Consider the following 45,048-nt stretch of genomic DNA (forward strand, 5'->3'; position numbering starts at 1 on the left):
AGCGGATGATTGAGGATGTTGAAAGAAGAGATCAAGCGGCTCGAAAAAGAACTGACCGCTTCATGAAAGAACATGAAGACTGGCAAGAACAGGAAGATATTCTGAGCAGCGCCAAAGGGGGGAGGGTGACGGCAACGACCTTGTTGGCAGAGTTGCCAGAGTTGGGGAAACTGGATCGGAAGAAGATCGCAGCCTTGGTGGGCTTGGCGCCGATGAATTCGGACAGTGGAAAGAAACGTGGCTATCGCAAAACGAAGGTGGACGGATGGAGGTGCGGAACGTGCTGCGATGTCGACTTTGGTGGCGACAAGATTCAATCCGTTGATCAAGGCACAGTATCAAGAATTGCAGAGGCGAGGGAAGGTGAAGAAGGTGGCGCTCACCGCATGCATGCGGAAATTCCTAACGATCTTGAATGCGATGATGCGAGATCAGCAGCCTTTCCGATACACCGTTGCGCCTTGATCCACGATCAACTCCCCTAAAAATCAAACAACTGCCTTGACATTCAAGACAGTTGCTGCACGCTTTGTTAGGCTTCTTTACCGTCTTTCCCAAGTTCTTTTTGATTGCACTCGTTTTATAACTTCAAGCAATTTATTTAATCCTTCCGAGTATGAAGGGAAATAAATCCCAATGATAGCGTTGCAGTCGGTAATCAACGGGACAATCATCTACTCGAACAGGAATAATAAACACCATATTTCCTTCTGGTCTTTCATCCAACACATCTAGCGCGACTTTCAATTCTTTTGAGTAAAACCTTCTTTTTCATAGATTTGGATGAAATTATAGCTCAGAAAAAAGTGCTTTCTCTGATTGCCTTCTGCATGTCCAGTCGCCATTCTTGACCAGGCATAAGGTCTTGTTTATCAAACCAAAGTTCAACACCTTCTCTTTTAAATCGTCATATAACTTTTGAGCAATCTCGCTATCTTCGCGAGCGTAACTGATAAATACTTTGTTCTTGTCCATAATTATCTATCCTTTGGAACAAAAAAATGTTCGGCGGGTAACTCTTTCTCAACCTGCGCTTTACACTTATTTTCCAATTTAGATTCAAGTTTTGCTTCTGGCGATTTCTTTGATAACTCGCCTTGCCTTGCTACCGCTTCGACTAATTTTGTTTTATGAGGAGCGCCGTACCTTTTGCTCTGCTTTATCTGAACAACAATTATTTTCAAGTCGCTTTCCAAACCCCTGTATCCTGTTAAAACTTCTTCATATTGTTGGACTTTTTCTGTTAATTTGATTACAGGCTTTATGATGGCGAGAACGGCAGATATAACTAAGACATATTTCCAAATTTCTTGTCCAAGTGTAGTGTTCCAAAGCCACAAAACAGCGACGGCTGAAGATGAAGTAGTGATAGCAAGGATAATTTCGATAAATGAATTCAACCCCTTAAACCAGTTGAGTTTTTCGGAATAATATAAAACCGAAAACCGAGACTCTCTGTAGAGGTCATAAACGTCCCAAACAGGATGATTTATATCTCGTGAAGATTCGCTCATAACTTTATTTCTCAATCATAACTCAAATATGCAAGGAAGAAGCCTAACGGTTTGCGTTACCTGCGCTGGGGCGGGGCGGCGAAGCCGTCCAACTGGGAAAATGATAAGGCGTGTGAAACTGCTTGAGATGTGCGCAGAATCCCCAGCGTCAGGTAGTATCATAAAAAGGGACACGGCAGATCGATGTCAGGTAGGTCGTAGCAGACCGTCGTGCAGCAAGATCGCCGTGTCCGTTCGTCAGGTGAGCCCGAACAGTTGCAAGGTCTTGAAGACCGAATACTAGCGTGGGCTCAACTCCTATTATACAAAGCGGAGGCAGGAATGACAACTAGTAGCAGAAAGTTCGTAGGGATCGATGTAGCAAAGGACAAGTTGGACATCGCAGTGCTGGGGAGACAAAAAGCCAGCCAAGTGGGGAATGATGAAAAAGGCATCACACCCATTCTAAGAAAATGCAAGTGCTGAAGCCAATCCTGATCGTAGGGAAGCGACTTTGAAGGAAGAGATCAAGCGTCTCGAAAAAGACTTGGACGGCTTCATGAAAGAACACGAAGACTGGCAAGAACAGGAAGATATTCTGCGCAGCGCCAAAGGAGTGGGGCGGGTGACGGCAACGACCTTGTTGGCAGAGTTGCCAGAGTTGGGGAAACTGGATCGGAAGAAGATCGCAGCCTTGGTGGGCTTGGCGCCAATGAACGCGGACAGTGGGAAAAAGCGTGGCTATCGCAAGACGAAAGGTGGACGGATGGAGGTGCGGAACGTGCTGTATATGTCGACTTTGGTGGCGACGAGATTCAATCCGTTGATCAAGGCACAGTATCAAGAATTGCAAAGACGAGGAAGGTGAAGAAGGTGGCGTTAACGGCGTGCATGCGGAAGTTCCTAACCATCTTGAACGCGATGATACGAGATCAGCAGCCTTTCCGATACACCGTTGCGCCTTGATCCACGATCAACTCCCCTAAAAATCAAACAACTGCCTTGACATTCAAGACAGTTGCTGCACGCTTTGTTGGGCGGTGTTTGCTTTAAGGCTTGCTAACTGCACCATACACAAATAATAACGTAAGAAAGAGACAAAGTGTGCCTAAAATAAGTACCAAGTTGAAATCCATCTTGCTGTATCTGAGTATTTCAACAACTGTAACCCAGCATTAACCATAAATATTCCGAAGATGCTATAAAGAACTACGCTTGATAAAATAAAACCGATATTAGAAATCCCGTACTTTAGAGTGTAAAGATTAATCGCTGAGACTATAACGGTAATAGCAATCAGTGAATATTTTATAAGTGTTTTGGTGTTTTTCGCAAAACCGCTTGAAATCTTTGGCATTTGAAAATCCATTTCCATCCATACAATCATTACAAATAAAACCATGCCAACTATCATTAGAGATGACTTTGAAAGAGATAAATCTTCCGAAAATTTGTTTCCAACAAGATTCCATAGAAATAGAACCATTGTGGAAACAATTACTTTCAATAAAGATAGGCTTGATGTTTTCTTCATAATATCCTATGTTGGAATACACAAAATGTGGCAATTCCCAAGTTGCTGTCTATCTCCCAATAAATAACTGAGTTCTTTCTGCACAATGTTGCTCAACCAACCGCCCAACGGTTTGCGTTACCCGCGCTGGGGCGGGCGGCGGAACGCCGTCCGACTGGAAAAATGCTAAGGCGTAGAAAAGGCTTGGAATCGCGCCAGAATCCCCAGCGTCGGGTGCACGCTTTGTTGGGTTGCGGTTGCGGTAGGAGGACTATTTATTGAGAAACTTCCAAATCCATCCGATATTTCTCAAGCATACCTTTATCAAAACGAAATGGATTCATATTAATAATTATACCGCCACCGCCTTTATATATTCGGAGCATAATATCTGTATTTCCTTTCTCCATTATAGGTAAAAGGCGTTCTGGCTGGCGAAAATAACCACCTACGAGCAATGAACTTTCAGCAGGTATTGTGATGAATTCTTGTTTCTCACTACCAGCAGGAATCAAATCCATTACACCTGTTGCAGTAGTAGTTCCAAGTGTTACTCGTGCTCCTTCTAATAGTTCAAATTCTACCGTCGCGTCTAATACGACATCTTCTTTTGACGAATTAACTAAATTGATTACTAACGGCGGAATTATCGATGGTTCTAACGCAAATCTAAAAAATAAGAACCAAATATACACAAAAGTCACAAGCGAAACCAAATAGCCCAGCCCACTTTTTTTGATTATCGCTAAATTTTGACACTAAATGCTGGGGGCTAACTATTGCTGGGCGTTTGGCACGAAATACATAAACAACAAGACCAGATAATGCTATGTACAAAGTACCTGCTATAACCTTATAGATGTTGCTAGAAGCCTCAAAACTTATTGAGCCAGAAATCTTTCCATAAACAAATAATATGACCGAAGTCACAATGCCACCCAATCCATTGATTAGTATGTCTCTAAAAACTTGCTTCTTTTTTTCCATATGTGACTTTCTTTCATAGCAGCCCAACGGTTTGCGTTACCCGCGCTGGGGCGGGCGGCGGAACGCCGTCCGACTGGTAAAATGCTGAGGCGTAGAAAAATGCTTGAATCGCGCCAGACCCCAGCGTCGGGTGCACGCTTTGTTAGCCACCTGCTCGTTTAACGAGACTCGTTTTGAAACGCTTGATACGATTTTGAATATCAGTGACAACGCCATTAATTTCTGCAAAATCGGTTTCGTTCACGTATTTGGACAACTCACTTAACAATGGTTTCATATCGGGTTGATAATAATGAAGCAATGTAGCAATATCGTTTTCGTAAATTCCAACTCTTGCGAAGTTGCCTTGCCGATACATAGAAGGCAAAGCGTATAGTTTCAATAATAATAAACCTTCAACTGTTGCCAAGGGGATGTTGCGGTCAAGAAATCTTTGTACTTTTGAATACTCACTGTGAACTTTCTTGAACAACGGATTCTGAGTGAGCAAGACATCAATTTCTAGTTCGTTGTATTTTGCTCGAACAAAATACATATCTTGACTGGAAACTTTGAGTTCGGGTACTTTTCCAGCGATGCAACAGCCATAAGTAAATCTAAATCTTGGGTTTTTCTTCCTTCGACATAATGAAGAATGGCAATTCCCCCGACCAGAACATAATCGATCTTTCTTTCTTCTAAAACAGCAAAAAAATCTTGAACAGACTGGATTAAAGAATCAGAATTCATTGTGCCACCTAGCCAGTTTTTGACGTTGAAAACAACGGCATTGCGAATAACATCACCGATTTGAACGCTACTCTGAATAGTCATTGTAAATATCCTGTGGCAAGTGTAGCATAAAACTGACGCTGTTTTGCAAGGAGGTGGCTAACGGTTTGCGTTACCTGCGCTGGGGCAGGGACGGCGAAGCCGTCCAGCCAGAAAAATGATAAGGCGTGGAAAACTGCTTGGGATGTGCGCAGAATCCCCAGCGTCAGGTGCACGCTTTGTTAGGCGTTTTAAGCCTTAAAACTTCATGGTTTTTTATCAGGACGCTTTGATTGTAAGCGTTCTTTTAATTCACGGGTCAAGGATACGACTCTTTTTGTCATTTCAGGTTTAATTGTTTCTTTATAATTCATATGACCGTGGACAATTTCATTGCGAGTTTTTCGGATTTGATTTATCTCGTCAAGCTCGATTCTTGATATATAACCTTCCTTTGAAAGACTTTCGGCTATTTGAAATGGTGGGATTTCTCTTCCACCTTTATAAGGTAATGCCACACTAAGGGTTTCTGCGGCTTCAGATATAGTTTTTTCAAAATCTACCCATGCTTTCATGAACTCGCCAAGCACAACAGTTTCATTGGTTTCTGGTTCAACTAATCTAAGCCCAAACAGGTTTTCAAAAAGTACATTTGCCAATTCTGCGTAAACTTCGACTTTGTTACGCTCAACAGTCAATCCATTTCCTTGATGATATAACTGATTTCGCAAGCGGTGATACCACTCAATTTCGCCTAAATCAATTCCACCAAGTTTTGTGTTTGCATGTTTTTCAAGTGCGTCGAGCAATTTTGTAAAATTCTCTGCAAACTCTTGATAATCACTTCTTGATATATTGAGCCCCGTGACTCGTTTCGGCAAACCAAGATAAGTTTTAATCATCAATTCAACGGCATTATCAATGCTTATCATCGCTAGACGTCGATTTGAGTCTGTGTCTTTCTTTAGCAAATCTAAACCGTGCTTCAGAATTTCTGCCGAACCAGATGCCCAGGGTGGTTGTGTCATTGTTTATCCATGAAAGAATACAAATTGTTGCAAAGGGAACGCCTAACGGTTTGCGTTACCTGCGCTGGGGCGGGGACGGCGAAGCCGTCCAACCAGAAAAAGGCTAAGGCGTGGGAAACTGTTTGAGATTTGCGCAGAATCCCCAGCGTCAGGTGCACGCTTTGTTGGCTTGCCTTTATGCCACGACTACTCTCTTTTTACCTTAACTTCACCAATCATTTCAAGATATACAGGCAAGTTATCAAAAGGAATATTTCTTCCTGTTTCTCGATGTACTTTTTCTGCATACCGAATTAAATTTTCACTTGCTTCATCTACTACCACTACAATAATAGTGGCTGAATATGCGGGCAAGTTTTTACCTTTCCATAAACCTACTTCAGCCTTCCAGCGCCCATTACTAAAATCAGGAACAGGTGATTGATACCAATAACGAATTGGATTCGGTGTCTTTGTTAAAAGTCGAAGTGTTTTTCCAGATTCAGGTTTAACTTCATACTCGCCAGAAACTTCGATAAACATATCTTCTTGCTCACTGTAAAAAGATTGCTCTTGCGCTGGCTTATCAATAGAAATGCCATACGAATTCTTGCCATTTCTTATTTTGCTGGTTTTATTGGAATTTTTGGAAGCCGTGTTATTTATGGGCTTTTCACCAAGTTTTAGCGGATAAAACGAAATTTCACGACCTTCCCGAAAAGCGGCTACGAAAAATGCAATCACAATAATAACAATAACGACAACTACGATAATTAAAATTATTGCGAATATTGACCCGCTTGACAACCATTGGAAAAAATCAGCCATAAATATTCCTTTTGCTTTTACTCACAATTTTTTCAACGTAATTACGGACTGGCAAGCCAACGGTTTGCGTTACCCGCGCTGGGGCGGGCGGCGGAACGCCGTCCGACTGGAAAAATGCTGAGGCGTAGAAAAATGCTTGGAATCGCGCCAGAATCCCCAGCGTCGGGTGCACGCTTTGTTAGGCCCGTTCTTGATTTGCAAGACTCATTTATAACAAAACAGGCGATAAGTGATTGCAGATGCACGCACCACTCCTGAAAAAGCCCGTGAACCACCGACACCATTAGAGCCTGTTGAGTCGCTAAAATAAGCGTCGGGTGGTGCGTCAATACATCCACCATCAGGCACAGTCAATTCGACTTCTTGATTACTGCGATAAACGAATCCATCAATAACGCCGCCACAATTCTCGTGAATAACATCAAAATGCTGTTTACAGAAATACCAAATTTATTAGCAATTCCTTCTGCTGATTGCGGAAAATTTTTGTTTTATTGATTCACATCTTGATGTTGGCTGAGTATCTGGTTGTTGAAATGGTGTGCTTGCAGAATCATTATTTCCTGTGTTACTCCCATCGCATATTACGTTGTAACTTTTATCTATTTTAGGAACACTTAACACATAGGTGTATGGCACTTCGTAGACTTTTCCATCTGACGAATATTGAACAATTGAGTTAAAGTTTGCTCTTCCCAGACAATCCGTAAACAACGTGCGTTCCTGCCGCTGACATTACGATTGTATCTAATCGTGAGTTTGCAGATTCAAATGTTTGTTGATAAGCCTGTTCAACTTGAATTTCTAATTTCAACTTTGCCGTTTCTGGAACTGCAACCCCTCCCACCGCCTGTTACTGAGGCTTTAGTACCAACAGAAGCACTTTTGCTGACAGATGCAAATGTTCCAAAGATTGCGCCAATTTGTCAGAGCCACCGCAATTTGGCAGGGGAAATTGTTCAACTTTGGATGTAGTCTTTATTGGTTCAGCAACTTGAACACGAATATCTTGAATATCGCCGTTATCACCGTTTGAAGAAGAAAAATTTGGCTGGCAGGAAATTAAAACAACCGCTGAAATGATTATTGCTAATATTGTATGACGTTGTTTTCTCATTTCGTTTCCTATGTTTGTAGAGTCGCTATGATTTACAGGGACGGGCTAACGGTTTGCGTTACCTGCGTGTGGGCGGGCGGAAAATGCTTGAAAGCAGGAAAAACTCGAAGCCAGAAAATGCCTGAAAATGCCGCAGAATCCCACACGTCAGGTGCACGCTTTGTTAGGCAGTTTTGACATTAAGGAAAATTCCATTTAAAGAAGTGGTATATTACCTGTTCTATTTCGACTGCTCTCCAAATAAACTATTCTCATAAGGTTTATATATGCTTATCCTTCTTATTGTACTCGCATTATTTTATGCCTTCTTGAACGGGTATCGTGATTCGTCAAGTATTTTATCTGGTGTGATTGCTTCCCGTGCCATGAATCCACGAATTGCCCTCTATCTTATTGGAGTGGCGGATTTAATTGCGCCATTCTTGTTCCGGGTTCGCGGTAGCACGATCCATTGCCCACTGCGATTGATACATCTGCGGTTGAGTTAAGTACCATCACATTAGGCATGGCTTCAGCGGTAATTTGGAGTTTATTTTCTTGGTGGCAAGGTATTCCTTCGTCTTCAACCCATGCAATGATTGGCGGTTTACTCTGCGGGCGCTGATTACGCATGGTACAAAAGCCATCTTAACTAGTGGCTTGCCAAATATCATCTTGCCCCTTCTTTTGGCTCCCGTCATTGCATTCATCATAGGCTTATTGCTCATGAAATTCTTTTATATTATTTTTTTATTTTGCCACACCTAAAATAAACGTCTTCTTCCAACGTTCCAAGTTGCTATTTATGATTTTGCTCGCATTGGCGAATAGTTCAAATGACGCACAAAATCAATGGGGGCAATAGCATTAGGTTTGGTTTTGGCGGGACGGATGACTTCTTTCGCTGTCCCAAGTTGGGTGACACTCGTGTGCAGTAGCCTTAGCGTTAGGTGGTTCAATAGGTGATTGGCGACAAATACGGAATCTGGGAGGACGAATATATCGGATAAAACCAATGAACGCACTTGATCTCGCAAATTACTTCAATTGTGCTAATTTCTATAGCGTCTATTTTAGGAATACCTGTGAGTACACCGCATGTTATTAGTTCGGCAATTGTAGGCTCAGGGGGCTGAGAGAATTAATAAAATCCGCTGGAGTGTAGTGGGTGAGATGGTGACTACTTGGTTAGTTACTATTCCAGTTACGGGCATATTTTCATGTTTGATTTACTTTGTTGTCATAGAGTTCTTGAAAATCTTCGCTATCTTTTAGTAGGCAAAATACTTTTTTGCTTGTCTAGGCAGTAGCCCATCTCGGTAAACTGCCTAACGGTTTGCGTTACCTGCGTTAGCGGGGACGGCGAAGCCGTCCAGCCAGAAAATGCTAAGGCGTAGGAAACTGCTTGAGATTTGCGCAGAATCCCCAGCGTCAGGTGCACGCTTTGTTAGCCCGTTTTTATGTTTGGAAGTAGTGCCTACTTGGCAATTTGCGATTACCATTCTTGGTTTACCCAATAGAGACTATTGGTGATTTCATCAATTTTGTCCTCTAATCTACACAGTTGATGTTGAGTGTCGTCGTAGTAATCACTGCAATTATGCATTCCGTAATGCCAAATGCTTTTAGTTTGCCCTTTCAAAGTGATTGTTAACCTAACTGATGGAAAGTCAATAGCTGGCTCTAAATATTGGTCATCTAGCAAAAAGAAATTTGTATCCTCAATCGCTGTGACAATCTCTTGAATTTGTTCTGTGGTCAGTGTTGTACTTTGTTTATCGTCAACTCCTATCCCTTCAAAGTCAACAGTTCCATCTGCATGAACCTCTAACTTGTATTGAGGTCCAACCCCGAAACCTGATATGCGGGTCATTGATATAAGGAGGTCAGGATATACGGGCGTGTTCCGATCATCGAAGCTTGTTGAACATGCTACCAAGACTATGCAAGTGCTTAGCAAGAAAAATGTACTAAGTTTCATTCCATTTATCCTTCCCAAGGAAACGGGCTAACGGTTTGCGTTACCTGCGCTGGGGTGGGGACGGCGAAGCCGTCCAACCAGAAAAATGACAAGGCGTAGGAAACTGCTTGAGATTGCCACAGAATCCCCAGCGTCAGGTGCACGCTTTGTTAGACCCCGTTCTATTTTTCAGATAACCAATTGGATAGATTCTTCTTGACACGGTTTAAGCGTTCGCTTGAAATTTCACCAATTGCGCCAAGAAGAATTTCGCCCGACACAACCGCTAAACGCCCAACCCGAATTACGCTTGTAACTTTTAACCCGCTTTGTTTGAAATCTTTAGAACTGTCTTCAATAACTTCATCAAACCCCGCAATATATTGGCGCGTTTGCGAAGAAATCATGAATTAACCAATCATCATACTCGCCAGGTAATTTTCCCAATAAAAGAGCAGGGCGTAATTTGCCTTCTTCAAGGTCAGTTTGAGGAAATCGAAAGACAACAACCTGCCCTGATTTTTTCATGCAAAACTCACCCGAATATCTGAAATGCTATATAAAGCAGATTCATCTTCCATATCCCGCATTGCTGATGATAATGATAAAGAAGCCCAATCCTGTTTTTCTTGTTGTTCAGCCTTCACAAGTAAATACTGAACAAAATCGAACAATTCTTCCTGAAATGAATACGGAAGTTTCTGCGCGTATCGTTGGATTTTCTCGTCAAGTGTCATGGCTTTTTACTCCATTATTCGTTAAAAGCGGATTGCCTGAATTTATTTTACACCAATAACAGACAGGTTTTGAAACTTAGTTTTGCAAAGAAGGGGTCTAACGGTTTGCGTTACCTGCGTGTGGGCGGGGCGGATTCTGGCTTGGGAGCAGGAAAAACTCGAAGCCAGAAAAATGCTCGAAAATGCCGCAGAATCCCACACGTCAGGTGCACGCTTTGTTGGCACGCTGTTAATGTATTAGAGATTTTGATTGTAGATTTCTAAAGTTTTTAGAAGTTGTTCAGTAGCGCCAGCACTTTTAAGCACTCTGCTTGTCATTAACGTTTATCCCAGATTGTTGAAAATATACTAACCGCTTTTTCAAAAGCGGCAATAGATGCCTCTCTATTTAATAGCGTCTTAATAATTGGGTCGCAATATAACTCAGTATTTTTTTCACTATTTAACATGTTTGGATTAAAGCCGCGAGGATATGATGGATTCGCCGTTTTTCCAAATAGCATAATTAAGAACCATTTTGCTTTTCTGTAGTTGGTGTCAATTTCTTTTGTTCGGAATAAAGAATCTAGCCTGTAATATGCCAGCCCTGCCGCGTAATAGGGTAAATATTTGTGAGATGGATGAAAGATTGTTGGCTTTTCACCTTCTACATTTTGTTTCAGAACTAACCCAAAATAGGCGGTGACTCTATGAGGAATATCAACAATCATTGAACCAAACGCTTTGATTTGATTTTGGACAGTAATTACTCTAGATTTAGGCACCGAGTTGTCAGTGTGGTATTGCTTTGTCCGACGCTCGTAATAAATACGCCCATCTCCTTGAATTGTATTGTAGAAATGCTCCAAGTTTTTTTGAAAATCTTTCATTGCTTGAAGTTGTTCACGCTTAATTGCTGTTTGGCTATTCGTTGCAATAGTAATTCTGCTTTAACTTCATCATTATTGGTAACTATCAGTCTTACGGGAATTCGCAAATCTTGCAATTCGAGTTTGGATGTATGTTGAGATAAAACATTGCTGGTTTGGCACCCATTTACGATTTGATAATCAATGAGGGTAAATTTATTTCCAGATGCTTTTAAGTCGTTTGCGACTATTGTCACACCGTTATTCAAAACTGTAAAAAGTTCAGGAATATCACCAATCAAGGTTGTTTCAATGGTTTTGTTAATTGGGTTATTTAGTCCTTGAAAATCTCGGACGTTATCATCAAATATGTTGAGAAGATTTCCTTTGTCGTCAAAAAGAAGTTTTTTGAATTCGGATAAAGGAACCAGTCCGTAATATGCTTCACTGATTTGTGGTAACTCAGGCAACGTAACTTTTTCATTGAAAGTAAAAGTTGATGAGGTTGAATTCTTTGTGTCACGATAATATTTTGCAATCGCATTTGCGTCCATTGGAGAAAAAGAGATTTGCGAAAACAAATTTGTTTGAACTAAATCAGCCTTTGCTGTTTCGATGACCGCTAGATTGTTTTGGTCATTTCCCCATGTACCTGTTGTAACATAATATAAACTGCATTGAGGGTTTTCTAAAGTGCCTGGCTTGTTTGAATATGTAATCTGCTTAAATCGCAAAAGATTGTATTTCTTCACTGCGAACTAGACGCGGATTCTCTGAAAAGAAATCTTTAACTCCAAAAGCAAAATTGTTCATTTCGCTGCTGTCAAATCTGCCTGAGTTTTTTACTTGAATAAATATAAATCTGACATCAAGTGTGCCGTTACTTTCGAGCATTTCATCAATTTCTTCGATATTTTCCACCATCAAACCGTTAACAATGATGGCAATACCATCTATTCCCGTATCGTTTCCATTGCCTATGCTAGCCGATTCAATCTCGAAACTTCGGTTGTATTCGTGGGCAATGATTGAATAATTAGCAAATAATTCAAAGTCTTGGTCGGGGGCAGTGGAATTCCTCTCGAAACTTTTCAAGAAATCATCAACCAAGTGTTTAAGAATTCTGTCCATAAAATTTAGACCTCCTATGATTTTATTTTGCAAGGGGCGTGCCAACGGTTTGCGTTACCTGCGCTGGGGTGGGGACGGCGAAGCCGTCCAACTGGAAAAAATACTAAGGCGTAGGAAACTGCCTGAGATTTGCGCAGACTCCCCAGCGTCAGGTGCACGCTTTGTTGGCAAGCCTTTCGCCTACCTAGCCCCAAAGGGTTTCAATAGTATTTTGCATTTCCAGATTCAAATCTTTAGCCTTTCTCTTTGCCTTCTCAATTTCTTTATGCTGGCGCAGAATTTCATCCATAATATTTTTAGCGGGAATAGGAATTTCTATTTCCAACAAAATATCATCAGGAATATTTCTTCGTCTATCAACGCTGCCTTGCATTTTAGATTTGTAAATCTCTCTCATTTTTTAGAGCGAATTATCATTTCAATTACTTCAACATCGAAATCGAGATTTTTCAACTTCCATATTTTATATGCAGGACTTACAGCGGCATAATCATATTTTGTTTGAAAGCCTAAAACGCCTTCATCTATTGGAAAACCCATCACGAGTTCATTTCGATAAACCTTTTTATAATTTGAAATATCTTTACTTGCGATTCTCTTGTTGAATTTATCTTTTTGGTCTATCAAGCCATCGTGCATAGTAATAGACATGATAGGAACATTCTTTAGGTCGCCAACTCTATCAAAACCAGATTTTTCCAGCAAGTCCCCAAATTTTATAACCGCAAAATTTTCATCTGAAAAAAGCCGCTTCTGCTTGTGTCAAGTACCCATTTTATATACCAAAGATAAATAGACACGCTTAGGCGTCAGGCATTTTGAATTGTGTATTGGCGGGGCGATAAGCCCTGTAATGCCTCGTGCGGACGGATAGTGTTGTAATCTTCAAGCCAGTGTTCTGCGATCAAACGGACTTCATCCAAATCATCAAACAAATACGCGTCCAAAACATCTTCACGAAATGTGCGGTTGAAGCGTTCGATATATGCATTCTGAGCTGGTTTGCCAGGCTGGATGTGGAGCAACTCAATCTGTTTTTCCTTTGCCCAATTCTCCAATCTTTGAGAAATAAACTCCGGACCGTTATCCATGCGAATTTGTTTCGGAGCAGATCGCCAAAGCAGCAGATTTTCCAGCACTCGCACCACACGCTCTGCAGGCAATGAATGATCAACTTCGATCCAAAGCGCCTCACGATTGTAATCATCAATAATGTTCAAGGTGCGAATGGTTCTGCCATTGGAAAGGCTGTCGCTCATAAAATCCAGAGACCGTCAGTTGGACTGCACTGGCACCCCAAGTGCCAGTGCAGTCCTGGCCGCCAGCCGTTTCTTTGGTTTTCTGTGCAAATTTAGCGCCAAACCACGGTAAATCCTTCGAATGCGCTTGTGATTCCAGCGATGACCTTGATTTCTCAAGTAGTCCGTCATCTTTCGGCAACCCCAGCGTGGTTGGCTTTTTGCCAATTGCTGCAACTTCTGCACAATTTCCTGATCATCTGTTTTCTTTGCTTGATAGCGATAGGTGCAGCGATTCAAGTTCACTGTTCGACACGCTTGCCGTTCGCTCATCTCATGTTCTGCGATCGCATAGGTCACCAGCTCGCGCTGCTCTTCTGGCTCTAAAGTTTTTTTTCGATAATGTCTTTCAGTACCGCATGCTCCAGACTTAAATTTGCATACATCTGTTTCAGCCGCCGATTTTCTTCTTCCAGTTCCTTCAGTCGTTTCAGGTCGCTCGCTGACATGCCGCTGTACTTTGATTTCCATTTGTAAAAGGATGCTTTGCTAAATCCGTGTTGCCGGAACAAGCTCTTCGAGCGACATGCCTGCTTCTGCTTCTTTCAGGATGTTCACGATCTGGCTTTCTGAAAACTTCGATTTCTTCATCTGGATCTCTCCTGGCTCTATTTTGCCATGATTTTTCCACTTATCCTTGGTATGATTTTACGGGATGCTTACCCTTGGTAATGCGCTGCGCTCAAAATGTATTTATTCTTCTTGATGCTTTCAAAATCTATTTTAAGCGCACCGATAGAAAGTAAATATGTATCACTTTGTTTTTCAAGATTTCTTTCAGATAAAACTATTTCAAGGTCATTTCCACCTTGAATTTTTGTTCGTTTTTTATCAAGTGTGTAACCATCATTCTTTACATCAAAATACCAGTAATGCTTTTTTGTACGTGGAAAATGACAATCTGTGAAAAATAGAATATCTGCTTTTGCTCGGTTGTATGGTTCAAAAGCACCACGAGGTAAAGAAACTACACTTTGAAGATTTGCATTGTCTATCAATAACTTTCTAACATTTTCATAGGCTTGGTGATTTGTGTTTGCTAAAAAATCCTTCGGGTGCAATAAAAGCCATCCGCCCGCCTTTTTTGACTGCTCTAAAACAATGTTGCGGACTTACTTGGTCGCCATTACGAGATGGAATTGGATATTTATCACCATATCTAGTTTTCTGAGCAAAAGGATAGTTCGTAACAACAATTTCATAAAGTTCGTCTACTGGATTTTGAAAACTATCTGCCCTTGTTATGTTGCTATGACCATCCCCAGCCAAAATCATATTCATTTTTGCGATACTAGCAGTTCTGGTTAACTCTGTCCCAAACAAAGTATTTTTCTTAAAACATTAATATTCTCTTTTGTTTGCTCCATGCTATCCATAATATGCTTAAATGCTACGATAAGCATTCCGCCTGTGCCGCAAAACGGGTCGTAAATTTTTTCACCGATTTTAGGATTAAGAAGTTTTACCATTGTTTTTACAACATGGCGAGGCGTAAAGATTTCTCCTAAATCAGATGGGTTACTGGCACTATAAGCACGAATAAAATACTCGAAGGCGTCGCCTTTAATATCGGCGTGCGTCGCTTAATTGCAAACCGTCCAAATAATCAATTATTGCTTTGAGGTTATCTGGATGCTTAATTTGCAATGATTGAAATATTGTTGCGTCACCATAATCTTTGCTAAATCCCTTCAAAACAGTGTCGCCAACATAATTCAAAAGGGCTTGACCTTTCATCTCTCGGAAGGTTTCCCAACGATACGCCCTATTAACTAATGCTGGTTCGCCATGTTCTTCTTTGATTGCTTCAAGTTCACTTAAAACCTTTAGGAATAAAATGTTGGAAAATTCCGCTAAAACGTTCGATTCCTTGCTGCAAACCTTCTTCTCGAAGTAAGTTATTTACTTGATTGAAAATTGAAATCAATTCACCCTGGACTTAATAACCTTTCTGTCCAATGTGTTAACTTCATTGGATGCTAAAATTGAAGTGCAAGTGTTTCTCTTACAAGGTCATCAACTTCTTCGTGATTTAGAATAAGTGGCTTATTAACTTTTAGATGTAAGGTTTTGGTAAATACACCATCGGTAGCAAAGACTAACGGTGCGTCTAACTTCTGAGCATAATCCAATCCCTGATTCAATGCTTCATGAATGTTTGCGCCACGTTTTTTTACTTCAATAACTGCAATAGGAAAATTTGAGTCTTTAGGATAGAGAACATAGTCGGGACGTTTGCCGCCCAACTTCTTTTTCTGCTCATCAGTTTTAACGGACTGTTTCCAAACGGTTCTTTTACCCGAATAAGGATAATCGTCCCATGCTAAATTTTTGAGTTTGTAATCTATGATGGTTTCTGCGTCACGCTCGACATTTAGCAATTTCATGAGATAGCCTTTTCTGAATTTTTATACATTATTTTGCAAGGGGCGTGCCAACGGTTTGCGTTACCTGCGCTGGGGTGGGGACGGCGAAGCCGTCCAGCCAGAAAAATGATAAGGCGTAGAAAACTGCTTGAGATTTGCGCAGAATCCCCAGCGTCAGGTGCACGCTTTGTTGGAAGGCTTTGTGCAAGACGCGCTGATTGAAAAACAGAACCACCGCCATAAAACTGACAAGATTATTGCACGAACTTTACTCTTTAGCAAGAACCAAAAACTACAAGCCAGAATCTTTGCAAGAAAACTTGGCCAAAGAACCAAAATAAAATTCACCAAAACTTTTTCCGAAGAAATTAGCTTGGTCTTGAAAACCTGATTTAGCCAAACCTGAAACTTTGCTAATGAAGCCGAGCCGATTTTGAGTACCTACAAAATTAACCACGAACAAAAGCCGAAGAAAATACCTGCGCCAAAGTGACTTGACCAAAGATTACGCCGAAGAATCACAAGCGACAATTAACCAAAACTTTGACCAACGCCAAAACTTAAATTGAAAAGACGAAACTAAATTTGGAAAACCGATAAATTGAAAACCAGAACCAAAGTGAGCGAAAAAGAAAAGCCTGCCAAAACCACCGCTAAAAAATGACCGAACTCAAAAAAGTGAATTTTCTTTTGAGCTAAACGAAAACAAAACCTGCGATTCAAAGACGGTTTTGCTTTTGGTTTTTGCCCTGCCTTCCAACGGTTTGCGTTACCCGCGCTGGGGCGGGCGGCGGGACGCCGTCCGACTGGAAAAATGCTGAGGCGTGGAAAACTGCTTGGAATCGCGCCAGAATCCCCAGCGTCGGGTGCACGCTTTGTTGGGCGCGTTTTGCAAGACGGTTTTCAATTGATGTTCACTTATCATTATGTATTTCAAGCTGATAAACATTTAATTCAATCCATAATGCTCGACAAAACTATCGAAGAAATCGAAGAATTTGTATCGTCGAAAAACTATTGCCATATTCAACGCTAATAGAGCAAAAAAATAAGGCAATCTGCATAACAGTTGGAGGGGTAACTTTAGGAATGGGTAATTTTATAAGACTCGATAATTCACCTGTTTGGCTAAATGCTGCAATACAATTTTCAACAATTTTACTGGTTTTCCAGGTTGGAGAAAAGCTAGTTTCGACGGGCACTAGGTGTCTGTCTTTTTCTTTACCCTTTTGAACAAAATGTAGGGATATATACGTCAGCCCGAATGGTTTTGCCCACCTTGAAAACACATGTACGCTTATGTTTCTAATTGCCTGAATAGGAACATCAAAAGACATGTTTTTGCTTTCAAAAACAAGCCTCTCTGATGTAAGTTGTAGACGCCCTTGTCCGCTGTAAAGGTACACATATTTTCCCCAGAATGATGAAGCATGTTCTGGGGTAATGAAATAACACTTTGGTTGAATCTTTATTACCTCTGTCATGTTTTCAATACTCCATATAAGTAAGCGCCCAACGGTTTGCGTTACCTGCGCTGGGGCGGGGACGGCGAAGCCGTCCAACCAGAAAAAGGCTAAGGCGTAGAAAACTGCTTGGGATGTGCGCAGAATCCCCAGCGTCAGGTGCACGCTTTGTTGGCTGGCGTTTTAGGATGACTCGTCGCCTTCCTTTTTGAACCATTCTAATACATCTTTCTTATCTTGCATTTTTGGGTAGCCTGCACGCTTTGAAACTTTATTCAACTTGGATAAATTGATGTGGCAAGACGTTATAACTTTTCTTTTTGCGTATCTTGCAATATCTGAATTTTTATTGGCAAAATTTATGCGGATGAAAAACGATTCGTACAGGCTAAAAAGCGCCATTATATAAATAAATGGCAGGAGAGTGACTGTAAACAATGGGGGCAAGAAAAATCTCGCAAATTCTTTAGTGACGCAAAATTTTGAAAATCAACAACAACTTCTCGAAAAGTAAATGTAAGAAGATAAAGACCGAAGACTCCCAGAATAAAATTGAACAATTTATTTACTTGTTTATATTCTGGCTTTGATTCTGCTAAAACATTTGCCATGACTATAAAACTGACAATTGGTATGACAATTAACTCGGCTGGAAGGCTGAAAGAATATAAATTTACGACGAACTCCATTATTACGATAAATTTGATGTTGTCTAAAATTAGATTTTTGAAGTAAGTAATGTCACGAAGCCAGCCAACGGTTTGCGTTACCTGCGCTGGGGCGGGGACGGCGAAGCCGTCCAACTGGGAAAATGATAAGGCGTAGAAAACTGCTTGAGATTGCCGCAGAATCCCCAGCGTCAGGTGCACGCTTTGTTGGCACGCTTTTGACTTTAGAGACCTTTTCCGTGACAATTACTAAAACTTATTGGCTTTCCAAAACTGTCCCTGCTCCCACATGGACAGGGAGCATATTTTTTAACGCCTGCAAATGTAATTTTATTTGCTTCGAGAACGTAATCAGTACCCTTATATGATGGATACCTAAATGTTATCCATGTTTGGTTGTCAAAATTGCTTATTGCTAAATCGCCACCAGCGATAATATCCATTCCAATTATTGCGCCAAAATTAAAGGGAGGACATTCGCTCACCAGAACACCAGCGACACCGACATTATTGGGTAAATAGAAGTTCACAAGATACGTGTTTGCGACACTACTTCCGCCAGCGTGGTTTACATTTGTGCTTCCAACAGGGACCAACCCCATTTTTTCAGCGACAGACTTTGTAATAACGCTTTTTGTTGCTCCCGTATCCCAAAGTGCTTTAGTGGCAAAAAACGGCACACTATCTTCTTTTGTAACCTTTGGGTCAAATGCAATGGTTATTTTCAAGTCAGTTATTATTTGATTTACTCTGCCTGAATATTTTGTTGTAAATGCGTGAAAAGGTTGCTTTAGATGTTTCATAGTTGCGCGAAGATTTCTTGAGAACTAATGGTTACTGTGTAGGCTTCAACACCGTTTTCACACGGCTGAATCATGAATGTTCCTAATTCGTTCTCTTTCTGCGCTTCAAGATAGGCTTCCAAAACATTGTTATATACGCCTATAACTTCCTTGTTTTTGATAACAAGGATTTTTCCTGCATATTGCTTAACCAATTTATCTTGGTTGGTTATGAAAAATCCAATTCTTCTTTAAGCATACGAACTCCTCTGCTTATTAATTTTACTCTTGTTTTGCACGGGTCGTGCCAACGGTTTGCGTTACCTGCGCTGGGGCGGGGACGGCGAAGCCGTCCAACCAGAAAAATGATAAGGCGTAGAAAACTGCCTGAGATTGCCGCAGAATCCCCAGCGTCAGGTGCACGCTTTGTTGGCAAGAACTGGGGGCAAGCAACCTACGCCGCCTAAAAACCAAAGCCCAAATTTATTGTGACTTGATTTTACACGCGCCACAATTTTTTACAAGCCCGACTTTGCTATTGAAAACAAGATTAATTTACCAAAACGCCAAAGCCGAGAACTTGCCGAAACCTTTGCTAAAAACTGACTTTGCAAAAAGTTTACTTTGCCAGAAAAAATGAACCTGGCAAAAAAGCCTGAACCAAACTTACCAAAACTTTTGCTGAAAAAATGTAGCCGATTTTAGAAACCTGATTTTGCCAAAAGAAACGCGTGCCAGAAAAAGTGGACTTTGCAAAATAAAACTGCTTGCCTGCCAGAACTTTGGTTAGAAACCTTGAAGCCGATTTTAGAGACCTGAGACAATTTGACCCAAAACTTTTTGAACAAAAAACGTGAGCCAATTTTGAAGCCATTAAAATTTGGAAATTGCCACCGCTAAAAATGCCCGACTTTATTGAACAGAAATTTTGCTAAAAACCAAAACCCTAATTTGCAAGACTCAAAACGCCAATTTGAAACTCAACTTATTTTTGAAAAACTAACCTAAAGATTTAATGCAAGTTCTTGCCAACGGTTTGCGTTACCTGCGCTGGGGCGGGGACGGCGAAGCCGTCCAACTGGAAAAATGACAAGGCGTGTGAAACTGCTTGGGATGACCGCAGAATCCCCAGCGTCAGGTGCACGCTTTGTTAGCCCGCTTTTTTCTCTTCATAGACTTTTTTGATTTCTTCAAAGACCCATGTTATCCCAACGCCAAAAACTGCTGCAAGTGCGATAAGCAAGAAATCTTTCCACTTTCTTAAGTTGGGGTCTTCAAAATTTAACATGAGTTGAGTTTTTTGCGCGTCAACTTGAAAATTATAAAATACCATATCGCCAGTGGACTTAAACCTAGATGCTTCAGGAACATGCGATATTAATTCCATGCCGCTTGTAACTACTAGAGATACATCGAAATTTCTTGAATTTTGTGTCTGAGATTCCGCTGATTGGGTGGCTTGGAATGGGAGAAACAGGCGATAAGTTCCAAAATCTGTTTTTTCGACTCCGTTATGCCATAAAAATTGAATCATTCCACCAAACTCATCAAGTTCAGAAGAGTTTATACTAATTATGTCTTGATTAAGATAGGGGTCATGGACTGTGCTATCCGCAGGAAGAAGACGTCTTGTATAAGCAATGGCAAATGGTTGGGAAATATCAACCCCAGCATTTATTAATGGCTCGGAATCGACAATGTAAACCTGATTACTTGTAACGCCAGGAAATATCACTTTGAAGGTTTTACATGTATCGCTTACTTTATTCCAATCAAGTATTGATATTCCTGCTAAAACATCATTTTTGTTTTCTACAAAAGGTTGTAAGGATACAAAAATTGAAAGTTCGCTTTGGCAATCGTGTAAAACATCTACGCCCGATAATGATGAATTGTGTTGTGCTGGTGGAATAAGAATCAAAATCAAGATGATAGCAGACACAAAGGCAATCACCGTTGAAAATAGAAGTTTTTTTGACTTACGGACAGGTGGTTTGGGTGTTTTCTTAGGCATAATTGATTTACCCGATTCTATTTTGGATGGGCGGGCTAACGGTTTGCGTTACCTGCGCTGGGGCAGGGACGGCGAAGCCGTCCAGCCAGAAAAATGATAAGGCGTAGGAAACTGCCTGAGATTGCCGCAGACTCCCCAGCGTCAGGTGCACGCTTTGTTGGGCGCTGTTGGGTGGAAGACGCGTTCATCTTTTCTCCCACCACGCATATCTATATTCTTTCTCGTTTTGATAACCAAGTTTTTTTGCAAGACGCACAGACGGTGTATTTTGTTTTGCGCAATCCCACCATGTTGAATACCCTTGCATTTCGCATGTTTCAATAAGTTTTGCACACGCTATTGTGGCAAGACCTTTTTGACGATAATTTTCATGGGTGGTTACTCCGACTTCCATTAACCCATGCGTGGGTGCGCCCGTCGCCGCTTCACAGACCAAATAATCATCTTGAACTAATGATACCCCCAAGCGTGTATTGCATGACATTTTCTATTGGATCAAAAGATGCAAGAGTTGAATCATAGTCAAAAGATTTTTTAAACAAGTGCTCATCACGGGATACCAAAGCATAATTTGACGGAAGTTGCGAAACAAGTGTTTCTAAGTTCGTTTCTGCAGATGAGCGCTCAGTGAAATATAAAGTAAATCCATCATAATCTGGGCTGTCGGGGAGTATTTTATTTAGCGGATTGTCTAACCAACACCCAACACCGATACCGCCAAATTGAAAAAGTGCCCGAATATAGATGGGATAACCGAAGAAGTTATTTGACCGCCAAAATAAAGTGTTCCATAAATGCCTTCACGTACCACTGCCCAACTTGGTTGAGTAAGGTTGTCAACTAAAATCTGTCCTGAGATGATGCCTTCAAGAACATTGAAAGCGCGAGCATAGTTGGATTATTCAAATCAAACAGATTCAAGATTTCTGGAGTTACTTCTTGTTGTGAGATTGATAACATAAGAACCACTCATTCTGTTGAATATTTACAAGATTATTTTATGACCAAGCGCCCAACTAGGGTTTATACGGCATGCCGTATAAACACCCAAATCGGGGTGTTATACAGCAATTTTGCTGTATAATCAACTTTATATTACATAACTTCATTATACAGTTACCATCAGAAAGGGGCAAGACAGATGAACCAACACCAACCACAAAAACCAAAAAAATTACTCGACCAATACAGCGACAACATCCGCCTCAAACAATACTCCGCCCGCACCGAAAAAACCTACATCGAATGGGTTCGCAATTACATCCTCTTCCACAAAAACGCCACCCGCGCGAAATGGGCGTTCCAGAGATCAATCAATTCATCACCCATCTTGTAGTCGAGCGAAAAGCCTCAGCCTCCACCCAAAATCAAGCCATCAGCGCCATCCTCTTCCTATACCAAAACACCCTGCACATCGAGCTTGATAAAACCTCCATCAACTTTATCAGACCCAAAAAGGGAAAACGCGTTCCCAACGTACTTTCCGTCTCAGAAGTTCGCGCCGTCATCCAAAAAATGACAGGCCCATACAAACTCATGGCCCAGATCATGTATGGCAGCGGACTTCGCCTCATGGAATGTTTACGCTTACGCGTCAAAGATTTTGACTTTGAAAACCACCGCATCATTGTCTACGACGGAAAAGGGGGCGACGACCGCATCACCATGCTCCCCGACAGCATCATCGCCCCGCTGCGTGAACACCTCGCCCGAAGAAAAGCCATACACCAAAATGACCTCGACCAAGGGCATGGCTCCGTCTACATGCCTTTCGGACTCGACAAAAATACCCCACCGCCCACAAACAATGGATATGGCAATATGCCTTCCCGGCCACCACACTCAACCCCGACCCCAAAACCGGAATCGTATATCGTCACCATATCCACGAAAGCGCCCTGCAAAGAGCCATCAGAGAAGCCACCAAACTCGCCAAAATAGACAAGCGCGTCACCCCGCACACCTTCCGGCATTCCTTCGCCACTCACTTACTGCAAAACAACTACGACATTCGCACCGTCCAGGAACTACTCGGCCACAAAGACGTAAAAACAACCATGATCTATACCCATGTCCTCCAACGTGGCGGACTCTCCGTCAAATCTCCCCTCGATCCCTAACCCCCAACCTCCCCAATCCTCTGGTAAAATATCTCCCTGTGATTTCAGCCCGCGAGCGTTCTTCGAGTGCGTATGCATTTTGCGCCAACCTGTGTCTTCCTTGCACACAACCTCTCTTGCCTGTCTGAAACATAACATGCCCGAAAGGGTATAACAACATCTTAAGGAGCAAGTATAAAATGGTAAGAATTCGTTTACGTCGTATTGGTCTCAAAGGCCAGCCCACGTACCGCATCATCGCAGCGGACAAAGAATCCCCCCGCGATGGACGCTTTTTGGAAATCCTCGGCGTCTACAATCCCCGCACCAACCCCGCCACCATTCACATCAAAGAAGACCGCGTCTTCCATTGGATGAAGAACGGCGCACTCCCCACCGAATCTGTCGCCCAGATCTTCAAATCCTCCGGCACCCAGACTCGATTCGAACGACTCAAAAAAGGCGAGGCGCTTGAAACCCTCGTCGCAGAAGCCGCCGAAGCCGAAACCAAACGCGCCGCACCAAAACGCACAACCAGCAACTAATAAAATCAAAATAGACCCTAAAGGTTTTCGCGAAGCGAACCTTTAGGGTCTTATGAAATTTTATACAAAATAAGGCAGCAAACATGAAAGACCTGATCGAATACATCGCCAAATCCCTCGTCGACCATCCTGAAGAAGTACAGGTTCGCCAAAGCGGAGGCGGCACCCGCGTCCGCATCGAACTCAGCGTCCTCAAAGACGACATGGGGCGCGTCATCGGCAAAAGCGGAAAAGTAGCCAACTCCATCCGCACCCTCCTCCGCGTCGCCGCCGAACGCGAAGGCAAACAAGCAACCCTCGACGTAATGGAACCCTAATGCCAGCAGATCAGCAACCATCAGGCTCGCCCGCAGGCGGGCCTGTCTATTTAGTCATCGGATACCTTCGCCGCCCGCACGGTGTATGCGGCGAGATCATCATGGACCTCCACACCGATTTCCCCGAACGCATCAAGGCCGGACGCAAGATCCTCATCGGCGAAAATCATCAGCCCCACACCCTCGACACAGTCCGCCCGCATAAAGACGGCTTACTCGTCAGCATTCGCGGCGTAGATACACCCGAAGAAGTCGGAAAATTCCGCAACCAATGGGTCTACGTCAAAGCCTCAGAAGTTCCCCCGCTTCCCGAAGGCAAACATTATCAATACGAAATGATCGACTTGGATGTCGTCGACGAAAACGGCGCACCGCTTGGCAAATTGGTTGAAATATTGGAAACCGGAGCCAATGACGTCTACGTCGTTCGGGATGAATCAGGCAAAGAGATTCTCCTGCCCGCCATACCCTCGGTCATACTGGACCTGGATATGGATCGCCGTTTACTGAAAGTTCACCTACTCGAAGGCCTGATCTAAAAAAAACAGAACGCCGCCGTTACTGGCGGCGTTCTGTTTTAACAGAATTTAAATCACCCCGCAAATAACGTGCTAAAATCGCCCTTACCCACTCAGGGTTGGAAAACAAGTCCTTTTGACCATATGGAGCCCATCAGTCTGATGGCTTAAGTCTCTAAAACTCAAAGAAAAAACTTCGTGGCTTTGTGTCTTTGTGAGGGCAAAGTGGTAAAGCTATTTAAACAGCCTCTAGGGTGGAAAACTCAAGCATTCCATTAAGTAGTCTTTATGGGGTCCATCAGCTCGGTGATGATACTAAGTTAAATAACACCAGAATCATTTTCGCACAACACGAACAACAGATGGTCTAACAGGGTACATCATCATGGACGATAAAAAATATTGGATCGGCTTCAACCTCATCAAAGGCATTGGCGCCATACGCATGCAATCACTGATCGCCTACTTCGGCGATCTTGAAACAGCCTGGAGCGCCGACCCTGCCAGTTTGGCAGAAGCAGGCCTCGGCGCGAAAGTGATCGAGCGCGTCCTCATCGCCCGTCAAAAAGTTGACCTCGATCAAGTCTGGGCGAAGATCGAAGCCCAGGGCATAAAGATCCTCACCTGGCAGGATGAAGCATATCCATCAAGATTAAAAGAGATCGCCCAGCCGCCGCCCGTCCTTTATATTCGTGGCGAATATCTGCCCGATGACCTCTTCGCTGTTGCCATCGTCGGCACCCGCCGTGTCACACCCTACGGACGGCAGGTCACTGAAGAACTTTCAACCTTCCTCGCCTCGAACGGCATCACCGTGATCAGCGGCCTCGCCCGCGGTGTGGATGCCATCGCGCATCAGACCGCATTGAAAGCCGGCGGACGTACCATCGGCATTCTGGGTTCAGGCGTCGATAAAATTTATCCGCCCGAGCATCTCAAACTCGCCGAACAAATGATGGAACGCGGCGCGATCATTAGCGATTACGCCCCCGGCACACCGCCTGATGCATCCAACTTCCCGCCGCGCAACCGCATCATCTCAGCGCTCTCGCTTGCAGTGGTGGTCATCGAAGCGGGGGAGACCAGCGGCGCATTGATCACTGCCGAGTTCGCCGCCGAACAAGGACGTGAAATTTTTGCCGTGCCGGGTAGTATACTTGCGCCGCAAAGCAAGGGCACCAACAAACTCATCCAGAATGGCGCGCAGCCCTTATTGAGCGTTAATGATATTATGCAAGCTCTGGATATCACCCGCATCGGCGAACACAAAGCCGTGCGCAAAGTGATCCCAACCGATGAAACCGAAGCGCGCCTGTTACAAGTAATTACCCACGAGCCGCTGCATGTGGATGAGATCCGCAATCAATCTGAGCTTCCCATTGAGAAGGTTTCTGCAACTCTTGCTCTTATGGAGTTGAAAGGAATGGTCAGGCAGGTTGGTGGTATGAATTACGTTGCAGTGCGCGAGGCGCAATCAGGGTACGAATAAGGAGTTATTATGTCAATAGGTAATGTTCACACATATGCTGTCATCATGGCGGGCGGCGGCGGCACTCGTCTTTGGCCTGTATCAAGAAAAGAAAGACCCAAGCAATTGCTTCCCTTATTGGGGCAGGAAACCTTATTTCAAAGCACCGTACAGCGCCTTGAAAATTTATTTCCGCCCGAACGTATTCTGGTCGTGACCGTTGAAGAGCAGGCGCGCGAAATGCGTTTGCAGGCTCCCGAGATTCCCGAAGAAAATTATCTGATCGAATCCGCGCCGCGCGGCACGGCATCTGTCGTTGGGCTGGCGGCCGCAGTACTGCACAAACGCGATAAGAATGCGTCCATGGCGATCCTGCCTTCAGATCATTTCATCCGCAATCGTGACCTCTTTCATTACCTGCTCAAAGCCGCCTTCGACGTAGCCGCGAATGGATACCTGGTCACGCTCGGCATCACGCCGACCCAGCCTTCAACCGCCTATGGCTATATTCAGCAAGGGGAGCCTTTGGATGGAAATTACAACTACCCGACCTACAAGGTAAAGAGCTTTAAAGAAAAGCCCGATGACCAAACCGCGCAAAAATTATTGCGTACCGGCGATCATTCATGGAACAGCGGAATGTTCATCTGGCGCGCCGATATCATCCTGAAAGAGATCGACCGTCAAATGCCTGATCTTGGCAGCGCATTGAAAAAGATATCCGCAGCCTGGGGCACTGACGAGCAGGCCGCTGTATTAAATGAAAATTGGACCGGTCTCAAGAACGAAACCGTGGATTATGGCGTGATGGAACATGCGGAGCGCGTAGCCATTCTGCCTGCCGGCGGCCTCGGCTGGAGCGATGTAGGTATGTGGTCTTCCTTATTCGAAGTGCTTTTGCCGGATATGAATGGTAATATTGCAACGAACAGCAGTCTGCATTTGGCACACGAAACGCATAACACACTCGTCTACGGCAGCAACAACGACCGTTTGATCGTCACCATCGGCGTGGATGACATGGTCATCATTGATGGGGGCGACGTTCTCATGGTCTGTAAGACCGACCAATCACAAAAAGTAAAAGACGTGGTCGTGCATTTGAAGAAACATCATCAAGAGAAATATCTGTAAAAATATGGAGTGCAGGAGCTTGCAGGACTGCCCTATTTATAAAATTCAGGACCAGTGGAGCGTGCTCCTGCACTCTTCACCTCTGCACGAAATCACCAAAATATGGGATCAAGTTCCCTGACCCCAAAAATTGGATTTGTAAAATTCGGGAATATTGCGTAGAATGCGTGTCCAGTGTGACAAAGAAACTGGTATTAAATGAAAGGCGCATTTTTGCGTGGAGGATAGATGGAAGCTTATTGTATGAAGTGCAAGGCCAAAAGAGAGATAACTGATCCCGTGGCAGGGTTTAATGCCAAAAGCTCCGCGGTCACCACGGGGACCTGCCCCGTTTGCGGTACGAGACTTTTCCGCATGGGCAAGACCGAAGCCCACGCCGACATGATCGCCCCGCCGCGCCCGGCGAAGGTTGTGGTGCGTGAAGGCAAATTGGTGATCGTCGAATCTCCGGCCAAAGCCAAAACTGTTGGACGTTTTCTCGGCAAGGGTTACACGGTCCGCGCTTCGGTGGGGCATGTGCGCGACTTGCTCAAGTCACAGTTATCTGTGGATGTCGAAAATAACTTCGAGCCGAAATATCGCGTGCCGAATGAAAAGAAGGAGATCGTCAAAGAGATCAAGAAACTGGCAGCCACTGCAGAAGAGATCTTTCTCGCAACAGATCCTGACCGTGAAGGTGAATCCATTTCGTGGCATTTGGCTGAAGCCGCCCAAATTGACATGGAGCGCACCAAGCGTGTGGTCTTCCATGAAATTACCGCGCCCGCAGTGGCCGAAGCGTTTTCGCATCCGCGCGAGATCAACATGGACCTGGTCAATGCCCAGCAGGCGCGCCGTGTGTTGGATCGTCTGGTCGGTTATAGCATCAGTCCCATTTTATGGGAGAAGGTCCGCGGACGTCTGTCAGCGGGGCGTGTGCAATCGGTGGCTCTCAGGCTGATCGTTGAGCGTGAACGCGAAATTGATGATTTCAAACCGGTTGAGTATTGGTCGATCCACGGTGAGTTTAAGCATGGGAGTTTGAAATCCTCCTTCCTTGCCAAACTGGCACGCATTGACGATAAAGAACCCGAGCTCAACAACGAAGCAGTTGTGAAACCCATCCTGATCGATATGGAAACCGCGGCGTATTCGGTGACCAAAGTAAAACGCGGCGAACGCAGACGCAAACCGTCCGCGCCGTTTACCACATCCACTTTGCAGCAGGAAGCATCGCGCAAACTTGGCTTCACTGCCAAGCGCACGATGGGTCTGGCGCAGGGATTATATGAAGGACAGGATGTGGGTGAGGGCGGCACGACCGGTTTGATCACCTACATGCGTACCGACTCGATGAATGTTTCCACCATCGCGCAAAATGAAGCGCGTCAGTATGTCACCGGCAAGTATGGCAATGACTATCTGCCGGCTGAGGCGCCGATCTATAAGACCAAATCCGCGGGCGCGCAGGAAGCGCATGAAGCCATTCGTCCGACCTCCGCGATGCGTGACCCTGAAAAAGTAAAAGAATATCTCGACCCTGCCATGTTCAAGTTATATCGTTTGATCTGGCAGCGCTTCGTCGCATCTCAAATGGAATCGGCTGTATTCGATACCTTACAGGTGGAAGTGACCGGCAAAACAAAAGAACATGAATATCTGATGCGTGCATCAGGCTCTGCGGTGAAATTCCCCGGCTTTTTGGTTGTCTATGAAGAAGCCAAAAATGAAGATGTCAAAACGGAAGAAGATGAAGAGAATGTAAAAATTCCTGTGGGCATTGCCGAAGGACAGGAACAGGAATTGGTACGGCTCATTCCCGAACAGCATTTCACTCAACCGCCTCCGCGTTTTTCAGAAGCCTCGCTGGTGCAGGCGCTTGAAGAGAACGGCATCGGCCGTCCTTCCACATATGCGCCGACCATTTCAACCATTCAACAACGCGGTTATGTCGAGCGCGTGGACAAGCGCCTCATCCCAACCGATACCGGTTTGCAAGTCAACGATCTGATGGTGGAATATTTCCCCGAAGTTGTGGACTTTAATTTCACCGCTCACATGGAAGAGGATCTTGATAAGGTCGCTTCTGGTGAAATGGTCTGGATGGATGCCATCCGCGAATTTTATACGCCCTTCTCTGAGAAAGTATTAAAGGCGCAAGCCGAAATGCCCGTCACCAAAAGCGGACCAGAACCCATTGGCCGCGCTTGCCCAACCTGCACGAAAGAATTGGTCATTCGTTACGGGCGCTTTGGAAAATTCATTTCATGCAGCGGTTTCCCTGATTGCCGTTATACCGAGCCGTGGTTGTTGAAGATCGGCGTGGCCTGCCCGACTGATGGCGGCGAATTGGTGGAGCGCAAGACCCGCAAGGGACGCACCTTCTTCGGTTGTGTCAATTATCCAAATTGTGATTTCACTTCATGGAAGAAACCGCTCGCTTTGCCCTGTCCCAAATGTAAGGGCATGCTGGTCATCGCCAATAAACGTGAAGCGCAATGTCTCAATTGTTCCGAGTCCTTCCTGTTGGAAGAGATCGTACCTGAAACTGTAGAATAGAAAGAGAAAAATAAAATGCATTTTTCACCGCTTTCATACCTCGACCCTGGCTCAGGGAGTTTGATTATCCAACTGGCGATCGCAGCCCTGTTGGGATTAGGCGTTGCGATCCGCGCTTCGTGGGGCAGCATTAAAAAGTTTTTTGGAGTAAAACAAAAATCAGAGGATGAGGACATCGATTCTGAAAATGTCTAACATCGAGCAGATTTCCGCTTCTTTTCGTGACCCGAGCGGGTTCCTGTTTACTGACAATGGAATCCTATACCGACAGATCAACCGCGCGTACTCAAACGATTACGCGCGGTTGATGGATTCCGGGCTGTACGATAAGTTGGTCAAGGCCGGGCTGCTGATTCCGCATGTTGAAACAGATCAGGCTCCGGCTGTGTCCGAAGCGGTTTTTAAAGTCATCCAGCCTGAGCGCGTGCCATTCATCTCCTATCCGTATGAATGGTCGTTCAGTCAATTGAAGGATGCCGCGCTGGCGACTCTGTCGATTCAAAAACGCGCCTTGAAATTGGATATGTCGTTGAAGGATGCCGAGCGCGTATAACATTCAATTTGTACGTGGCAAGGCGTGTTTGATCGATACACTTTCTTTTGAGGTTTATAAAGAGGGTCAGCCGTGGGTGGCGTATAAGCAGTTTTGTCAGCATTTTCTTGCGCCGCTGGCGTTGATGGCTTATCGTGATGTGCGCTTAAGTCAGCTGCTGCGGGTGTACATTGACGGCGTGCCGCTTGACCTCGCGAGTGAATTATTACCCGCGAAGACAAAGTTTAATTTTGGCCTGCTGACTCATGTCCACATTCATGCCGGTGCGCAAAAAAGATATTCAGATAAGGTTGTTGATGCGCGTGCGAGCACAAGCCGCATGAGCAGACAGGCCCTGATCGGTTTGATCGAAAGCCTTGAGAATACAGTTAAGAAATTAACCTGGAAGCCCGCCGGCACGGAGTGGGGCGATTATTACGAGAACACGAATTACACTGACTCTGCGTTTGAACACAAGAAACAGCTTGTGCATGAATGGGCCGCTGAAAAGCAGCCCGCGCTGGTTTGGGATCTGGGCGGGAATACTGGTGTCTTTAGTCGTGAAGCCGCATCCTCGGATGCGTTCACTGTTTCATTTGATATTGACCCCGCCGCAGTGGAACAAAATTATCGCACAGTAAGAACAAAAAAAGATCAGAATGTGTTGCCCCTGGTTTTGGATCTAACGAATCCCAGCCCCGCGTTGGGTTGGGACAACAATGAACGTGATTCATTCGGCGCACGCGGTCCCGTGGATATGGCACTCGCATTGGCGGTCATCCATCATCTGGCGATTTCCAATAATGTCCCGTTGCCGCAATTGGCAAATTTCTTTGCAGCACGCTGTAAGTGGCTGGTGATCGAGTTCGTGCCAAAATCTGATTCGCAGGTTCAAAAATTATTAACCTCTCGTGAAGATATTTTCCCCAATTACACCCGCGAAGGTTTTGAATCCGCGTTCTCTGCCTGCTTTACGATTCGCAAAAGCGAGTCAGTGCGCGACTCGGAGCGGACTCTCTATTTGCTGGAAAGAAAAAAATCATCATGAAACTGATAGTAAGATACCATCTCGCGCCATACTTGTTCGGTTATAATCAGTCTTAACAATTGTCACATTCAAGGAGCGTAGTATATGGATTTTATAGTCGCTTTTCTAAAAAAACTACCCTGGATATCGATCGGCCTGTTCGTTGGCGGTTTGGTTCTCGGGCTAACCTGGGGGTATGTGATCTCTCCTGTTGAATTTGTAGATGCAGATCCCTCGTACCTGCGTGCAGAGTTGCAGGAAGATTATATGCGCATGGCGATTGACTCCTATCGCCTTAATCAAGATCCCAACCTCGCTGTCCAGCGCTGGAAGGCTTTGGGTGTTGGTGCGCAGCAGGCATTTGGCGCGATTCAAGCCAACCCCAAAAATACTGATCCAGCCGTTGTTCAAAGCTATGGCGAGTTGATCACCAACGTACTTTCCGGTGAACCTATACCTGTTGAAAAAACCGGGCTTAGCATTGTTCAGACGGCTACTTTGGGAATTGGTGTTATCGTATTGCTTGGTGTGCTGGCTTATGGCGGTTTATATCTGTATCGTCTATTGGGCAATCGCGGCAGCGGTGAAGTGACTCCCACCATGCAAGCCGTAGAGATGAGCCGCAAGGCCGAGAAGACTAATTTTGAACAGTTGGGTCTTGCACCGCCGATCACGCAAACCATGACCACCTATGTGCTCGGTGATGACCTGTACGATGAATCATTCAGCATTGATACACAAGCTGGCGAATTCATGGGCGAATATGGTGTGGGCGTATCCGAAGCCATTGGCGTCGGTGATCCGAAGAAGGTCACTGCGCTTGAGTTCTGGCTGTTTGACAAGAATGACATTAAGACGGCCACCAAAGTATTGATGTCTCGCCATGCATTCAATGACCCCGGCATCCGCGCCCGCCTCGAACCTAAAGGTGAGCTGGTTCTGGTCGAGCCGCAGTCTCAGGTCCTGTTGGAAACTGCAACCCTGCAACTGCTCGCGACTGTGGTTGACCTCGAATACGGCAAGGGTCCACTGCCAGCAGATAGTTACTTTGAACGCATCACTCTTGAATTGGCCATCTGGCCGAGACAAGGATAGTAAACTTAAAACACCCGACCATTTTGGCCGGGTGTTTTTTTATTGTGATAAATTATTCAATTTTTATGATCTTGAATTTTAAGTTGCCGCCGGGGGTGTCTGCTTCGGCGATATCGCCGACCCTTTTATCCATCAACGCTTTCCCGATGGGAGACTCGTGCGATATTTTTCCATTGCGCGGATCTGCCTCAGTCGGACCGACAAGATGATAGGTTTCTGGGGGGAAGTCCTCTTCCTGAATGGTGACATGTGATCCAATGAAGATCACACCGCTGCTTTTTGTTTTTTCGATAATCACCGTATTGCGCAGGATCGCATCAATTTCCTGAATGCGGCCTTCGAGAAAGCCCTGATCCTCCTTGGCTTTATGGTAATCGGCATTTTCAGAAAGATCACCCATTTGAATCGCTGAGCGTAATCTTAAAGCCAGTTCTTCACGCTTTGGGCCTTTTAATTCATTTAATTCGGCTTGTAATTTTGCTTCCCCTTCGGGGGTGAGGTAGTTGGGTTGGGTCATGGTATTCCTCTTTGTTTATGATCGTGCTGAATATGGCAGTAAAAGGGGACGTATTATTTTCGTCCCCTTTTTATAACAAAACCAATTAAGGCTTTTCAAAGGGATTGAACAATTTCTTATGTTCTTCGATTGCATAGCGGTCGGTCATACCGGCAATGTAATTGCAGATCGTGCGCTCCAGCCCGCGCTTTTCGATGTAAAACTGGACGTGGTCCGGCAAAATGGCGGGTTCGGTGCGATAGGCCTGAAACAGGTCTGAGATGATATGTTCGGCCTTAACCTGCATCCGCACCACGCGATAGTGACGGTAAAGCTTGGTGTATAACAGGTCTTTTAATTCCCGGTTGCGGCGTTGCATTTCTTCACTATAACCGATGATATTGTGTTTCAGCTTTTGAATATCTTGTGTCGTTTTTACTTTTGTGTCTTTTATGCGCACTTCTGTGGCTTGCAGCATGTCGGTGACCATTAAGCCGACAAGGTGACGGATCATGCGGTGGCGTTCCATTTCACTCAGCAGGGGGCCGCGCCAGTTGTAGGTCTCACGCAGAATTTCCCAGAGTGCCACACCTTCGAGAATTTGGGTGTTGATCATGCCAGAGCGCAGGCCGTCGTCCAGATCATGCGTGGTGTAGGCCAGTTCGTCGGCGACATTTGCGATCTGGGTTTCCAGGTTGCCGCGTAATTCAGGGCTGTAATCACGCGCGTCTGAGATGTCATATTCTGATTCGTGCTTGACCATTCCCTCGCGGACTTCCCATGTCAGGTTTAGCCCGGGAAACTCAGGATAGCGTTCTTCCAGCTCGGTGACGATCCGCAGGGATTGTTTGTTGTGGTCAAATCCGCCAAAGTCTTTCATCAGTCTGGCGAGGGCGATCTCGCCGGAATGCCCAAAGGGAGAGTGACCGAGATCGTGAGCAAGGCAGACCGTTTCGACAAGGTCTTCGTTCGCACCCAAGGCACGGGCCAATGTCCGGCCGATTTGAGCAACTTCCAGTGTGTGGGTGAGGCGGGTACGGAAGTAGTCGCCTTCAAAATTGATGAAGACCTGAGTCTTATATTCCAATCTGCGAAAGGCAGTGGTGTGCAGAATGCGGTCACGGTCACGTTGAAAAGAGGTGCGGTAATCCGGTTCGCTATCCAGATAGGCACGTCCTTTTGAGTCTTTGCTGCGCATTCCATAGGAAGCAAGACTTTTATCTTCGATCTCTTCAAGTTGCTGACGATTAAAGAACATGTTTGCCTTTGTTGGGTGCCGCACAAATGATCTTGGATCTATCCATGAATTTCGCAGGGTGTGTGCCAGCTTTAGACGAAACTGTCATTGCGCGCTTGGAGTTTTCTCAAGTTCTACGCAATGACATTTTGTGGGGCGAGAGGGGGTCGAACCCTCACAGTATCACTACCGACGGATTTTAAGTCCGTTGCGTCTGCCGATTCCGCCATCGCCCCAGTAGCAATGATTTTACTATAAATTCCCGAAAAAAATAACTCGCCCTGGGATAAAGAGGCGAATTAAAGAATTTTTCAGAACGACGTTTTTATTTTATGCGTGGAGATATGGATTGTCAAGCAAAACCCGGTGCATCAAGTGTAACTTTTTTTGATTTGCTGCATCCAATCATTATCTTATAAATAGGAGCATTAAATAGCATGGAAATGATCATTGACTTCCCCGGCGGGTCTCGTGTGGATGCGCATTTTGGACAGCATACAGTAGCCACCGACCAGCCCCCAGTAGCGAGCGCACCAACCCCGTTTGCTTTGTTTCTTTCTTCGATCGGTACCTGTGCCGGTATTTATGTGTTGGGGTTTTGTCAGCAAAGAAACCTTCCAACCGATGGAATTCGCATTATTCAGCGCATCCATAGCAGCCCAATGAACGGTATGGTTGAAAAAATAGACCTGGAGATTCAGGTTCCGGCGGAATTTCCAGAAAAATATCGCGGATCGTTGATTCATTCTGCCGAATTGTGCGCTGTAAAAAAGCATCTCGAAAAACCGCCAAAATTTGAAGTGACAACCAAAGTTGTATAACCTGCGGGTTGATTTGTAGTATAAAAATAATTCTCCATCATACAAAAATATTTTGGGCGCAGAAAATGCGGCTTTTCGCCGATAAGAAGAAAAGATCCGCGTTTTCTGCGCGAAGCGATCAGTGTCTCGATTCTTAAAATGTATGGTGAGAAAAAAATAATTAAATTGTCGTCTTGTGTTCGGCTATCGTGTATACTCATTGAATATTAATCCCTGGATAAAGACAATGATTGACACAACAGCACAAGACGACCTCTCCATACCTGCCCTGCGAAGCGGTGACCGCGCCGAATTTGCGCGTTTGGTGGATGCGTATTCCGCGCCGATCTATCGTTTGGGATTGCGGATGCTTGGAAATGAACAGGATGCCGAAGATGTTCTTCAAAATACATTTATCAACGCGTTGACTCACCTTTCAAGTTTTGAAGGACGTTCCAGCATTCTCACCTGGCTGTATCGAATTGCGGTGAATGAGGCTTTAATGAGCTTGCGCCGTGGACGGCCTGAAATCAGCATTGATGATTTTAATTCAAGCGAAGACGATGATCATTTTCATCCCTCCCAGTTCGTAGATTGGGGCGCTTTGCCGGAAGATGAATTACTTTCAAATGAAGGAAAGCAGGCGTTGGAAACAGCAATTCAAAATTTACCGGAAAATCTGCGCATGGTCTTTTTGCTGCGTGATATTCAAGGTTTGTCTATAAAAGATACGGCTGACACACTGGAGATTACAGAATCCAATGTGAAGATACGTCTCCTTCGGGCGCGTTTGTCTTTGCGTGAGCAACTGTCTTTTTATTATGGCGAGCGGATTAATCAGGAGAAAACAAATGACTGAATCCACCCATTCCAACTGCGCGTCTTTGCTGGGCTCGCTTTCTGATTATATTGACGGTGAATTGGGCGCGGAATTGTGCCGTCAGATCGAGAAGCATATTGCCGAATGTGAAGACTGCCGCATCGTTGTGGATACCACACGCAAGACAATTGACCTCGTTCACGCTTCAAACTCCCTGCAAGCGGATCTGCCAGCCGATGTGCGTGACCGTCTCTTCAAGCGCCTTAAACTTGATGATTATTTGAAGCCATCTTCCAAATAACCGGGACTCAGTTGTATCTTTTTTGTCCGCCTGCATCCAATATACATAAATAAAAAACTGTCCTCTGTCTGAAGCCGACCGTGTGCAATGACTGGAGAGACAAACTAGGAGTGTAAGAAAGATAATGGAAAAACTTCTCAATGAGCAAGTTGTAAGCCAAATTAGTCAGACTTTTGCGCAAATGAAAGAACCGGTGCAACTGCTTTTTTCGGGACACAGGAAAATTGCGAATACTGCACAGACACCCGTCAACTGCTGGAAGAAGTAGCTGCAATTAATGAAAAAGTTAAACTTAGCGTATATGATCTGCACGACAATGCAGATATGGCGCATAAGTTTAATGTTGATAAAGTGCCCGCAATCGTGATCGCCGCCAGAGATGGAGATGAAATTATTGATCTTGGCGTTCAATATTCCGGAATTCCCGCCGGACATGAATTCGGCACGCTGATTAATGATATTGTGCTTGTTTCCGGGCGCGACTCAGGGTTGAGTGAAGAGGTGCGTGCGTTCTTGAAAAACCTTGAGAAGCCGCTGCACTTACAGGTGTTTGTTACACCCACCTGACCCCATTGTCCGCGAGCCGTGCTGCTCGCACACCAAATGGCAATGGAAAACCCTGGGATGATCCGCGCAGAAGGGGTGGAAGCGACAGAGTTCCCTGATCTGGCGAATCAATTCAACGTTAGGGGTGTTCCGCAGACCGTCATCAATGCTGGAGCCGGGTCAGTTGTTGGAGCTGTCCCCGAAAAGAATTTACTCGCTGAGATTATGCGCGTGTTCAATTAATGGAACTCTAAAAAATACAGGATTAAGATGACAAAGAAAAATCCTCGTCGCAGAAAAAAGAATACTAATGTCAGCCAGCAATTTGTACTGGGGGTGGGCGTAATTCTGATTGGGGTGGCTGCAGCTTTTATATTTTTAGGAAAAAAAGAGAGTGTTGAACCGCCGTCCGCTTCCCTGTCTGTAATTCCAATGGAAGTGAATTACCCTGCGCCTCAACTGTCACTTCAAAATATTAATGGGAAGACCGAGTCGTTGGAAGATTTTCGCGATCAAGTAGTTCTGGTTAATAATTGGGCTACCTGGTGTCCGCCTTGTAAGGCCGAAATTCCCACTCTCGAAGCCTATTACAAGGCGCACAGCGAGGAAGGCTTTGTCATTATCGGCATTGAAGCTGGTGAGTCTCAGAGTGATGTATTGAAGTTTGTGCAGGGAAGTGAGATTACTTACCCGATTTGGTTCGATCTTGAGAATGCGGCATTGAGCGCGTTTAAGAATTCCGGGCTTCCCAATTCCTATGTAATCGATCGCGAAGGCATTGTCCGGCTGGCCTGGGTGGGTGAGATCAACCGTGAAATACTTGAAAAATATGTGACACCCCTGGTGTTGGAAAATTAAATTGAATTTTGAAACGCAAAAAGAGAGAACCATTTTTTAGTTTTCTCTTTTTGCTATTATGTGTTTTGTGCAAAAAGCCCTTCCCTGGATTTTTTGAGGATGTTTTTTTAAGAAGGGAGTTTATCTTTTGTTGAGAAATACTGTGAGACAGTTTGTCGCAGAGTAATTGAACTCAGTTTATTTTTTTGAAACCCGGTCATAAATGGTAAACTCTATGAGAGTGTTTAATGGCTTTGTTGCCAAAGCCAGACCTATTAAATAATCTCTACATCCTGAGAATCAAAATAGATAAATCGCCATGCATGAATTATCCATCACAGAGTCTATATTAAAGATCGCGCTTGACCATGCCGAAAAAGCAAAAGCCAGACGCATCACTGATCTGCATATCGTCATGGGCGAACTTGCCAGCATGGTGGATGACTCGATCCAGTTTTACTGGGAGATCATCGCCAAAGATACAATTGCTGAAAAAGCAACTCTTCATTTTCGTCGTGTGGCTGCCGAATTGCAATGTATGACCTGCTTCGAGAAATATCATCCAACCGATAAAGAACTGGTCTGTCCAAAGTGCCATGGCGTTGACGCAAAGATCATCAAAGGCGAAGAGTTTGCGTTGGAGTCAATTGATGTAGAATAAAAAATACACAGACAGCTAGACACATAAACCAATACATACTTTGAAACATCCACACGGGGGGGGTGGTAGTTAGACAAACATAAAAGCCCGTGTTCATCCTTTCCCTTTTCGGAGTTCCCATGCCCCAAAATATTCCCATAGTAGAAAACATTATGAATGCCAATGACAAACTGGCGCAGAGCAACCGTGCGCGTATTGATGCAGCGGGAGTCTTTTCCATCAACATTCTTGCCTCACCAGGTGCAGGCAAGACTTCGCTGATTGAAAAGACCCTTCCTCTTCTTAAAGGAAAACTGCGCGTGGCAGCCATTGATGGCGATATCGCCACCTCAATTGACGCAGACCGTGCCGCAGCGGCGGGTGCTGGTGCAGCCATTCAAATTAACACCGGCGGAGATTGTCACCTTGATGCAGTTATGCTGCATGGTGCGCTCGAGCAAATCGACCTGACACAGTTCGATTTGCTCATCGTCGAAAATGTCGGCAACCTCGTCTGCCCCGCCAACTTCAAACTTGGCACACACAAAACCGTCCTCGTGGCATCTGTCCCTGAAGGCGACGACAAGCCTTATAAATATCCCGGCACCTATCGCGGCGTGGATGCGCTGGTCATCAACAAAATCGACCTGCTGCCCTACGTCAACTTCCGCATGGATTATTTCCAGCAAGGCGTGCAAGTCCTCAACCCGGGCGTCACCACTTTCCCGATCTCCTGCACCACAGGCGAAGGCCTCGATGCATGGGTCGAGTGGTTGATCCAAAACTCAAAAAAATAATGCAAGGATTGCGCGTTGATATCACAGGCATTGTGCAAGGGGTCGGTTTCCGACCCTTTGTTTACAATCTTGCCACGCGCCTCGAACTCAAAGGCTGGGTGAAAAATACATCCGCAGGTGTTGAAATCGAAGTGGATGGGAATCACGACACTTTGGATTTATTCATCCAAAAATTACGGGACGAAGCCCCGGCACTTTCCTCCATAGATGGATTCTCCGCATCTTTCCGCCCTGCCAACGGATTCAGTTCCTTCGACATTCGCCACTCTGAATCAGTAGACGGCGCCTTCCAGCCCATCTCACCAGACGTATCCATCTGCCCCGACTGCCTGCGCGAACTCTTTGACCCCAACGACCGCCGCTATCATTATCCTTTCATCAACTGCACCAACTGCGGACCGCGCTTCACCATCATCAAAGATATCCCCTACGACAGACCGAAGACAACCATGGCGGGTTTTCCTTTATGCCCTGATTGTGAACGCGAATACACTGACCCGACGAATCGTAGATTCCATGCGCAGCCTGTAGCGTGCCCGGTATGCGGGCCGAAGGTGTGGCTAATTATGGAGTCCGACAGCTTGCTGAAAGCAAGTTGGCGATCTCGCACTCCATAATGAAGATGCCCTTGTCGAAACCCGTTGTCTGCTATCTGAAGGAAAAATCCTCGCGATCAAAGGTCTCGGCGGATTTCATCTTGCGTGCGATGCGACCAATGCTGCATCTATTACTGAACTCCGCAATCGCAAACTACGCGTGGACAAGCCTTTCGCCTTAATGATGCCTGATATCGAAACCATTGAACAGCATTGTTTTGTGAATGATGCCGAACGTGAGTTATTGCAATCTGCGGCACGCCCGATTGTTTTGTTGAAAAAGAAACCAGAATCAACCATCGTGGAAGAAGTTTCGCCGAAACAAGATTGGCTCGGCGTAATGCTTCCGTATACGCCGCTTCATTATTTACTGTTCACTGACCACTACCCGCTATTCACTGCTCTTGTTTTTACCAGCGGTAATCTCTCTGAAGAACCGATTGCTACAGACAATGACGAAGCCCGCGAAAGACTCTCCAGGCTGGCTGATGCCTTTCTGATGCACGACCGTGATATTCATATTCGTTGTGATGATTCAGTTGTGAGAGTGTTTGACGACGAGTCATTGTCCGCGGCCCATCGTCCATCGTCCATTTATCCGCTGCGCCGTTCTCGCGGCTATGCTCCTTTTCCTGTCAAACTTCTTTTCGATGTGCCGCAAATATTGGCGGTTGGCTCGGAATTAAAAAATACATTTTGTATAACAAATAAGAATTATGCTTTTCTCAGTCACCACATAGGGGATATGGAAAACTATGAAACACTGAAATCCTTTGAGCAGGGTGTGGAGCATTTCGAGAAATTGTTCCGCGTGAAGCCTGAAGCCATTGCTTATGACCTTCATCCAAATTATTTGGCCACGCGTTATGCGCTCGAACGCGCTGAGCATGAAAACCTTCCGGCTTTTGGTGTGCAGCATCATCATGCGCACATTGCCGCTTGCATGGCAGAGCATGGACTCGACGGCTCGCGTCCTGTGATCGGTGTCTCATTTGACGGGACAGGTTACGGTGATGACGGCGCAATTTGGGGCGGTGAAATTTTGATCGCAGATTACAGATCGTATCAGCGGGCGTTTCATCTGGAATATTTCCCGTTGCCGGGTGGAGATGCGGCGATCAAAAAACCCGCCCGCACTGCGCTGGCTTTGTTATGGTCGCTCGGGTTGGAATGGGATGAGCGGCTTGATTCGGTGGCTGAATTTCGTGCCGAAGATCGGGTTGTGTTGCACGCACAATTGGAAAGAAAAATCAATACACCGATGACTTCTTCAATGGGGCGTTTGTTCGATGCGGCGGCTGCGTTGGCGGGTGTGCGGCAGAAAGTTAATTATGAAGGACAGGCGGCGATTGAGTTTGAGGCGTTGGTGGATGAAACCGAAAGGGAGAAATATTCCTTCGGACTGAATCAGGATAAGGTTCAGATAGGAAGCGTGGTTGAGGCGTTGGTCAGGGATGTGATGGCGGGAGTCCACACCTCAAAAATATCTGCTCGATTCCATAATGGGCTGGCTGAGTCGGTGCGGGAAATTTGCTTGAAAATTAAATCTGAAAAGGGAATTAATGAAGTGGTTTTGTCGGGCGGAGTCTGGCAGAATATCACCTTATTAGGACGTACTTTGTCACTATTAAGAAATGATGGTTTCAAAGTATACATACATCATGAAGTGCCGACAAATGACGGCGGGTTGTCCGAAAAAGGCGGGTTGCATATGGCGCGAGTGGATTTCGGCGGGATCTTCCGCGAAGCCTGTTTGGATTATGTGCCTGAAGCAACGGTTGGCGAGTATTGCATTATCCATGTGGGTTTTGCGATCAGCGTGTTGAGTGAATCAGAAGCGATGGAAACATTGGATTTGTTGCGGCAGATCGGGGCGATCGAGGAAGAATTGGGGCCTGAGCCAACACCATGAAGTATGTGACCGAATACCGTGATGCGGCGTTGGTGAAAAATGTGATCGAAGAAATCCGCCGCACAGTGACTCGCCCGTGGACATTGATGGAAATTTGCGGCGGACAGACTCATGCGATTGTGCGTCATGGCATTGACCAGTTGCTGCCACCTGAAATCGAATTGGTGCATGGCCCTGGCTGTCCTGTGTGTGTGACTCCGCTGGAGTTGATCGACAAGGCGCTGGCGATTGCTTCACAGCCAAATGTGATCTTCTGCTCGTATGGCGATATGCTGCGCGTGCCCGGTTCTGGTCGCGATCTGTTTTCTGTGAAGGCGCAGGGTGGGGACGTGCGCGTGGTTTATTCTCCACTGGATGCAGTGACGCTGGCGGAGAAACATCCTGATAAACAGGTTGTCTTTTTTGCCATCGGGTTTGAGACCACTGCGCCGCCAAATGTGATGAGTGTGATCCACGCCCAACGACTCGGGTTGAAAAATTTTTCTGTACTGGTTTCGCATGTGCGTGTTCCGCCTGCCATGAAAGCGATTTTGGGTTCGCCGCATAATCGTGTGCAGGGATTTTTGCTGGCGGGTCATGTCAATGCGGTGATGGGCTATCATGAATATCCGCCGCTGTTGGAGGAATTCCAGATCCCGATGGTGGTGACAGGTTTTGAGCCGCTCGACATTGTGCAGGGAATTTTGACCACTGTGCAATTGCTTGAAGCAGGAAAAATTGAAATTGCAAATGCTTATCAACGCGCAGTAACTTTTGAAGGACTAAAACCTGCACAGGATGCAATTCATAAGATATTTATGGAATGTGACCGCACCTGGCGCGGCATTGGCATGATTCCCATGAGCGGCTGGTGTCTGCGGCCTGAGTTTGATGAATTCAATGCTGAGAAGAGATTCAATGTGGGCGATATCCATACGAAAGAATCTTCGTTGTGTATTGCGGGTCAAATTTTGCAGGGATTGAAGAAGCCGCATGATTGTCCCGCGTTTGGCAAGGAATGCACGACTGAAAATCCGCTCGGCGCGACGATGGTTTCGTCTGAGGGTGCGTGTGCGGCGTACTACAAATATGGGAGATAGGTAATTGGAGATTGGTAATTACCAATCTCCAATTACCTATTACCAGTTACTCTTGAGGTTTTATGACTAACGAAACAATAAACATCGAAGGCGCGGTTTGTACACCGCCATTGCCGCATGGTGAGCAAATTGTGATGGGGCATGGCGCGGGCGGACGCATGAGTCACCAGTTGATTCAAAAGGCGTTCATGTCTGCGTTTGATAACCCTGCTTTGCGTGCGGGGGATGATGCGGCGCAGCTTGAGTCAAATTTGCATTGCAAAACTTTCCATTAGTACCGATGCGCATGTGGTCTTTCCGCTGTTTTTCCCCGGCGGAGATATTGGCAAATTGGCGGTCTGCGGCACGGTTAATGATGTGGCGATGCTTGGCGCGAAACCGCTCTACCTGACGGCGGGATTCATCCTTGAAGAAGGTCTGCCGATGGAAACGCTCAAACAGGTGGTGGCTTCGATGAGAGCCGCTGCGGATGAGGCGGGCGTACAAATTGTGGCGGGCGATACAAAGGTTGTGCAAAAAGGAAAAGCTGACGGGCTTTACATCACCACTGCTGGTGTGGGTGTAGTGCGCGAGGGAGTCAACATCAGCGGGGCTAATGCCAAAGTTGGAGATGTGGTCATTTTGTCGGGTTCGATTGGCGACCACGGTATTGCGGTTCTAGGCGCACGCGGTGAATTGGGTTTTGAATCCACACTTCAAAGTGATGTGGCTCCACTCAATCATTTGATTGAGGCGATGCTGGATGTCAGCAATAACGTCCACGTTTTGCGTGATCCCACGCGCGGCGGATTGGCGACGACATTAAATGAAATTGCAGCGCAATCCAATGTTGGAATTTCACTGAATGAGCAAGCCATTCCTGTTCACCCTGAAGTCAATGCTGCGTGTGAAATGCTGGGCTTTGATGCTCTGTATGTTGCCAATGAAGGTAAATTGGTTGCCGTTGTTGCAAAAGAAGATGCCGGTAAAATTCTGGCTGTGATGAAGCAGACTCGCTATGGCGAAGGCGCGGTCATCATCGGAGAAGTCACCGCCGAGCCGCGCGGACGTGTCTTGCTCAAGACCGCGCTGGGCAGTACCCGCATTGTGGATATGCTGGCTGGCGAGATGTTGCCAAGAATTTGTTGATGACTGACTGGAAAAGACTTCGCCATTGAGATGTGAAGTGACCAGGAAAAGAGAAATAGTCCAATCGCAGACAAGCCGCGTACATAGTGATAAAGTTGGGGGTGATTGGAGTTAAGTAACACAGGACATAAGTAGAGTGTTTTTTCACTTACTCTTATGGGTTTTTTATAAGGACTCAAATCTGATTGTTCTTAAAAAATTTCGTTTATAATTTGAACAAAAGCATGTATTTTTTATTGATAACCTAAAAAATTGGATCAAACTTTTCCCTCTTCCCCTTTTTCAAAACCAAATCTTGCTGATGCCATCCGCCAGGTTGACATCTTACAGCGCGTCATTGTATCGATCAGCAGCGGCTTGACCCTGGAGCCCTTGCTGTCAAAAATCCTGGATGGCGCTATCGTTCTCACGCGGGCGACGCATGGGACGATCGGTTTGGTCGTTGATTTGGCGGAGGGACCGGTGATTCGGACGGTGGCAACCTACAATATGCCTGATGGAGAGCTGGGGGCTGAAATGGCATCCGGGGTTGGGTTGGCTGGTTGTGTGCTGAAAGAAGACAGAACGATTCGGCTGGATCGATATGGCGATCTTGACTATCCAACACTGCCTGAACTTGCCGAGCATTCCGTCCTTGGCGTGCCGATCCGCTGGGGGGAAAAGATGATCGGTTTCTTTGGCATTGGCGCCGCAGCATCGCACCATTTCAACGAATGGGATGCGGAGACTTTGGAACTTTTGGCAAGTATGCGGCAATCGCCATTCACAACGCAAATCTATTTGAGACAAGCGAACAGGCGCTGGGGGAACTTCGTTTACTATATGCCACAAGTCAGCGTATCAGTCTGGCTGGCAACGTGGATGAAGTAATCTCGGCATACCTTGATCAGGTTGCTGAGCATGGACGGTATATTTGTAATGTTTGTCTCTATGAATTTGATGCTCAAGATCAGCGGGTTGCCGTGATCATTCGCGGGCGTTGGAATCCAGAGGAAGGCTCGCAGCAGCTTGAAGAACGTATTCCATATTCGTATGATGATCTTGATGCTCTGCTGGATGATGGACAGACTGTAACCATTAGCGATGTGCGCACAGATTCGCGTGTCACCACGCATTTACGTGAAATGCAGGAAGAGTCAGGGCGTCCGGCACTGGCGATGTGTCCGTTAATGGTTCGTGGACGGCGTATTGGAGTGGTGGTACTTAGCTACCCGGGTATTCATAAGTGGACTGAAGTTAGTTTGTGGCCTTATCAAGCTACGGCAGCCCAATTGGCCACTGCCATTGACAGTCGTATGCAACAAGGGTTGTTGTATGAACGTGTTCAGCAATTGGCTGTATTGCAGGAACGTCAACGGCTGGCTCGTGAGCTGCATGATTCGGTAACGCAATTGATTTTCAGCACCACGCTCATTGCTCAATCGATTACTCCAGCCTGGAAACGTGATCCACTTGAAGGTCAGCTTCGTGTCGACCGTCTGCTTGAATTGAGTCAGACAGCGTTACGTGAGATGCGTTCCCTGCTCTTTGAGTTGAATATTGGAGAAGATAAAAAGATCGATGGCGCATCCCCGTTGACTGGATTGGAGCGGGTAAATCGGCATGGTTTGCTGGAAGCGTTGCATTTATTGGCAGGTGATTTTCC

At 45.3% G+C, this 45,048-nt stretch carries 47 protein-coding genes, 1 tRNA gene and 9 pseudogenes; 28 read left to right on the top strand and 29 right to left on the bottom strand.

The window, feature by feature from the left end:
• Window positions 1–98: 98 nt before the first annotated feature.
• Window positions 99–465: pseudogene (locus IPL71_RS22205) on the top strand (transposase); the annotation flags it as partial.
• A gap of 324 nt (window positions 466–789) precedes the next feature.
• Here IPL71_RS22205 and IPL71_RS22210 read toward each other — a convergent pair.
• Together IPL71_RS22210 and IPL71_RS22215 are read right to left on the bottom strand one after the other, a co-directional pair.
• Window positions 790–975 (bottom strand): hypothetical protein, encoded by a 186-nt coding sequence (locus IPL71_RS22210; protein WP_345325428.1) that lies wholly within the window; start codon window positions 973–975, stop codon window positions 790–792.
• 2 nt (window positions 976–977) lie between these two features.
• Complete coding sequence (locus tag IPL71_RS22215) at window positions 978–1,514, bottom strand: hypothetical protein (RefSeq protein WP_345325429.1); 537 nt, start codon at window positions 1,512–1,514, stop codon at window positions 978–980.
• A 321-nt stretch (window positions 1,515–1,835) separates the two neighbouring features.
• Here IPL71_RS22215 and IPL71_RS26250 point away from each other — a divergent pair.
• Window positions 1,836–2,459 (top strand): annotated as a pseudogene (locus IPL71_RS26250) (transposase).
• A gap of 142 nt (window positions 2,460–2,601) precedes the next feature.
• On the opposite strand, the gene IPL71_RS22230 reads toward IPL71_RS26250, so the two are convergent.
• From IPL71_RS22230 to IPL71_RS22325, 20 genes and pseudogenes are all read right to left on the bottom strand, one after another.
• Window positions 2,602–3,027 (bottom strand): hypothetical protein, encoded by a 426-nt coding sequence (locus IPL71_RS22230; RefSeq protein WP_345325433.1) that lies wholly within the window; start codon window positions 3,025–3,027, stop codon window positions 2,602–2,604.
• Window positions 3,028–3,281: 254 nt separating this feature from the next.
• The gene (locus IPL71_RS22235; RefSeq protein ID WP_345325435.1) at window positions 3,282–3,701 is read right to left on the bottom strand and encodes a hypothetical protein; all 420 of its coding nucleotides are present in this window, start codon (window positions 3,699–3,701) and stop codon (window positions 3,282–3,284) included.
• Entirely contained in the window at window positions 3,676–3,993 is a 318-nt protein-coding gene (locus IPL71_RS22240; protein ID WP_345325437.1) for a hypothetical protein, read from the bottom strand. Before IPL71_RS22240 ends, IPL71_RS22235 begins: the two co-directional genes overlap by 26 nt.
• A 142-nt stretch (window positions 3,994–4,135) precedes the next feature.
• Window positions 4,136–4,528, bottom strand: coding sequence for a hypothetical protein (locus tag IPL71_RS22245; protein WP_345325438.1), 393 nt, complete (start codon window positions 4,526–4,528; stop codon window positions 4,136–4,138).
• On the bottom strand, window positions 4,495–4,806 hold the full coding sequence (locus IPL71_RS22250) for a hypothetical protein (protein WP_345325440.1): 312 nt from the start codon (window positions 4,804–4,806) through the stop codon (window positions 4,495–4,497). The genes IPL71_RS22245 and IPL71_RS22250 overlap by 34 nt, the downstream gene beginning before the upstream one ends.
• Window positions 4,807–5,009: 203 nt before the next feature.
• Window positions 5,010–5,771: a hypothetical protein gene (locus IPL71_RS22255; RefSeq protein WP_345325442.1), complete on the bottom strand. Its 762-nt coding sequence runs from the start codon at window positions 5,769–5,771 to the stop codon at window positions 5,010–5,012.
• 186 nt (window positions 5,772–5,957) lie between these two features.
• Window positions 5,958–6,578: a hypothetical protein gene (locus IPL71_RS22260; RefSeq protein ID WP_345325444.1), complete on the bottom strand. Its 621-nt coding sequence runs from the start codon at window positions 6,576–6,578 to the stop codon at window positions 5,958–5,960.
• An 853-nt stretch (window positions 6,579–7,431) separates the two neighbouring features.
• Window positions 7,432–7,695: a hypothetical protein gene (locus IPL71_RS22265; RefSeq protein WP_345325446.1), complete on the bottom strand. Its 264-nt coding sequence runs from the start codon at window positions 7,693–7,695 to the stop codon at window positions 7,432–7,434.
• Between the two features lie 1,474 nt (window positions 7,696–9,169).
• Window positions 9,170–9,655 (bottom strand): DUF6438 domain-containing protein, encoded by a 486-nt coding sequence (locus IPL71_RS22270; RefSeq protein WP_345325448.1) that lies wholly within the window; start codon window positions 9,653–9,655, stop codon window positions 9,170–9,172.
• A 161-nt stretch (window positions 9,656–9,816) separates the two neighbouring features.
• The gene (locus IPL71_RS22275; protein ID WP_345325449.1) at window positions 9,817–10,041 is read right to left on the bottom strand and encodes a hypothetical protein; all 225 of its coding nucleotides are present in this window, start codon (window positions 10,039–10,041) and stop codon (window positions 9,817–9,819) included.
• 117 nt (window positions 10,042–10,158) lie between these two features.
• Window positions 10,159–10,371, bottom strand: coding sequence for a hypothetical protein (locus tag IPL71_RS22280; RefSeq protein ID WP_345325451.1), 213 nt, complete (start codon window positions 10,369–10,371; stop codon window positions 10,159–10,161).
• A gap of 317 nt (window positions 10,372–10,688) precedes the next feature.
• Window positions 10,689–11,773 (bottom strand): annotated as a pseudogene (locus IPL71_RS26255) (AIPR family protein).
• 169 nt (window positions 11,774–11,942) lie between these two features.
• Window positions 11,943–12,350, bottom strand: coding sequence for a hypothetical protein (locus IPL71_RS22295; RefSeq protein WP_345325457.1), 408 nt, complete (start codon window positions 12,348–12,350; stop codon window positions 11,943–11,945).
• A 184-nt stretch (window positions 12,351–12,534) separates the two neighbouring features.
• The gene (locus IPL71_RS22300; RefSeq protein ID WP_345325459.1) at window positions 12,535–12,747 is read right to left on the bottom strand and encodes a restriction endonuclease subunit S domain-containing protein; all 213 of its coding nucleotides are present in this window, start codon (window positions 12,745–12,747) and stop codon (window positions 12,535–12,537) included.
• Window positions 12,744–13,055 (bottom strand): hypothetical protein, encoded by a 312-nt coding sequence (locus tag IPL71_RS22305; RefSeq protein WP_345325461.1) that lies wholly within the window; start codon window positions 13,053–13,055, stop codon window positions 12,744–12,746. The genes IPL71_RS22300 and IPL71_RS22305 overlap by 4 nt, the downstream gene beginning before the upstream one ends.
• A gap of 104 nt (window positions 13,056–13,159) precedes the next feature.
• Window positions 13,160–14,239, bottom strand: a pseudogene (locus IPL71_RS22310) (IS3 family transposase).
• Between the two features lie 68 nt (window positions 14,240–14,307).
• On the bottom strand, window positions 14,308–14,646 hold the full coding sequence (locus IPL71_RS22315) for an N-6 DNA methylase (RefSeq protein WP_514130843.1): 339 nt from the start codon (window positions 14,644–14,646) through the stop codon (window positions 14,308–14,310).
• A 16-nt stretch (window positions 14,647–14,662) separates the two neighbouring features.
• Complete coding sequence (locus IPL71_RS22320) at window positions 14,663–14,971, bottom strand: N-6 DNA methylase (RefSeq protein WP_345325463.1); 309 nt, start codon at window positions 14,969–14,971, stop codon at window positions 14,663–14,665.
• Entirely contained in the window at window positions 14,953–15,216 is a 264-nt protein-coding gene (locus IPL71_RS26260; protein WP_514130844.1) for an HsdM family class I SAM-dependent methyltransferase, read from the bottom strand. Before IPL71_RS26260 ends, IPL71_RS22320 begins: the two co-directional genes overlap by 19 nt.
• Before the next feature lie 411 nt (window positions 15,217–15,627).
• Window positions 15,628–16,035, bottom strand: a complete 408-nt coding sequence (locus tag IPL71_RS22325) for a type I restriction endonuclease (RefSeq protein ID WP_345325464.1) — start codon at window positions 16,033–16,035, stop codon at window positions 15,628–15,630.
• 127 nt (window positions 16,036–16,162) lie between these two features.
• Between IPL71_RS22325 and IPL71_RS22330 the strand changes: the two genes are divergently transcribed.
• Window positions 16,163–16,405 (top strand): hypothetical protein, encoded by a 243-nt coding sequence (locus IPL71_RS22330; RefSeq protein WP_345325465.1) that lies wholly within the window; start codon window positions 16,163–16,165, stop codon window positions 16,403–16,405.
• Window positions 16,406–16,991: 586 nt separating this feature from the next.
• Here IPL71_RS22330 and IPL71_RS22335 read toward each other — a convergent pair.
• The 4 genes from IPL71_RS22335 to IPL71_RS22350 all read right to left on the bottom strand — a co-directional run bounded on the left by IPL71_RS22335 (window position 16,992) and on the right by IPL71_RS22350 (window position 21,425).
• Entirely contained in the window at window positions 16,992–17,498 is a 507-nt protein-coding gene (locus IPL71_RS22335) for a hypothetical protein (RefSeq protein WP_345325466.1), read from the bottom strand.
• Window positions 17,499–18,369: 871 nt separating this feature from the next.
• A complete protein-coding gene (locus IPL71_RS22340; protein ID WP_345325467.1) occupies window positions 18,370–18,948 on the bottom strand; it encodes a retroviral-like aspartic protease family protein in 579 nt (192 codons plus the stop codon).
• A 1,129-nt stretch (window positions 18,949–20,077) separates the two neighbouring features.
• Entirely contained in the window at window positions 20,078–20,941 is an 864-nt protein-coding gene (locus IPL71_RS22345) for a hypothetical protein (protein WP_345325468.1), read from the bottom strand.
• Between the two features lie 184 nt (window positions 20,942–21,125).
• The gene (locus IPL71_RS22350) at window positions 21,126–21,425 is read right to left on the bottom strand and encodes a GNAT family N-acetyltransferase (protein WP_345325470.1); all 300 of its coding nucleotides are present in this window, start codon (window positions 21,423–21,425) and stop codon (window positions 21,126–21,128) included.
• Between the two features lie 657 nt (window positions 21,426–22,082).
• Here IPL71_RS22350 and IPL71_RS22355 point away from each other — a divergent pair.
• The 12 genes and pseudogenes from IPL71_RS22355 (at window position 22,083) to IPL71_RS22405 (ending at window position 32,214) form a co-directional block, all read left to right on the top strand.
• A pseudogene (locus IPL71_RS22355) lies at window positions 22,083–23,061 on the top strand (integron integrase).
• Between the two features lie 179 nt (window positions 23,062–23,240).
• Window positions 23,241–23,498: pseudogene (gene rpsP / locus IPL71_RS22360) on the top strand (30S ribosomal protein S16); the annotation flags it as partial.
• A 170-nt stretch (window positions 23,499–23,668) separates the two neighbouring features.
• The gene (locus IPL71_RS22365) at window positions 23,669–23,902 is read left to right on the top strand and encodes a KH domain-containing protein (RefSeq protein ID WP_345325472.1); all 234 of its coding nucleotides are present in this window, start codon (window positions 23,669–23,671) and stop codon (window positions 23,900–23,902) included.
• Window positions 23,902–24,441 carry a ribosome maturation factor RimM gene (gene rimM / locus IPL71_RS22370; RefSeq protein ID WP_345325473.1) on the top strand — a complete coding sequence of 180 codons (540 nt, stop codon included), beginning with the start codon at window positions 23,902–23,904 and terminating at the stop codon, window positions 24,439–24,441. Before IPL71_RS22365 ends, rimM begins: the two co-directional genes overlap by 1 nt.
• Before the next feature lie 364 nt (window positions 24,442–24,805).
• Window positions 24,806–25,909 carry a DNA-processing protein DprA gene (gene dprA, locus IPL71_RS22375; protein WP_345325475.1) on the top strand — a complete coding sequence of 368 codons (1,104 nt, stop codon included), beginning with the start codon at window positions 24,806–24,808 and terminating at the stop codon, window positions 25,907–25,909.
• Window positions 25,910–25,918: 9 nt separating this feature from the next.
• Entirely contained in the window at window positions 25,919–27,022 is a 1,104-nt protein-coding gene (locus tag IPL71_RS22380; RefSeq protein ID WP_345325477.1) for a mannose-1-phosphate guanylyltransferase, read from the top strand.
• 243 nt (window positions 27,023–27,265) lie between these two features.
• A pseudogene (locus IPL71_RS26265) lies at window positions 27,266–27,367 on the top strand (DUF5679 domain-containing protein); the annotation flags it as partial.
• Between the two features lie 9 nt (window positions 27,368–27,376).
• Window positions 27,377–29,560: a type I DNA topoisomerase gene (topA, locus tag IPL71_RS22385; RefSeq protein ID WP_514130845.1), complete on the top strand. Its 2,184-nt coding sequence runs from the start codon at window positions 27,377–27,379 to the stop codon at window positions 29,558–29,560.
• 15 nt (window positions 29,561–29,575) lie between these two features.
• Entirely contained in the window at window positions 29,576–29,755 is a 180-nt protein-coding gene (locus IPL71_RS22390; RefSeq protein ID WP_345325480.1) for a hypothetical protein, read from the top strand.
• Complete coding sequence (locus tag IPL71_RS22395; RefSeq protein ID WP_345325482.1) at window positions 29,748–30,113, top strand: hypothetical protein; 366 nt, start codon at window positions 29,748–29,750, stop codon at window positions 30,111–30,113. Before IPL71_RS22390 ends, IPL71_RS22395 begins: the two co-directional genes overlap by 8 nt.
• A complete protein-coding gene (locus IPL71_RS22400; RefSeq protein ID WP_345325484.1) occupies window positions 30,097–31,140 on the top strand; it encodes a class I SAM-dependent methyltransferase in 1,044 nt (347 codons plus the stop codon). Before IPL71_RS22395 ends, IPL71_RS22400 begins: the two co-directional genes overlap by 17 nt.
• 84 nt (window positions 31,141–31,224) lie before the next feature.
• The gene (locus IPL71_RS22405) at window positions 31,225–32,214 is read left to right on the top strand and encodes a hypothetical protein (RefSeq protein ID WP_345325486.1); all 990 of its coding nucleotides are present in this window, start codon (window positions 31,225–31,227) and stop codon (window positions 32,212–32,214) included.
• A 52-nt stretch (window positions 32,215–32,266) separates the two neighbouring features.
• Here the strand turns inward: IPL71_RS22405 and greA are convergent, their stop codons facing one another.
• From greA to IPL71_RS22420, 3 genes are all read right to left on the bottom strand, one after another.
• On the bottom strand, window positions 32,267–32,731 hold the full coding sequence (gene greA, locus IPL71_RS22410; RefSeq protein ID WP_345325487.1) for a transcription elongation factor GreA: 465 nt from the start codon (window positions 32,729–32,731) through the stop codon (window positions 32,267–32,269).
• A gap of 85 nt (window positions 32,732–32,816) precedes the next feature.
• On the bottom strand, window positions 32,817–33,968 hold the full coding sequence (locus tag IPL71_RS22415; protein ID WP_345325488.1) for a deoxyguanosinetriphosphate triphosphohydrolase: 1,152 nt from the start codon (window positions 33,966–33,968) through the stop codon (window positions 32,817–32,819).
• Window positions 33,969–34,099: 131 nt separating this feature from the next.
• Window positions 34,100–34,183, bottom strand: a tRNA-Leu gene (locus IPL71_RS22420).
• 201 nt (window positions 34,184–34,384) lie between these two features.
• Between IPL71_RS22420 and IPL71_RS22425 the strand changes: the two genes are divergently transcribed.
• The 13 genes and pseudogenes from IPL71_RS22425 to IPL71_RS22490 all read left to right on the top strand — a co-directional run.
• The gene (locus IPL71_RS22425) at window positions 34,385–34,768 is read left to right on the top strand and encodes an OsmC family protein (RefSeq protein WP_345325489.1); all 384 of its coding nucleotides are present in this window, start codon (window positions 34,385–34,387) and stop codon (window positions 34,766–34,768) included.
• A 226-nt stretch (window positions 34,769–34,994) separates the two neighbouring features.
• Window positions 34,995–35,606, top strand: coding sequence for an RNA polymerase sigma factor (locus tag IPL71_RS22430; protein WP_345325491.1), 612 nt, complete (start codon window positions 34,995–34,997; stop codon window positions 35,604–35,606).
• Window positions 35,599–35,868, top strand: coding sequence for an anti-sigma factor family protein (locus IPL71_RS22435; protein WP_345325493.1), 270 nt, complete (start codon window positions 35,599–35,601; stop codon window positions 35,866–35,868). Before IPL71_RS22430 ends, IPL71_RS22435 begins: the two co-directional genes overlap by 8 nt.
• A gap of 124 nt (window positions 35,869–35,992) precedes the next feature.
• Window positions 35,993–36,657, top strand: a pseudogene (pdo, locus tag IPL71_RS26270) (protein disulfide oxidoreductase).
• A gap of 27 nt (window positions 36,658–36,684) precedes the next feature.
• Window positions 36,685–37,272 carry a TlpA family protein disulfide reductase gene (locus tag IPL71_RS22450; RefSeq protein ID WP_345325499.1) on the top strand — a complete coding sequence of 196 codons (588 nt, stop codon included), beginning with the start codon at window positions 36,685–36,687 and terminating at the stop codon, window positions 37,270–37,272.
• Between the two features lie 298 nt (window positions 37,273–37,570).
• Window positions 37,571–37,912 carry a hydrogenase maturation nickel metallochaperone HypA gene (gene hypA, locus IPL71_RS22455; RefSeq protein WP_345325500.1) on the top strand — a complete coding sequence of 114 codons (342 nt, stop codon included), beginning with the start codon at window positions 37,571–37,573 and terminating at the stop codon, window positions 37,910–37,912.
• 119 nt (window positions 37,913–38,031) lie between these two features.
• The gene (hypB, locus tag IPL71_RS22460; RefSeq protein ID WP_345325502.1) at window positions 38,032–38,688 is read left to right on the top strand and encodes a hydrogenase nickel incorporation protein HypB; all 657 of its coding nucleotides are present in this window, start codon (window positions 38,032–38,034) and stop codon (window positions 38,686–38,688) included.
• Window positions 38,688–39,305, top strand: coding sequence for an acylphosphatase (locus IPL71_RS22465; RefSeq protein ID WP_345325503.1), 618 nt, complete (start codon window positions 38,688–38,690; stop codon window positions 39,303–39,305). Before hypB ends, IPL71_RS22465 begins: the two co-directional genes overlap by 1 nt.
• Before the next feature lie 46 nt (window positions 39,306–39,351).
• Window positions 39,352–41,196, top strand: coding sequence for a carbamoyltransferase HypF (hypF, locus tag IPL71_RS22470; protein WP_345325511.1), 1,845 nt, complete (start codon window positions 39,352–39,354; stop codon window positions 41,194–41,196).
• The gene (hypD, locus tag IPL71_RS22475) at window positions 41,193–42,275 is read left to right on the top strand and encodes a hydrogenase formation protein HypD (RefSeq protein ID WP_345325505.1); all 1,083 of its coding nucleotides are present in this window, start codon (window positions 41,193–41,195) and stop codon (window positions 42,273–42,275) included. The genes hypF and hypD overlap by 4 nt, the downstream gene beginning before the upstream one ends.
• A 62-nt stretch (window positions 42,276–42,337) precedes the next feature.
• Window positions 42,338–43,403 (top strand): annotated as a pseudogene (gene hypE, locus IPL71_RS22480) (hydrogenase expression/formation protein HypE).
• 372 nt (window positions 43,404–43,775) lie between these two features.
• Window positions 43,776–44,273: a GAF domain-containing protein gene (locus IPL71_RS22485; protein ID WP_345325507.1), complete on the top strand. Its 498-nt coding sequence runs from the start codon at window positions 43,776–43,778 to the stop codon at window positions 44,271–44,273.
• Window positions 44,261–45,048: histidine kinase (locus tag IPL71_RS22490; RefSeq protein ID WP_345325509.1), on the top strand; the 788-nt coding region annotated here is incomplete at its 3' end. The genes IPL71_RS22485 and IPL71_RS22490, both read left to right, overlap by 13 nt.

Origin of the sequence: Candidatus Villigracilis proximus (genome assembly GCF_016717045.1) — a bacterium.
In the GTDB taxonomy this organism is placed as follows: Bacteria; Chloroflexota; Anaerolineae; order Anaerolineales; family Villigracilaceae; genus Villigracilis; species Villigracilis proximus.

Bases quoted from the DNA above. Each gene is read 5' to 3' on its own strand.
- IPL71_RS22450 (WP_345325499.1), top strand. From the start codon at position 36,685: ATGACAAAGAAAAATCCTCGTCGCAGAAAAAAGAATACTAATGTCAGC.
- hypA (WP_345325500.1), top strand. From the start codon at position 37,571: ATGCATGAATTATCCATCACAGAGTCTATATTAAAGATCGCGCTTGAC.
- IPL71_RS22340 (WP_345325467.1), bottom strand. From the start codon at position 18,948: ATGAAACATCTAAAGCAACCTTTTCACGCATTTACAACAAAATATTCA.
- IPL71_RS22465 (WP_345325503.1), top strand. From the start codon at position 38,688: ATGCAAGGATTGCGCGTTGATATCACAGGCATTGTGCAAGGGGTCGGT.
- IPL71_RS22295 (WP_345325457.1), bottom strand. From the start codon at position 12,350: ATGGACAGAATTCTTAAACACTTGGTTGATGATTTCTTGAAAAGTTTC.
- IPL71_RS22215 (WP_345325429.1), bottom strand. From the start codon at position 1,514: ATGAGCGAATCTTCACGAGATATAAATCATCCTGTTTGGGACGTTTAT.
- IPL71_RS22270 (WP_345325448.1), bottom strand. From the start codon at position 9,655: ATGAAACTTAGTACATTTTTCTTGCTAAGCACTTGCATAGTCTTGGTA.
- IPL71_RS22435 (WP_345325493.1), top strand. From the start codon at position 35,599: ATGACTGAATCCACCCATTCCAACTGCGCGTCTTTGCTGGGCTCGCTT.
- IPL71_RS22335 (WP_345325466.1), bottom strand. From the start codon at position 17,498: ATGACAGAGGTAATAAAGATTCAACCAAAGTGTTATTTCATTACCCCA.
- IPL71_RS22260 (WP_345325444.1), bottom strand. From the start codon at position 6,578: ATGGCTGATTTTTTCCAATGGTTGTCAAGCGGGTCAATATTCGCAATA.
- hypB (WP_345325502.1), top strand. From the start codon at position 38,032: ATGCCCCAAAATATTCCCATAGTAGAAAACATTATGAATGCCAATGAC.
- IPL71_RS22395 (WP_345325482.1), top strand. From the start codon at position 29,748: ATGTCTAACATCGAGCAGATTTCCGCTTCTTTTCGTGACCCGAGCGGG.
- IPL71_RS22245 (WP_345325438.1), bottom strand. From the start codon at position 4,528: ATGTATTTTGTTCGAGCAAAATACAACGAACTAGAAATTGATGTCTTG.
- hypD (WP_345325505.1), top strand. From the start codon at position 41,193: ATGAAGTATGTGACCGAATACCGTGATGCGGCGTTGGTGAAAAATGTG.
- rimM (WP_345325473.1), top strand. From the start codon at position 23,902: ATGCCAGCAGATCAGCAACCATCAGGCTCGCCCGCAGGCGGGCCTGTC.
- IPL71_RS22280 (WP_345325451.1), bottom strand. From the start codon at position 10,371: ATGACACTTGACGAGAAAATCCAACGATACGCGCAGAAACTTCCGTAT.
- IPL71_RS22380 (WP_345325477.1), top strand. From the start codon at position 25,919: ATGTCAATAGGTAATGTTCACACATATGCTGTCATCATGGCGGGCGGC.
- IPL71_RS22345 (WP_345325468.1), bottom strand. From the start codon at position 20,941: ATGCCTAAGAAAACACCCAAACCACCTGTCCGTAAGTCAAAAAAACTT.
- IPL71_RS22255 (WP_345325442.1), bottom strand. From the start codon at position 5,771: ATGACACAACCACCCTGGGCATCTGGTTCGGCAGAAATTCTGAAGCAC.
- IPL71_RS22210 (WP_345325428.1), bottom strand. From the start codon at position 975: ATGGACAAGAACAAAGTATTTATCAGTTACGCTCGCGAAGATAGCGAG.
- IPL71_RS22265 (WP_345325446.1), bottom strand. From the start codon at position 7,695: ATGAGAAAACAACGTCATACAATATTAGCAATAATCATTTCAGCGGTT.
- IPL71_RS22365 (WP_345325472.1), top strand. From the start codon at position 23,669: ATGAAAGACCTGATCGAATACATCGCCAAATCCCTCGTCGACCATCCT.
- IPL71_RS22300 (WP_345325459.1), bottom strand. From the start codon at position 12,747: ATGAGAGAGATTTACAAATCTAAAATGCAAGGCAGCGTTGATAGACGA.
- IPL71_RS22415 (WP_345325488.1), bottom strand. From the start codon at position 33,968: ATGTTCTTTAATCGTCAGCAACTTGAAGAGATCGAAGATAAAAGTCTT.
- IPL71_RS22405 (WP_345325486.1), top strand. From the start codon at position 31,225: ATGGATTTTATAGTCGCTTTTCTAAAAAAACTACCCTGGATATCGATC.
- IPL71_RS22350 (WP_345325470.1), bottom strand. From the start codon at position 21,425: ATGTCATGCAATACACGCTTGGGGGTATCATTAGTTCAAGATGATTAT.
- IPL71_RS22230 (WP_345325433.1), bottom strand. From the start codon at position 3,027: ATGAAGAAAACATCAAGCCTATCTTTATTGAAAGTAATTGTTTCCACA.
- IPL71_RS22275 (WP_345325449.1), bottom strand. From the start codon at position 10,041: ATGATTTCTTCGCAAACGCGCCAATATATTGCGGGGTTTGATGAAGTT.
- greA (WP_345325487.1), bottom strand. From the start codon at position 32,731: ATGACCCAACCCAACTACCTCACCCCCGAAGGGGAAGCAAAATTACAA.
- topA (WP_514130845.1), top strand. From the start codon at position 27,377: ATGGGCAAGACCGAAGCCCACGCCGACATGATCGCCCCGCCGCGCCCG.
- IPL71_RS22390 (WP_345325480.1), top strand. From the start codon at position 29,576: ATGCATTTTTCACCGCTTTCATACCTCGACCCTGGCTCAGGGAGTTTG.
- IPL71_RS22430 (WP_345325491.1), top strand. From the start codon at position 34,995: ATGATTGACACAACAGCACAAGACGACCTCTCCATACCTGCCCTGCGA.
- IPL71_RS22240 (WP_345325437.1), bottom strand. From the start codon at position 3,993: ATGGAAAAAAAGAAGCAAGTTTTTAGAGACATACTAATCAATGGATTG.
- IPL71_RS22425 (WP_345325489.1), top strand. From the start codon at position 34,385: ATGGAAATGATCATTGACTTCCCCGGCGGGTCTCGTGTGGATGCGCAT.
- IPL71_RS22325 (WP_345325464.1), bottom strand. From the start codon at position 16,035: ATGAAATTGCTAAATGTCGAGCGTGACGCAGAAACCATCATAGATTAC.
- IPL71_RS22250 (WP_345325440.1), bottom strand. From the start codon at position 4,806: ATGACTATTCAGAGTAGCGTTCAAATCGGTGATGTTATTCGCAATGCC.
- dprA (WP_345325475.1), top strand. From the start codon at position 24,806: ATGGACGATAAAAAATATTGGATCGGCTTCAACCTCATCAAAGGCATT.
- IPL71_RS22400 (WP_345325484.1), top strand. From the start codon at position 30,097: ATGCCGAGCGCGTATAACATTCAATTTGTACGTGGCAAGGCGTGTTTG.